At 60.9% G+C, this 56,437-nt stretch carries 50 protein-coding genes and 7 pseudogenes (2 of these 57 only partly in view); 37 read left to right on the forward strand and 20 right to left on the reverse strand.

The window, feature by feature from the left end; genetic code table 11:
• The 6 genes from nagA to HB675_RS14325 form a co-directional block, all read left to right on the forward strand.
• Window positions 1-328 carry the end of an N-acetylglucosamine-6-phosphate deacetylase gene (gene nagA, locus HB675_RS14300; protein WP_213878979.1) on the forward strand. Its footprint begins 779 nt before the window's first position, so 328 of the gene's 1,107 nt are visible here — the last part of the coding sequence; its start codon lies off the left edge, out of view; the stop codon is at window positions 326-328.
• Window positions 321-1,331: an SIS domain-containing protein gene (locus HB675_RS14305; RefSeq protein WP_213879042.1), complete on the forward strand. Its 1,011-nt coding sequence runs from the start codon at window positions 321-323 to the stop codon at window positions 1,329-1,331. The genes nagA and HB675_RS14305 overlap by 8 nt, the downstream gene beginning before the upstream one ends.
• Before the next feature lie 39 nt (window positions 1,332-1,370).
• Complete coding sequence (ptsP, locus tag HB675_RS14310) at window positions 1,371-3,887, forward strand: phosphoenolpyruvate--protein phosphotransferase (protein ID WP_213878980.1); 2,517 nt, start codon at window positions 1,371-1,373, stop codon at window positions 3,885-3,887.
• 49 nt (window positions 3,888-3,936) lie between these two features.
• Complete coding sequence (gene nagE / locus HB675_RS14315; protein WP_213878981.1) at window positions 3,937-5,640, forward strand: N-acetylglucosamine-specific PTS transporter subunit IIBC; 1,704 nt, start codon at window positions 3,937-3,939, stop codon at window positions 5,638-5,640.
• Between the two features lie 84 nt (window positions 5,641-5,724).
• On the forward strand, window positions 5,725-6,447 hold the full coding sequence (locus HB675_RS14320) for a GntR family transcriptional regulator (protein ID WP_213878982.1): 723 nt from the start codon (window positions 5,725-5,727) through the stop codon (window positions 6,445-6,447).
• Entirely contained in the window at window positions 6,444-7,310 is an 867-nt protein-coding gene (locus HB675_RS14325; protein ID WP_213878983.1) for a DUF1989 domain-containing protein, read from the forward strand. The genes HB675_RS14320 and HB675_RS14325 overlap by 4 nt, the downstream gene beginning before the upstream one ends.
• A 103-nt stretch (window positions 7,311-7,413) precedes the next feature.
• Here the strand turns inward: HB675_RS14325 and HB675_RS14330 are convergent, their stop codons facing one another.
• Window positions 7,414-8,022 (reverse strand): LysE family translocator, encoded by a 609-nt coding sequence (locus HB675_RS14330; protein WP_213878984.1) that lies wholly within the window; start codon window positions 8,020-8,022, stop codon window positions 7,414-7,416.
• Between the two features lie 301 nt (window positions 8,023-8,323).
• Here HB675_RS14330 and HB675_RS14335 point away from each other — a divergent pair, with 301 nt between their 5' ends.
• The 3 genes from HB675_RS14335 (at window position 8,324) to HB675_RS14345 (ending at window position 11,886) form a co-directional block, all read left to right on the forward strand.
• Window positions 8,324-9,850 carry a catalase gene (locus tag HB675_RS14335; protein WP_213878985.1) on the forward strand — a complete coding sequence of 509 codons (1,527 nt, stop codon included), beginning with the start codon at window positions 8,324-8,326 and terminating at the stop codon, window positions 9,848-9,850.
• Window positions 9,851-9,906: 56 nt separating this feature from the next.
• Window positions 9,907-10,548 carry an ankyrin repeat domain-containing protein gene (locus HB675_RS14340; protein WP_213878986.1) on the forward strand — a complete coding sequence of 214 codons (642 nt, stop codon included), beginning with the start codon at window positions 9,907-9,909 and terminating at the stop codon, window positions 10,546-10,548.
• A gap of 156 nt (window positions 10,549-10,704) precedes the next feature.
• Window positions 10,705-11,886, forward strand: coding sequence for an FAD-binding oxidoreductase (locus HB675_RS14345; protein ID WP_213878987.1), 1,182 nt, complete (start codon window positions 10,705-10,707; stop codon window positions 11,884-11,886).
• A 203-nt stretch (window positions 11,887-12,089) separates the two neighbouring features.
• On the opposite strand, the gene HB675_RS14350 is transcribed toward HB675_RS14345, so the two are convergent.
• Window positions 12,090-12,533 (reverse strand): carboxymuconolactone decarboxylase family protein, encoded by a 444-nt coding sequence (locus tag HB675_RS14350; protein ID WP_213878988.1) that lies wholly within the window; start codon window positions 12,531-12,533, stop codon window positions 12,090-12,092.
• 116 nt (window positions 12,534-12,649) lie between these two features.
• Between HB675_RS14350 and HB675_RS14355 the strand changes: the two genes are divergently transcribed.
• Both HB675_RS14355 and HB675_RS14360 read left to right on the forward strand, forming a co-directional pair.
• The gene (locus tag HB675_RS14355; RefSeq protein WP_213878989.1) at window positions 12,650-13,564 is read left to right on the forward strand and encodes a LysR family transcriptional regulator; all 915 of its coding nucleotides are present in this window, start codon (window positions 12,650-12,652) and stop codon (window positions 13,562-13,564) included.
• Between the two features lie 554 nt (window positions 13,565-14,118).
• Window positions 14,119-15,315, forward strand: coding sequence for an IS256 family transposase (locus HB675_RS14360; RefSeq protein ID WP_213878990.1), 1,197 nt, complete (start codon window positions 14,119-14,121; stop codon window positions 15,313-15,315).
• A gap of 57 nt (window positions 15,316-15,372) precedes the next feature.
• On the opposite strand, the pseudogene HB675_RS14365 reads toward HB675_RS14360, so the two are convergent.
• Window positions 15,373-15,902: pseudogene (locus HB675_RS14365) on the reverse strand (transposase); the annotation flags it as partial.
• A 661-nt stretch (window positions 15,903-16,563) separates the two neighbouring features.
• Between HB675_RS14365 and HB675_RS14370 the strand changes: the two are divergent.
• The 7 genes and pseudogenes from HB675_RS14370 to HB675_RS14405 all read left to right on the forward strand — a co-directional run.
• Window positions 16,564-17,991 (forward strand): annotated as a pseudogene (locus tag HB675_RS14370) (SDR family NAD(P)-dependent oxidoreductase); the annotation flags it as partial.
• Between the two features lie 62 nt (window positions 17,992-18,053).
• Complete coding sequence (locus HB675_RS25870) at window positions 18,054-18,362, forward strand: isochorismatase family protein (RefSeq protein WP_345945772.1); 309 nt, start codon at window positions 18,054-18,056, stop codon at window positions 18,360-18,362.
• Between the two features lie 58 nt (window positions 18,363-18,420).
• Window positions 18,421-19,650 (forward strand): MFS transporter, encoded by a 1,230-nt coding sequence (locus HB675_RS14380; RefSeq protein ID WP_213878993.1) that lies wholly within the window; start codon window positions 18,421-18,423, stop codon window positions 19,648-19,650.
• Entirely contained in the window at window positions 19,643-21,274 is a 1,632-nt protein-coding gene (locus tag HB675_RS14385) for an ATP-binding cassette domain-containing protein (RefSeq protein ID WP_213878994.1), read from the forward strand. The genes HB675_RS14380 and HB675_RS14385 overlap by 8 nt, the downstream gene beginning before the upstream one ends.
• 2,670 nt (window positions 21,275-23,944) lie before the next feature.
• Window positions 23,945-24,994 (forward strand): hypothetical protein, encoded by a 1,050-nt coding sequence (locus HB675_RS14395; RefSeq protein ID WP_213878996.1) that lies wholly within the window; start codon window positions 23,945-23,947, stop codon window positions 24,992-24,994.
• 833 nt (window positions 24,995-25,827) lie between these two features.
• A complete protein-coding gene (locus tag HB675_RS14400) occupies window positions 25,828-26,475 on the forward strand; it encodes a TetR/AcrR family transcriptional regulator (protein ID WP_213878997.1) in 648 nt (215 codons plus the stop codon).
• Window positions 26,476-26,714: 239 nt separating this feature from the next.
• The gene (locus tag HB675_RS14405; protein ID WP_213878998.1) at window positions 26,715-27,317 is read left to right on the forward strand and encodes an SRPBCC family protein; all 603 of its coding nucleotides are present in this window, start codon (window positions 26,715-26,717) and stop codon (window positions 27,315-27,317) included.
• A 180-nt stretch (window positions 27,318-27,497) separates the two neighbouring features.
• Here the strand turns inward: HB675_RS14405 and HB675_RS14410 are convergent, their stop codons facing one another.
• The gene (locus HB675_RS14410; protein WP_213878999.1) at window positions 27,498-27,869 is read right to left on the reverse strand and encodes an EthD domain-containing protein; all 372 of its coding nucleotides are present in this window, start codon (window positions 27,867-27,869) and stop codon (window positions 27,498-27,500) included.
• Window positions 27,870-27,940: 71 nt separating this feature from the next.
• On the opposite strand from HB675_RS14410, the gene HB675_RS14415 reads away from it, so the two are divergent.
• Together HB675_RS14415 and HB675_RS14420 are read left to right on the forward strand one after the other, a co-directional pair.
• Window positions 27,941-28,282, forward strand: coding sequence for a MerR family transcriptional regulator (locus HB675_RS14415; protein WP_213879000.1), 342 nt, complete (start codon window positions 27,941-27,943; stop codon window positions 28,280-28,282).
• A gap of 189 nt (window positions 28,283-28,471) precedes the next feature.
• Window positions 28,472-29,023, forward strand: coding sequence for a GNAT family N-acetyltransferase (locus HB675_RS14420; RefSeq protein WP_213879001.1), 552 nt, complete (start codon window positions 28,472-28,474; stop codon window positions 29,021-29,023).
• Between the two features lie 75 nt (window positions 29,024-29,098).
• Here the strand turns inward: HB675_RS14420 and HB675_RS14425 are convergent, their stop codons facing one another.
• Window positions 29,099-29,473: a MerR family transcriptional regulator gene (locus HB675_RS14425; protein WP_213879002.1), complete on the reverse strand. Its 375-nt coding sequence runs from the start codon at window positions 29,471-29,473 to the stop codon at window positions 29,099-29,101.
• Between the two features lie 74 nt (window positions 29,474-29,547).
• On the opposite strand from HB675_RS14425, the gene HB675_RS14430 reads away from it, so the two are divergent.
• Both HB675_RS14430 and HB675_RS25875 read left to right on the forward strand, forming a co-directional pair.
• A complete protein-coding gene (locus HB675_RS14430) occupies window positions 29,548-29,997 on the forward strand; it encodes a hypothetical protein (RefSeq protein WP_213879003.1) in 450 nt (149 codons plus the stop codon).
• Window positions 29,975-30,094, forward strand: a pseudogene (locus HB675_RS25875) (hypothetical protein); the annotation flags it as partial. The gene HB675_RS14430 and the pseudogene HB675_RS25875, both read left to right, overlap by 23 nt.
• Window positions 30,095-30,105: 11 nt before the next feature.
• On the opposite strand, the gene HB675_RS14435 reads toward HB675_RS25875, so the two are convergent.
• On the reverse strand, window positions 30,106-30,375 hold the full coding sequence (locus HB675_RS14435; protein ID WP_213879045.1) for a hypothetical protein: 270 nt from the start codon (window positions 30,373-30,375) through the stop codon (window positions 30,106-30,108).
• 362 nt (window positions 30,376-30,737) lie between these two features.
• Here HB675_RS14435 and HB675_RS14440 point away from each other — a divergent pair, with 362 nt between their 5' ends.
• Window positions 30,738-32,822, forward strand: a complete 2,085-nt coding sequence (locus tag HB675_RS14440) for an acyltransferase family protein (protein WP_213879004.1) — start codon at window positions 30,738-30,740, stop codon at window positions 32,820-32,822.
• A gap of 842 nt (window positions 32,823-33,664) precedes the next feature.
• Complete coding sequence (locus HB675_RS14445) at window positions 33,665-34,156, forward strand: hypothetical protein (RefSeq protein WP_213879046.1); 492 nt, start codon at window positions 33,665-33,667, stop codon at window positions 34,154-34,156.
• On the opposite strand, the pseudogene HB675_RS14450 reads toward HB675_RS14445, so the two are convergent.
• The 3 genes and pseudogenes from HB675_RS14450 to HB675_RS14460 all read right to left on the reverse strand — a co-directional run.
• Window positions 34,040-35,317 (reverse strand): annotated as a pseudogene (locus HB675_RS14450) (IS66 family transposase); the annotation flags it as partial. The gene HB675_RS14445 and the pseudogene HB675_RS14450 overlap by 117 nt on opposite strands.
• Before the next feature lie 61 nt (window positions 35,318-35,378).
• Window positions 35,379-35,714 carry an IS66 family insertion sequence element accessory protein TnpB gene (gene tnpB, locus HB675_RS25880; protein WP_256737544.1) on the reverse strand — a complete coding sequence of 112 codons (336 nt, stop codon included), beginning with the start codon at window positions 35,712-35,714 and terminating at the stop codon, window positions 35,379-35,381.
• Window positions 35,711-36,028, reverse strand: coding sequence for a transposase (locus HB675_RS14460; protein WP_213879005.1), 318 nt, complete (start codon window positions 36,026-36,028; stop codon window positions 35,711-35,713). Before HB675_RS14460 ends, tnpB begins: the two co-directional genes overlap by 4 nt.
• Before the next feature lie 365 nt (window positions 36,029-36,393).
• Between HB675_RS14460 and HB675_RS14465 the strand changes: the two genes are divergently transcribed.
• The 3 genes from HB675_RS14465 to HB675_RS14475 are packed head-to-tail and all read left to right on the forward strand — an operon-like array spanning window position 36,394 to window position 38,308.
• Window positions 36,394-37,098: a TetR/AcrR family transcriptional regulator gene (locus HB675_RS14465; protein WP_213879006.1), complete on the forward strand. Its 705-nt coding sequence runs from the start codon at window positions 36,394-36,396 to the stop codon at window positions 37,096-37,098.
• Between the two features lie 3 nt (window positions 37,099-37,101).
• Window positions 37,102-38,001 carry an NAD(P)H-binding protein gene (locus tag HB675_RS14470; protein WP_213879007.1) on the forward strand — a complete coding sequence of 300 codons (900 nt, stop codon included), beginning with the start codon at window positions 37,102-37,104 and terminating at the stop codon, window positions 37,999-38,001.
• A 1-nt stretch (window position 38,002) separates the two neighbouring features.
• Window positions 38,003-38,308 (forward strand): ferredoxin family protein, encoded by a 306-nt coding sequence (locus HB675_RS14475; RefSeq protein ID WP_213879008.1) that lies wholly within the window; start codon window positions 38,003-38,005, stop codon window positions 38,306-38,308.
• Window positions 38,309-38,450: 142 nt separating this feature from the next.
• Here the strand turns inward: HB675_RS14475 and HB675_RS14480 are convergent, their stop codons facing one another.
• Window positions 38,451-38,921: a GNAT family N-acetyltransferase gene (locus HB675_RS14480; protein WP_213879009.1), complete on the reverse strand. Its 471-nt coding sequence runs from the start codon at window positions 38,919-38,921 to the stop codon at window positions 38,451-38,453.
• 129 nt (window positions 38,922-39,050) lie between these two features.
• On the opposite strand from HB675_RS14480, the gene HB675_RS14485 reads away from it, so the two are divergent.
• Window positions 39,051-39,494, forward strand: coding sequence for a GNAT family acetyltransferase (locus HB675_RS14485; RefSeq protein ID WP_213879010.1), 444 nt, complete (start codon window positions 39,051-39,053; stop codon window positions 39,492-39,494).
• Between the two features lie 127 nt (window positions 39,495-39,621).
• Here the strand turns inward: HB675_RS14485 and HB675_RS26125 are convergent.
• Window positions 39,622-39,732, reverse strand: a pseudogene (locus HB675_RS26125) (GNAT family N-acetyltransferase); the annotation flags it as partial.
• 138 nt (window positions 39,733-39,870) lie between these two features.
• Between HB675_RS26125 and HB675_RS14490 the strand changes: the two are divergent.
• The gene (locus tag HB675_RS14490) at window positions 39,871-40,377 is read left to right on the forward strand and encodes a GNAT family N-acetyltransferase (RefSeq protein WP_213879011.1); all 507 of its coding nucleotides are present in this window, start codon (window positions 39,871-39,873) and stop codon (window positions 40,375-40,377) included.
• Window positions 40,378-40,382: 5 nt separating this feature from the next.
• On the opposite strand, the gene HB675_RS25885 is transcribed toward HB675_RS14490, so the two are convergent.
• Complete coding sequence (locus HB675_RS25885; RefSeq protein WP_256737559.1) at window positions 40,383-40,508, reverse strand: hypothetical protein; 126 nt, start codon at window positions 40,506-40,508, stop codon at window positions 40,383-40,385.
• 96 nt (window positions 40,509-40,604) lie between these two features.
• Between HB675_RS25885 and HB675_RS14495 the strand changes: the two genes are divergently transcribed.
• Both HB675_RS14495 and HB675_RS14500 read left to right on the forward strand, forming a co-directional pair.
• A complete protein-coding gene (locus tag HB675_RS14495; protein ID WP_213879012.1) occupies window positions 40,605-40,901 on the forward strand; it encodes a chorismate mutase in 297 nt (98 codons plus the stop codon).
• Window positions 40,902-40,965: 64 nt separating this feature from the next.
• Window positions 40,966-41,775, forward strand: coding sequence for a shikimate dehydrogenase (locus HB675_RS14500; protein WP_213879043.1), 810 nt, complete (start codon window positions 40,966-40,968; stop codon window positions 41,773-41,775).
• Window positions 41,776-41,797: 22 nt separating this feature from the next.
• Here HB675_RS14500 and HB675_RS14505 read toward each other — a convergent pair whose 3' ends face one another.
• Together HB675_RS14505 and HB675_RS14510 are read right to left on the reverse strand one after the other, a co-directional pair.
• Window positions 41,798-42,676: an SDR family oxidoreductase gene (locus HB675_RS14505; protein WP_213879013.1), complete on the reverse strand. Its 879-nt coding sequence runs from the start codon at window positions 42,674-42,676 to the stop codon at window positions 41,798-41,800.
• Window positions 42,677-42,783: 107 nt separating this feature from the next.
• Window positions 42,784-43,551, reverse strand: a complete 768-nt coding sequence (locus HB675_RS14510) for an SDR family oxidoreductase (protein ID WP_213879014.1) — start codon at window positions 43,549-43,551, stop codon at window positions 42,784-42,786.
• Between the two features lie 117 nt (window positions 43,552-43,668).
• Between HB675_RS14510 and HB675_RS14515 the strand changes: the two genes are divergently transcribed.
• Window positions 43,669-44,106, forward strand: coding sequence for a helix-turn-helix domain-containing protein (locus tag HB675_RS14515; RefSeq protein WP_213879015.1), 438 nt, complete (start codon window positions 43,669-43,671; stop codon window positions 44,104-44,106).
• A gap of 50 nt (window positions 44,107-44,156) precedes the next feature.
• On the opposite strand, the gene HB675_RS14520 is transcribed toward HB675_RS14515, so the two are convergent.
• The gene (locus HB675_RS14520; protein WP_213879016.1) at window positions 44,157-45,344 is read right to left on the reverse strand and encodes an MFS transporter; all 1,188 of its coding nucleotides are present in this window, start codon (window positions 45,342-45,344) and stop codon (window positions 44,157-44,159) included.
• A gap of 110 nt (window positions 45,345-45,454) precedes the next feature.
• Between HB675_RS14520 and HB675_RS14525 the strand changes: the two genes are divergently transcribed.
• Both HB675_RS14525 and HB675_RS14530 read left to right on the forward strand, forming a co-directional pair.
• Window positions 45,455-46,105, forward strand: coding sequence for an HAD-IA family hydrolase (locus HB675_RS14525; RefSeq protein ID WP_213879017.1), 651 nt, complete (start codon window positions 45,455-45,457; stop codon window positions 46,103-46,105).
• 132 nt (window positions 46,106-46,237) lie between these two features.
• Entirely contained in the window at window positions 46,238-48,643 is a 2,406-nt protein-coding gene (locus tag HB675_RS14530; protein WP_213879018.1) for a DUF3772 domain-containing protein, read from the forward strand.
• Between the two features lie 79 nt (window positions 48,644-48,722).
• On the opposite strand, the gene HB675_RS14535 is transcribed toward HB675_RS14530, so the two are convergent.
• A complete protein-coding gene (locus tag HB675_RS14535; RefSeq protein ID WP_213879019.1) occupies window positions 48,723-48,902 on the reverse strand; it encodes a CsbD family protein in 180 nt (59 codons plus the stop codon).
• Window positions 48,903-49,110: 208 nt separating this feature from the next.
• Window positions 49,111-51,111, reverse strand: a complete 2,001-nt coding sequence (locus HB675_RS14540; protein WP_213879020.1) for a N,N-dimethylformamidase beta subunit family domain-containing protein — start codon at window positions 51,109-51,111, stop codon at window positions 49,111-49,113.
• 16 nt (window positions 51,112-51,127) lie between these two features.
• Here HB675_RS14540 and HB675_RS25890 point away from each other — a divergent pair.
• Window positions 51,128-51,324, forward strand: a pseudogene (locus HB675_RS25890) (hypothetical protein); the annotation flags it as partial.
• Here HB675_RS25890 and HB675_RS25895 read toward each other — a convergent pair.
• Window positions 51,322-51,693, reverse strand: a pseudogene (locus HB675_RS25895) (ATP-binding protein); the annotation flags it as partial. The pseudogenes HB675_RS25890 and HB675_RS25895 sit on opposite strands and share 3 nt — an antisense overlap.
• Before the next feature lie 351 nt (window positions 51,694-52,044).
• Between HB675_RS25895 and HB675_RS14550 the strand changes: the two are divergent.
• Window positions 52,045-53,271, forward strand: a complete 1,227-nt coding sequence (locus HB675_RS14550; protein WP_213879022.1) for an MFS transporter — start codon at window positions 52,045-52,047, stop codon at window positions 53,269-53,271.
• A gap of 76 nt (window positions 53,272-53,347) precedes the next feature.
• Window positions 53,348-54,469 carry a metallophosphoesterase gene (locus HB675_RS14555; RefSeq protein ID WP_213879023.1) on the forward strand — a complete coding sequence of 374 codons (1,122 nt, stop codon included), beginning with the start codon at window positions 53,348-53,350 and terminating at the stop codon, window positions 54,467-54,469.
• A gap of 34 nt (window positions 54,470-54,503) precedes the next feature.
• On the opposite strand, the gene HB675_RS14560 is transcribed toward HB675_RS14555, so the two are convergent.
• Together HB675_RS14560 and HB675_RS14565 are read right to left on the reverse strand one after the other, a co-directional pair.
• Complete coding sequence (locus HB675_RS14560) at window positions 54,504-55,460, reverse strand: hydroxymethylglutaryl-CoA lyase (RefSeq protein WP_213879024.1); 957 nt, start codon at window positions 55,458-55,460, stop codon at window positions 54,504-54,506.
• A protein-coding gene (locus HB675_RS14565) for an acetyl/propionyl/methylcrotonyl-CoA carboxylase subunit alpha (protein ID WP_213879025.1) crosses the window boundary here: on the reverse strand, window positions 55,457-56,437 show its 3' portion. The gene runs 927 nt beyond the window's last position; only the last 981 of its 1,908 coding nucleotides appear in the window; its start codon lies off the right edge, out of view; the stop codon is at window positions 55,457-55,459. The genes HB675_RS14560 and HB675_RS14565 overlap by 4 nt, the downstream gene beginning before the upstream one ends.

Here is a 56,437-nt window from a genome sequence, read left to right on the forward strand (position 1 = left end):
GACCGCCGCCACCGGCATGCCCGACGGCCAATACAAACTGGGCAGCCACACCGTCACCAAATGCCTGGGCGGTGTGCGCCTGGCCGACGGCACCCTGGCGGGCAGCACGCTGACCATGGACCAGGCCTTGCGCAACCTGGTCAAACTCGGCGTGCCACTGGCCGAAGCGTCCCAGCGTCTGTCGCAGTTTCCCGCCGACTATCTGGGCATCGAAGAACGCGGCCGCCTGCAGCCTGGCAGTTGGGCAGACGCCGTATCCGTGAATCGCGACCTGACACTGGCCGCCGTGATGGTTGAAGGAGAAACCGTTGAACTCGAAAATGCTTGAAGAAGCGCTGACCTCCGGGGAGGGCGTGCGTCGCCAGCTGACGCAACTGGAGCCACTGCTGTCGGTGCTCGGCGAGCGCCTGCGCGAGCGGCCGCCCCAGGTGGTGCTGACGGTCGCCCGCGGCAGTTCCGATCATGCCGCCAGTTATTTTGCCTACCTCACCACGCAGCTGACCGGCGTGCCGGTGGCCTCGTTGCCGATGTCGGTGGCCACCCTGCATGACTCGCCCTTGAAGGTTGAAGGTCAGCCAGCGCTGGCGTTTTCCCAGTCGGGCCAGAGCCCTGATCTGGTCAGCACCATGACCCGGTTGCGCGAGCGCGGCGCCCTGAGCATCGCCCTGGTCAATGCCCAGGGCTCGCCCCTGGAACAGGCCTGCGAGTACCGCCTGCCCCTCGCCGCCGGTGCGGAGTCGAGCGTGGCGGCGACCAAGAGTTTTATCTGCACCCTCAGCGCCAGCGCGCGACTGGTGGCCCATTGGCAACGGAACGAAGCCCTGTTGCAGGCCGGGCAGACCTTGCCGGATGACCTGTTCGCCGCCGCGCGGCAAGACTGGTCCGAGGCCATCGAGGCGCTGCGCGATTGCCAGAGGCTGATGGTCATCGGCCGGGGCCTGGGGTTCGCGGTCGCTCAGGAAGCGGCGCTGAAATTCAAGGAAACCTCGGCGCTGCAGGCTGAGGCCTTCAGCAGCGCCGAGGTCCGCCACGGGCCCATGGCGTTGGTGGAGCAGGACTACCCGTTGCTGATTTTTGCCTTGCGCGGTGCCGAACAGGCCAGCCTCCTGGCCCTCGCGGCAGACATGCGCGAGCGGGGCGCCAAGGTGCTGCTGGCGGCGCCCGACGACATCGCCGAGCGTGACCTGACGCTGAGCTGCGCCGGGCACCCGGCCCTCGACCCGATCCTGGCCATCCAGTCGTTCTATGTCATGGCCGCCGGCCTGGCCCAGGCCAAAGGGCTCGACCCCGACCAGCCGCGACACCTCAGCAAGGTGACCCGAACCCTTTGACCCTCGCCCGCTGCGGCGGGCCTTTGCCAGGAAGATGTCATGCCCAAAAACAATTACATGACGCTGAATGCGCCGTTCAGCGGCCCGGTCATTACGTTGAACAACATCCCCGACCCGGTCTTCGCCAGCGGCGCGATGGGCGACGGCACCGCAATCGATCCGCTGGGGGACGTGCTGCATGCGCCCTTTGCCGGCGAGGTGGTCAACGTCGCCCGGACCCGCCACGCCATCAATCTGCGGGCCGACAACGGCAGCGAGTGGCTGCTGCATGTCGGCATCGACACGGTGGAGCTCAACGGCGAGGGTTTCGAAGCCCTGGTCAGCGCCGGGCAGCGGATCGTCCAGGGCCAGCCACTGTTGCGCCTGGACCTGGACAAGGTCGCCCGGCACAGCCGCAGCCTGGTCAGTGCCTTCATCCTGCTCAACGGTGACCAGTTCACCCTGAGCCCGGTCGCCGGCCTGCGTTGGGTAGAGGTGGGCGATACCCTGCTGCACGTCATCCCGCTGAATCCACCTGCCCAGGCAGCACCCGCCAATGACCCAGTGCCGATCACCGAGTCCTGCGGCCGGGTGTGCATCGCCCACGGCGGCGGGCTGCATGCACGGCCTGCGGCGCTAGTGCGCCAGACCGCTCGGCAATTCGACAGCCAGGTGCACCTGCATGTCGGCAACCGCCGTGCCTCGGCCGACAGCGTGATCGGGCTGATGGGCCTGGGCATCCGTGAGCGCGACGAGATCGAGGTGAGCTGTGTCGGCCATGACAGCGCCCGTGCCCTGCAGGCCATGCTCGAGGTGTTGTCGACACCCTCGGTGCAGGCGCCCTCGATGCCTCTGCCAACGCGGCAAAGCCCTTCGGCGCAGGACGCCAACGGTATTTTTACCGGCGTCACTGCGTCCCCCGGTCTCGCCTGCGGACCCTGGGTTCGCCTTGACGCCTTCGAACTGCCGCCAGATCCGCGCAACCATTGGCCAGCGGATCAGCAGCAGCGCCTGGACCAGGCCCTGGTCGAGGTTCGCGCCGATATCCACGCTGGCCTGGATTCGCGCCAGGCTGAACAAAGCGCGATCTTTGCCACTCACCTGGCCATGCTCGACGACCCGGCCCTGCTCGACGCCGCCGCCGCCGACATCGCCCAAGGGCACAGTGGCGCTCATGCCTGGAGCCGCGCGGTGCTGGCCCAGTGCAAGGTGCTCGAACACCTCGACAATGCCTTGCTGGGCGAGCGCGCCAGCGACCTGCTGGACCTGCGCCAACGTGTCCTGCGCCGGCTGCTGGGGCAGACGCAGACCCTGCAAATCGCACCCGGCTCGATCGTGCTGGCGCAAGACCTGACCCCATCCGACCTGCTGATGCTGGCCGAGCGCGGCGTCGGCGGCATCGGCATGGCACTGGGGGGCGCGACCTCCCACGTCGCGATACTGGCACGGGGCAAAGGCATCCCATGCGTCGTTGCGCTGGGTTCGGCACTGCTCGAAGCCCTCCACCGCACCGCCCACGGCGAGGCGGTCCTGAACGCCGATGCGGGGCACCTGGAACTCAAGCCTGGCCCGGAGCGACTGACCCACGTGAACGCCGCCATTCAACAGCGGGCACACCAGCGTCAACGCGATCAGCAGCACGCCCATGAACCGGCAGTGACGCTGGATGGCGTGCCCATCGAAGTCGCCGTCAACGTCGCCACGGCAACGGAAGCCGGGCAGGCCCATGCCGACGGCGCCGACGGTGTCGGCCTGTTGCGCACCGAATTTCTGTTTGTCGATCGCCGCCACGCCCCCACCGAGGCCGAGCAGACCGCCGCCTGCCAGGCCGTCATGGACGCCATGCCCGACCGGGCGGTGATCGTGCGCACCCTCGATATCGGCGGCGACAAGCAACTGGACTACCTGCCGCTGGCCGCCGAAGCCAACCCGGTCCTGGGCCTGCGCGGCATCCGCCAGGGCCAGGCGCGCCCGGAACTGCTCGACCAGCAACTGCGTGCGTTGCTCCAGCTCAAGCCCTTGGCGCGCTGCCGTATCTTGCTGCCGATGATCAGTGAAGTCGACGAGCTGCTCGCCGTACGAGGGCGCATCGACGTGCTGGCCGCCGAACTCGGCCTTGCCGAGCGCCCGCAGTTAGGGGTGATGATCGAAGTTCCCTCGGCTGCCTTGCTGGCGGAACAGCTGGCCGAGCACGCCGATTTTCTGTCCATCGGCACCAACGACCTGTCCCAGTACACCTTGGCAATGGACCGCGATCATGCCGGCCTGGCCGACCGGGTGGATGCCCTGCACCCGGCAGTGCTGCGGCTGATCGCGATGACCTGCGCGGGGGCTCATCGATACCGGCGCCGGGTCGGTGTGTGCGGCGCACTGGCGTCCGACCCGCTGGCCACCGCAGCACTGATCGGCCTGGGCGTGCGCGAGCTGTCGGTGAGCCCGGCGCAGATCGGCCGAGTCAAGGCGCGGGTGCGAGAACTGGACAGCGCCGCCTGCCAAGCCCTGGCGGTGCAGCTGCAAAAGCTGGGCAGCGCCCAGGCGGTGCGAGCGGCTTGCACCGCGTTCGACCGTCAGCCGTGATCGGCCCAACGCCCGACCCATAACAACAACGACAGTCAGGAGAATCGCCGTGTATCAACACTTCATTGAAGGCTTGCAACGGCTGGGACGTGCATTGATGTTGCCGGTGGCCATTTTACCCATCGCCGGCCTGTTGCTGCGGCTCGGCGACACCGACCTGCTGAACATCGCCATCATCCATTCGGCCGGCGATGCGATCTTCAGCAACCTGCCGTTGATTTTCGCCATCGGTATCGCCGTCGGCTTTGCCCGCGACAACAACGGCACGGCCGGGCTGGCCGGGGCCATCGGCTACCTGGTGCTGACCTCGACCCTCAAGGTCCAGGACGCGCACATCAACATGGGCATGCTCGCCGGGATCATCGCCGGGCTGGTGGGTGGCGCGCTGTACAACCGCTTCAAGGACATTGCCCTGCCGCCGTACCTGGCGTTCTTCGGCGGACGCCGCTTCGTGCCCATTGTCACCGGGCTGACTGCGGTGCTGCTGGGGTTGCTGTTCGGCCTGGTCTGGCCGTCGGTTCAACACGGCATCAACGGCCTTGGCGAACTGATGACACAGAGCGGCAGCATCGGCGCCTTCTGCTTCGGCGTGCTCAACCGCATCCTGATCGTCACCGGCCTTCACCACATCCTCAACAACCTGGTGTGGTTCGTCTTTGGCACCTTCACCAACCCGCAGACCGGGCAGGTGGTGACGGGGGACCTGGCCCGCTATTTCGCGGGAGACCCCCAGGGCGGCCAGTTCATGACCGGCATGTTCCCGGTGATGATCTTCGGCCTGCCGGCGGCCTGCCTGGCCATGTACCGCAATGCCTTGCCGGATCAGCGCAAACTGATCGGCGGCGCCCTCCTGTCCATGGCACTGACGTCAGCGCTGACCGGCGTCACCGAGCCCATCGAGTTCGCGTTCATGTTTCTCGCGCCGCTGCTGTACGTCGTGCATGCCCTGCTGACCGGCCTGTCCATGGCGCTGACCAACTTGCTGGACATCCACCTGGGCTTCACCTTCTCCGGCGGCGCCATCGACATGGCCCTGGGCTGGGGCAAGTCGACCCACGGCTGGCGGATCGTGCCATTGGGCCTGATCTACGCACTGGTCTACTACGTGGCCTTCGACCAGTGCATCAAGCGCTTCAACCTCAAGACGCCCGGGCGCGAACGAGTGGCCTCCAGCGCCGCGCCGGTTGCGCAAAGCGACCGCGCCACCGCCTACATTCACGCGCTCGGGGGTGCGCAGAATCTGCTGGGCATCGACGCCTGCACCACCCGCCTGCGCCTGCAACTGGTGAACCGCAGCCAGGTCCAGGACGCCGACTTGAAAGCGCTGGGCGCCATGGCCGTGGTCCGTCCGGGCAACGGCGGCAGCCTGCAGGTCGTGGTCGGTGCCATGGCCGACAGCCTCGCCGACGAACTGCGCAACGCCCTGCCCCATGCCGGCACACCGGCACAGACACAGCATCAGACACAGGAACAGACCTCGGCTGAACAGACCCGGGCCAACGAGGTGGACGCCGGTCATGCCGCGCAGTGGTTGCAGGCGCTGGGCGGCGCGCGGGTGGCGAAGGTCGAATGCGTGGCGCTGACGCGCCTGCGGGTCCGCCTGAAGGACGCCCTGCCGCTGGATGCCGATGACCTGCAACGGCTGGGCAGCCAGGGCGTGAGCGCTGTGGGCGATGGGGTATGGCATGTGCTGGTGGGCGACGGCGCGCAGGCGTTGAGCGATCGGTTGCGAAGGATGCTTCAGCCGACCTGAATCTTACCGGCGGATGATTGGCACAATAATTGATTACCTGATAGGTATCGATTGTTGAACAATCCATCCTCACGGAGTTTTTTGATGTTCCCAGGTGCAAGCCCTGCTCCTTCGCTGTGTGCCCTGTCCCTGGCCGACCAGGTCGCCTGCGAACTGCGCGACGACATCATCGGCGGCCGCCTGCAGTCCGGCATGGCGCTGGTCGAGGCCGACCTGGTGAAGCGCTACAACGCCTCGCGCAATACCGTGCGGGAGGCCCTGCACCAGCTGGGGCGCGAGGGCCTGGCCACCTACGTGCGCCACAAAGGGGTGATGGTGCGACGCCTGAGCGTGGCCGAGGTGCGCGACCTCTTCCTGGTCCGCCGCACGCTGGAGATTCAGGCCATCCTCGCCAGCCAGCCGCTGCGCGAATACCAGTCCGACCGCATGCTCGACGCCATCGAGGCGGCCGAACTGGCCCGCGACCGCGAGGACTGGCAGGCCTTCGGCACCCACAGCCTGCGTTTTCACCAGCATATCGTGGGCCTGCGGCGCAGCCCGCTGCTGGATGCCTTTTTCACCAACATTGCGGCGCAGATGCGCCTGGTGTTCGCCGTCGCACCCGACGAGGAAAACTTCCAGCGTCCGTGGCTGGAGCGTGACCGCGAGATCCATGACCTGCTGGCGGCGGGTCAGCGCCAGGCGGCCGCCGAAACCATGAACCATTACCTCGACGACTCGGAGCATGCCCTGCTCGACCTGTTGAACCACCCTGCCGTGCATAGCCCCACCGACATGACGCGTGCCACCCAACGGAGACCCACATGAAGCCCACCCCCCTTTCCAAGGCCCCCATCGACGCCGCACTGCGCAAGGCCATCAAGCCGGTCCTCTGCTACCCGATCGAGACCTTGCCGCGCCCGGACATTGGCGCCTACCGCGCCGTGCGCGACGGCCTGAAGCACGTCCGCACCGTCGTGGTGCCAGCTCGCGATGCGGCCACCTTCAGCGTGCCGGCCGGCAGCTTCTTTCGCATCCTTTCGACCGAGGGGCCCCAGGTCGGCGACCTGAACCTGTTCAACCAGCATGACCTGACGGAGCGCTTCTACACGGGCAAGACCCGCGCCCTGAACGGCACGCACCTGGGTGTCGGCGATCAGCTGTTCTCCAGCTTCCCGAGCCTGCGCCCGATGGCCACCATTACCCATGACACCCTCGACTGGTATGGCTTCGACGAGTTCGGCGGCTCGGTCCACGATGTCATCGGGACGCGCTGCGATCCCTATACCCACAACCTGCTCAGTGGCGGCGGCCAGTATCACCATTGCTGCCACTCGAACCTGACCCGCGCGCTGTCGGCGTCCACAGGGCTGGCGCTGCATGACGCCGAACCCCATGTGCACGACGTCCTCAACGTGTTCATGTGCACCGGTTTCACCCGCGACACCGGCCAATACTTCATGAAGGCCAGCCCGGTGCAGCCGGGCGACTATCTGGAGTTCTTTGCCGAGATTGACCTGCTGGGCTGCCTGTCCGCCTGCCCGGGAGGCGACTGCTCGGCCGAGCATTCATCCGACGCCGCCAAGTGCTATCCCCTGCTGGTGGAGATTTACGAAGCGGCGCAGCTGCCTGAAGGATGGGTGGCGCCGGCGGTCAATGGCTATGATCGCAGCCATGGGGTGGGTCAGTAGCACATCCGGCCGTATCGGGGCCCGACAGTGAGCCTGCGAACACCTGGACCGCAACAACCCGATGGGCGACCATCGGGCGCCGTCCGAGAAATCGGCATACCCCTCAGGCATGCCCCGGTATGGCCAAGCCGAACACGATGAAAAAACCACCGCAGACTTTATTGAATCGCCGCCCCGTCCGCGCCAGCCAGGGCCTGACCCGGTGCGCGGCGCTCGCCACACCGTATTCAACGACGAACTCCACCAGCGCATAAGTCAGGGCGATCACGGCCGTCTGCTCGATGATGTTCCTTTGCGCGTCGAGGAACGGTGGAATGAACGCGGTGAACAGCAGCAGTGCCTTGGGATTTGAAAGGGCCGACAACAGGCCCTGGCGGAACATGGACCAGTGGCGCAAGTCGGTGGTGCCGGTTTTCTCGAGACTCACGGGCGGTGATCGCCACAACCCGATGCCGAGCCAGATCAGGTAGAGGCCGCCGACCACCTTCAGTACCAGGAACCCGGTCGCCGAGGCCTGGATCAGTGCACCCAGCCCCAACGCACAAAACGCCAGAGCGACGGCAAAGCCGAGCACGCCACCGGCGATGGTGAACAGGGTTTTCCGGTTGCCGTGCAGGGCCCCATGGGTCAGCACCAATAGCGCATTCGGGCCTGGAACCACCGCGATGCCGCAGCAGGTCAGCACGTAGAGCAACCACGTCTCGAAGGGCATGAGCAGATCCAGTCAGGGCAAGTCAGACCGGCATCTTGCGGGGGAATCGATGCCATGAACAGTGCTTCCTTCAGTTTACCGCCGCTCGGTTGGGGCGCTTGGGGCGAGTGATCATTGCTGCGTCTGTATCAACCGGCAAGCGTTACGGGGCATCCCTGGGACCCGCCCCTTCGTGCGCGTGCCACAGCCCTCCCCGTTCGTCCTAATAACACTTCCCTATCAAGGGCATACAAGCATCTGACTCACGGCGGCGGCGGTCACGGGGCACTATTCCTGACTCTCCAAGAAAAGGAATCACCCCATGTCCCGCCCCTTTGCTGTTCTGCCGATCTGCGCGCTGGTTGCCAGCCTGAGTGCCAGCGCGTTTGCCGACGCCCCTTTGACCCGCGATTCCGGTGCCCCCGTGGGCGACAACCAGAACTCGCAAACCGCCGGCGCCGACGGCCCGGTGCTGCTTCAGGATGCGCACCTGATCGAAAAACTGCAGCGCTTTGACCGTGAGCGCATTCCCGAGCGCGTCGTGCATGCCCGCGGTACGGGGGCGTTCGGTCAGTTCCAGGCGAGCGCCGACATCAGCAACCTGACCCGCGCCCAGGTGTTCCAGCCCGGCACCCAGACCCCGGTATTCGTTCGCTTCAGCACCGTGATGGGCTATCGCGGTTCGCCAGAGCAAGCCCGTGACCCTCGTGGCTTCGCGGTCAAGTTCTACACCCAGCAGGGCAACTGGGACATGGTCGGCATCAACCTGCCCGTGTTCTTCATCCGTGACGCGATCAAATTCCCCGACTTCGTTCATGCCAACAAACCGAGCGCAGTCACCGGCGTTCAGGACCCCAACCTGGCCTTCGATTTCTTCGCCCACAGCCCTGAAGCCACCAACATGCTGACCCACCTCTACTCGGTCCAGGGGATGCCCGATTCCTATCGGCACATGGACGGATCGGCCGTGCACGCGTTCAAGTTCGTCAACGCCCAGGGCCAGGTGCACTACGTAAAATTTGCCTGGAAGAGCCAGCAAGGCGTCAAGGGTTTCGAGCCTGGACAGATTGCCGAGTCCATCGGCAAGGACTGGAACCTGATGAGCAACGACCTCTACGGCGCTATCAAACAAGGCGACTACCCCAAGTGGGACCTGTACATCCAGACGCTGACCCCGGGCGAACTGGGCCGGTTCGCTTTCAACGCACTGGATGACACCAAGGTCTGGACCGGCGTCCCAGAGCAGAAGGTCGGCACCCTGACGTTGAACAAGGTGCCGGACAACTACTTCGAGTCCACCGAGGAATCGGCTTTCGCGCCGTCGCGACTGGTGCCCGGCATTGAACCGTCCGAGGACCGCATGCTTCAGGGCCGACTGTTTGCCTACGCCGATACGCAAATGTACCGCCTGGGCGCCAATTACCAGCAAATCCCGGTCAACCGCCCGCGGGTCGCGGTGAGCAACAACTCGCAAGACGGCGCCATGAACGAAAGCGGCCGCAGCGGCGACGTCAACTACGAGCCGTCGGGCCATGCCGAGAAGGCCCAGGACCCGCAATACAAGTACGCCAACACGCCCATCAGTGGCGTCACCCAGCAAATGGCGATCAAGCGGCCCGCCAACTTCCTGCAGGCTGGCGAGTACTACCGCACGCTCTCGTCGAGCGGCAAGGCCTCGCTGATCGAAGCCTTGAGCGGCGACCTCGACCACGTCACCGACCGCGCCAACAAGTACGCCATGCTGTCGTACTTCTACAAGGCCGACGCCGACTACGGCACCCGTCTGACCAAGGCCACCCACAGCGACCTGGGCACCGTCCAAACCGCCGCCAAGGCGCTGCAAGACTGATAGCAGTCACCCGTCCCCCCCGTGCGTGGGGGGACGCTTATAGCGAGGAGGTTGACATGCTGATCCATCGCGATAAAAGGCTGTGGCTGGGCCTGTTTGTACTGTTGCTGCTGGGCATCGGGGTGCGAGCCAGCCACGTGTGGCTCCCCGGTCTCTGGCTGCCCGCCGATGCCAGCGCCTTGCAGCCGAGCGACCCGGTGCAGCGGGTCGACCCGCACCTTTACGACACGCAGTGGTTCGATGCCGCCCGCGCCGGCCGGGTCGACATCACCGATGCCCTGCTCAAGGCCGGGTACCCGATCGACAGCCGCACCGGATCGGGCTATACGGCGCTGGTGCTGGCGACGTACCACGGCTCTCTGGAGGAAGTCACCCGCTTGCTCGACGGCGGCGCCAACCCGTGCATCGCCGACCACAACGGCAACACCGCCTTGATGGGCGCGTTGTTCAAGGGGGAAAACCCCATGGCGCAGCGTCTGCTCGGCCTCTGCCCCATCGACCAGGCCAACAATGCCGGACAGACTGCCTTGTCCTTTGCTGCCCTGTTCGGGCGGCTGGACATGATCGAGGCGCTGGTTCGTCGGGGGGCTGACCTGGAGCATCTGGATGCCAGCGGCCACAGTGTGCGGATGGTTGTGCAGCAGCAGGGCAATCTGCAGGCGGTGGCGGCGCTGGATGCGGCGGGGGCGGGGCGTTGAGGGGGCTGACGCCACGTTTCTCATACTGGGCTTTGCCTGTGTCGAGGTGGCCTTTGCCATCGTGCAGATGTTGCCGATTGACCTGCGCTCATGGGTTAGACTCGTCCGCTGCCCCATGGACCCGCCCGGCCTCGGGCCACATCGAGGAAATCATTGATGCAACAGCGTATCGCCGTCATCGGCGCCGGTGTCATCGGCCTGTCCATCGCCCGCAGCCTGGCGCTGCAGGGCGCGACAGTCACCCTGCTGGAAGCCCGACGCGCAGGCTCGGGCACCAGCCAGATCAGCTTCGGCTGGGTCAACTCCAACGGTAAATCGCCGCTGGCCTATCACCAGCTGAACGTCGCCGGCATGCAGGCCCATCAGCAACTGCAAGCCGAGCACCCCCGCCAGATACGCTGGCTGGAAGAGACCGGCACCCTGGAGTGGGCGTCGGGCGCGGCCGGCACCGAGCAACTTGAACAACGGGTCGAGGCGCTCAAGGCCCTGGACTACCCGGTGCGGCCGGCGGACCGGGCCGCGTTGGCCCGGCTCGTCCCCGAACTGATCCTGCCCGAGACGAGCACCGCGCTGTGGTGGTTTCCCACCGAGTCACTGGTCCACCCGGCGTTGTTCGTGGCTTTTCTGCGCGCCGAAGCGCTCCGGCTCGGCGTGACCCTTGTCGAACATCAGGAGGTCGTCGCGATCGATGAATCGGCCAGCGGCGTGCGCCTGTCCTTGCAGGACGGTTCCGACTGGCGAGGCGATCATGCGGTCAGCGCCACTGGGCGCTGGAGCCGTCACCTGATGGGCCGGCTGGGGATCGAGCTGGCCATGGTCGACGCCGACCAGCCCGGGCACATCGGCTGCAGCTTTCTGGGCTACACCTCGCCTGCACAGGTGCAACTGGGCTGCAACCTGATCACACCGGACCTCAACCTGCGCCCGGACGGCGGCGGACGGCTGATGCTGCAAGCCCTGGACCTCGATCCCACGGCCGACCCGAGCCAGGTGCCCGACACCGACAGCGACGTGGGCCGGGAGATGCTCGCCAGGATGGCCAAAGTGCTGCGCAATGCCGAAGGCGTGCGTCTGGAGCGCATCGCGGTGGGTCAGCGCTCGCGGCCTGCCGACGGGCTTCCTGCTCTGGGCTACGTCACCGAGCACCGCCGCCTCTACCTGGCGGCGACCCACAGCGGCATGACCCTCGCCCCCGCACTCGGGCCGCTGATCGCCGACGAGATTCTGTCGGGCATCCGCTCGCCGCTGCTGGCCGAATTCCGTCCCCAGCGACTGCTGGGCAAGAGTGCCGAGGCGTTTGCGCAGATTGTTTCGCCGCACTTTCCTGCGGCTCAGTGAGCGAGGCTGCCGGCACGGCACAGGCTTTCTGCCCCTCCCCGCTCAGCGCAGCCTTGGCCTTGACCAGAAGGGTCGACGTCGCGCCGGGAGACAGTACCTTGCCTCGAGTGAAAGCCAACGCCTACAGGATGCACCGGCTTTGTAGGTGTGCACCGGACCATCGTCCAGCGACGATGAGGTGAATCGCACAAAGGCGGCCCCGTTCATTGCGCCGGCTGCATGGCGAAACCGACACCGAGGCGGTTCCAGGCGTTGATGGTGACGACGGCGAAGGTGAGGTCGGCCAATTCGCGTTCGTTGAACTGCTCGGCCACTTGGTTGTAAATCGCTTCGGGGGCGCCCTTTTCGGCCAGCAGGGTCAGGGTTTCGGTCCACCGCAAGGCAGCACGTTCACGGTCGGTAAAAAACGGGGTTTCGTGCCATGCCGTCAGGGCAAGAATGCGTCGCGGGGTTTCGCCAAGTTTGATGGCATCGCTGCTGTGCATATCGATGCAGTAGGCGCAGCCGTTGAGTTGCGAGGCGCGGATCTTGATCAGTTCGTGCAACGATTTTTCCAGGGACGATTCGCCCATCGATTTTTCCAGAGCCAGCAGGGCCTTGAAGGCATGTGGGGCGACTTGGGCATAATTGACGCGTGGGCGGTTCATGGCGACTTCCTCTAAAGTGACCCGGCTGATCACCGGGGATGGACTCACTTTATTGGTCTGGAAAACTTTGATAAATGAGCTAATATCGTAAGCATTAGACGACTTTCCGGACAATCATGGCCTTTGACCGACTCGATGCCATGCGCGCGTTCTGCCGCATTGTTGAATTGGGCAGCTTTACCCGTGCCGCCGAGGCGTTGGCGATAGCCAAAACCACGCTGTCCGGCCAGATCCAGGCCTTGGAAAACCAGCTGGGTGTGAAGCTGCTGCACCGCACCACACGCCGAGTGACCGCCACCACGGACGGCGCCGCCTATTACGAGCGCGCACGCACGGTGCTGGAAGATGTCGACGAGTTGGAAGCCAGCGTCTTGCAAACCCGCACCGCCGCGCGCGGCAAAGTGAAGGTGGACATGCCCTCGCCCGTCGGGCGCTTTCTACTGATCCCCGCACTGCCTGGCTTTGTGAGCGACTACCCCGATATTCAGCTGGACCTGGGCTGCAGCGAGCGAGTGGTGGACTTGGTCCAGGAAGGCATCGACTGCGCCATCCGCGGAGGCGTGGTCACCGATCCGGACCTGGTGTGCCGGCCCATCGGGCAGATGCGGTTTGTACTGTGCGCGTCGCCCCTCTACCTGAATGAAAATTTACCGGTCAACACCCCGCAAGACCTCGCGCCGCTGCGCTTTCTAGCCTTTGTGTTTCCCGCCAGCGGCCGGCAGAACCCGGTACGTTTGAATTGCGGTGATCAAAGCGTGCTGATTGAACAGACCCCCGCGATGCGATTCAACAGCGGTGGCGCTTACATGGCAGCGGCGCAAGCGGGATTGGGCTTTGTCGCCGTACCGCTGTGCGAAGCACAGGCGTTGCTGGCGGATGGCAGGTTGGTGCAGCTCTTGCCCGATTGGCAAGTGCCAAGCATGCCGATGAGTCTGGTGTATCCCTATTCACGGCGGCTGTCGGCGCGGGTGCGGGCGTTTACGCAATGGGCGACAGCGACGATGGGGCAGGATCCGCTGTGGTGCGTATAGGTTTGGAATCGGCCTGTTCAGTGATCGAGCCGATTTCTTCAAGGTCAGCGCTTTGTGTCATTCTTGTCGGGCGAGGGGAAAATCCTCGAACGTCATCCTGACGCTCAATGTTTCGTGAGCGTTGGCCACCGATGCAGCCCCCAGGATCACCATGGCTCGTATGGCGGCCCAACGAGTAACAGGGTTCTCGGGGTCTGAAACCAGTGAAAGTATCTTTTCAAAGTCCGCATCGTCGGAGGCGTGTTCTGCTCACAACCTGGCCATACCGAAGATATCAATTGGGTATGCCACTTGATGCACGCCCAGATACATCGCCCTGTCGATCAACTCATCAAAAAAAAAGTCCATGGTGCCTCGTCAGATAAACAAAAATCCCCACGCACCTGACTTTACTTACAACCTGTCAGATTCAAGAGCGGTGCGACGGGATCGTGTCCCTGGAAGTGGTGTAACTGAGCCAACCGAAAGCGCCCCGAGGGCGAAAGAGGATGGTCATCGTGGTTCTTGGCTACTGTTGAGTTTACGAAGACCAAACACTCACCAGAGAAACCACGATGACCAAGCCCACTATCGCATTGACCGAGTTGGTTGAGAAAGGGGAAGATGCTGATCTGCTTAAGCAAATGATCCAGTTCGTTGCCCAGCGCATGATGGATTTCGACGTTGAAAGCTTGTGCGGCGCCGGCTTCGACGTCAAAAGCCCTGACCGTACAAATAGCCGCAACGGATACCGCGACCCTCTCTGGCAAACCCGAGCCGGCGACGTTGACCTGAAGATCCCAAAGCTTCGTCAAGGCAGTTACTTTCCAGGCTTTCTGGAACCCCGCCGAACTGCTGAGAAGGCCATGGCAGCAGTGATTCAGGAGGCTTATATACAGGGCGTATCCACGCGCTCGGTCGACGAACGGGTCGAGGCCATGGGCATGACCGGCATCTCGAAAAGCCAGGTATCCAGGCTTGCAGGTGAGATCGATGAGCGCGTTAATGCGTTCCTGGATCGACCGATTGAGGGCGACTGGCCTTACCTTTGGATCGACGCCACGTACGTCAAAGTTAGGGAGGCCGGCCGTATCGTTTCGGTCGCTGTAATAATTGCTGTGGCCGTGAGCACCCACGGCGGACGGGAAATCCTGGGCATGCGGGTTGGTCCCTCCGAAGCCGAGCCGTTCTGGACAGACTTCTTGCGAAGCCTGATGCGCCGGGGCCTGCGCGGAGTAAAACTGGTGATTTCAGACGCTCACGAAGGTCTCAAAAAAGCCGTTTCAAAAGTCTTCCATGCAACTTGGCAGCGCTGCCGTGTGCACTTCATGCGTAACGCCATGGCCCACGTCGGCAAGGGTCAGCGCGGTATGGTCTCAGCCCTGTTGCGTACGGTCTTCGCTCAAGACAACCGCCAGGAATGCCACCAGCAGTGGCGTTTGGTCGCCGATCAACTGCGTGAGAAGTATCCAAAGATCGCAGCGCTGATGGACAGCAGCGAAGACGAAGTACTGGCACACATGGCCTTCCCTAAAGCCCACCGTCAGCAGTTACACAGCACCAACCCGCTGGAGAGACTCAATGCAGAAATCAAACGACGCACGGATGTCGTAGGCATCTTCCCTAACGACGCTGCGATCACCAGGCTGGTCGGGGCGATGTTGCTGGAGCAGAACGACGAGTGGTGCCTGCAACGGCGCTATATGCAGTTGGAGGCCTTCGAGGCGGTCAGCGATAATCCGCAGGCCAAGCTGTCGGCTGTGATCAACTAAACTGCAAACTCACTGGCCAGAGCCATGATGAGTTACACCACTTCTAGGGACACGATCCAACTCGCTGACTTGCTGCTTAATCTCAGCGACCAATTCCGTGTCGTTCACGTGCCGACGTCGCCGTACTTTGGACGATACCAATTGCTTGATTCGAACCGTTAATTGCGAGCGCGACACACCGAGACATTCGCTGACCAGTTTCACTGGTCGTCCCCCCGCAACAAGGGTGAGTGCGCAATCCATTTTCGCGACCGGGCGATCTCCACGGCCTCTTTCAGGACTTCGGCTACCATCGTCGTCTTGCCCAGCATCCGTTGTAATTCGCGGATCTGCTTGAGCGCATCGTTCAGTTCCGACGCCGGTACCACGGCCTCGCCGGCACTGACGGCCGAAAGGCTTCCGTCCTGGTACAGCTTGCACCACAGGAACAGCTGGCTGGCGTTGATGCCGTTGCGTCGGGCCGCCACGGAAACGCTTTGTCCCGGTTCAAGGCTCTCGCGAACCATGGCCAGCTTCTGGTCGGTGCTCCAGCGGCGTCGGCGTTCCTGGCCCAGCAGCTCGCCACCCTTATCGTTGCTGTTAGTCATAAACATACCCGTTTGCCTATCCCTTATCTTAGGGGGAACGGTGTTCTGTCTTTTATGAGGCTCGTTCACTGTCTAACAGCCCCAGTCTGGTCATAAGTCGTATATACGAAGAAACTCCGCGATGAATCACCTACTAACTCTTGTAGTTTCTTGCATCTAGCCACTGCCTTAGCATTCCTGCTCCCGCCCGTAGCCAGAAGGCAATACCATGCAATCCGCCGAGCGTTCGACTTGCCACACCGCGAAAATCGTATGGTCTGCCGAATCTTGCAGCCCTGCCTCGACCGGTAGAACGTGGCTTGCAATAGCAGATGGCCAACACTGCGATACCCCCGACGGCTGTATTCCGATCGATGCCGACCGGATCGCAGGCAGCGCCCTCGCGGCGGGCGACACTGTGCTGGTGCCTGTATCCGAAACCGAAACCTCTGGCCCATGGCAGCTGGCGCAAAGCCAGTTTGAGTCGATTCATCGCATCATCGCCGCGCTGCTGGCGACGGGCACGCCTCTGAAGCTTTTGCTTTTCAGCGGTATCGCCAACGCTGACGCAGCTGCTGCGCACGGCTTGTTGCAATCCCTGCGCTACGAAACCGAACAACTGGCTCACACCTGGCTGGAAAGCGATGCGAGCCTGGCACAGTCACTCACCATCTGCGGGCTAATGCAGCAGGAAGGGCTTCGGCGCCTGCGAGTCGAGGGTGGCAAGCGCCTAGTGGCTCATCTGCACCAACAAGTAACGCCGCTCGCGAACGAACCCACAAGCCAGGACGGGCCGGCGCTGATCATCGGCGGCTTGGGTGGCATCGGCCAGCACCTGCTGGAACATATCGTCGGCCAGCAACCGGTTTTCGTCATGGGCCGCTCGCCCTTGAGCGATGAACGACGCTCGCGCTTGAAAGCGCTGGGTTGCTCAGGCTACTTCCAAGGCGATGCGACGGACACCGAGAGCCTGCGACAGACGCTTTCGACGCTCCATGAACGCTACGGTCGGGTGGACACCGTCTTTCACCTCGCCGGTCATCTGGAAGATGGCCTTTTCCAATCGCAGACGACTTCCTCTTTGGAAAAGGTCATGAAGACCAAGATCGCGCCGGCCCTTGCCCTTGCGCATCTGCAGAACGAGATGGCAATACGCCGCGTGGTCCTGTTCGGCTCGCTATCAGCAACCGTCGGTCTGGCCGGACAGACGGCCTACGCATCAGCCAACGCCTACCTGCATGCTCTGGCTGAGCGGCAATGCCTGCAAGGCCATACGGGCTGGTCAACCATCGGCTGGGGTATCTGGGATGTGAGCGGTATGGCGATGGGCCAGGACCGCGGACTGCTGTTGCCTATGGCCCCTGACAAAGCCCTGGCGGCGCTGGATGAGCTGCTTGCCGCCCGCTGCGCCGACGCCTTGATTTACGCTGGCAGGCTGCTGACTGAGGCACCCTCCGGTCGACAAGCGGCGAAAGCCAGTCGCGCGCCAACGCTGGATACTAAGCTGCTGGTGCGCCAAGCCATTGCCAAGTTTACTGGCCTGGAAAATCTCGCAGAGGCTGAAAACGTGCTGGATCATGGCGCTGACTCAGTCGCGGCGATCAGCATTGCCGCAGAGATCGAACGCCGCCTGGCCGAGGCAGGCATGGTCACTAGAGTCCCCCGCTCCATCCTGTTCGAGCACCCGAGTGTCTCGAGCCTGTCGGCCTACATAGAGGCTCGCGCGGCAATCATTGGACTGCAGCCCGAGCCCGCGGTGGCCCCCCAGTCCCCTCCCGAGCTCACTTGGCGAGCCCCCTCCCCACATGTGCGCGCTCACACCCAGGACGAGCCGCACTGGCGGGCGCAGGATATTGCCATCGTCGGTATGGCGGGCTCTTTTCCAGGTGCTACCAGCATGGAAGAATTGTGGCCGCTGCTGGCAGAAGCGCGATTGGCAGTGCGCCCCGTCCCATCGCAACGCTGGGACTGGCGCGCGTTCTATGACAGCGATGCCAGCGCCGCGGGCCGTAGCGATGCCCGCCATGGCGGCTTCATCGACAATGTCGAGATGTTCGACCCGCTGTTCTTCCAAAGCTGGGCGCGCTGCCAGCACGACTACGCAAGGCAGCAGGTGTTTGCACAACATTCTCCAAATGCCACTTCAATGCGCTCGATGAACGGGGGATCGACATCTTCCGTACCGCTACGCCCGGCAATCACTGGATTTTCGCGGGTGTGGAAACCCACGTGTGTATCCTGCAATCGGCACTGGCGCTACGCGCACGCGGTGACCAGGTTTCGGTTGTGGTAGACGCAGTGGCGTCCCGCAGCGTCCTGGATCACGAGGTCGCGCTCTCGCGCATGTCACGCCACGGTGTGGAACTGATCACCCGCGAGATGTTGTTCTTCGAAACCATGGCGCAGTCGGAGCGGTGCGATTACCTGGCGCTGAGCCAACGCTTTCTCGATGGCCGCTACCTGAGGACCTACGGCGAATGACTCGGATTGCCGCACCTGACACCATGCCCACTCGCACCTTTTTCGCAAGGAGCCAGCCATGACCGCCGTTCTCTCGCAGACACCCGCCACTGCCAAGGCCGCGCCCTTGATCCTGCTGATGATCATTTTCATCGACGGCCTGGGCACGGCATTGCTGCTGCCGATGCTACCGATGCTGCTCGACCCGGGCGACCCTGCGGGGGTGGTTTTCGGCAGCGCACCTACTGCCGCTCGGACCGCCGGGCTCTACGGCGTGCTGTTGGCAGGCTACGCCTTTGCGATGATGGTGGGCGCGCCTCTGCTGGGTGCGCTTTCAGACCGCATCGGGCGGCGCCCAACGCTTCTGCTTGCGGTGACAGGGTCGGTCGCCGGGTATACCCTGAGCACTTGGGCCGTGAGCGTGGGCAGCGTGGGCTTGCTGATCGCCGGGCGCTTGCTGGGAGGCACCTTCGCTGGTAGCGTCCCGGTAGCACAGGCCATGCTGGTCCAGACCCCCGACAGCGCAATGAAACGCATTGGCTGGGTAATGTTTGCCATGACTGCGGGGTTTTTCACCGGTCCCGCGCTCACGGGCATCCTGCTAGCAGCTCATACACCGGGAGCAAGCCTGCTCCTGCCCTTGCAGGTCGCGCTGACCCTCAGCGTGCTGTGCCTGTTGATGGCCTTCTTGCTGCCCTCTACCCCAGCTCCGGCTGCAACAATGGGCCCATCGCTGATCAGACAGGTCTTGAACGGCTTCACCTCGCCAGCCACGCGCAGACCATTGTTTGCACTGCTCTGGCTGCAAATCGGCTGGAATCTCTTTTACCAGTACTTGCCCTGGATGCTCGCACGCCAGAGCCAGACCGTAGGCAGCATCAGCCTACTGCTAACAGTGGTCGGGATCGGCATGTGCATCGCCTTCATCTGGGTGGCCGGAGCCTTGCAAACCCGGTATCCAGCGCCACAGATCGCGCGCGCTGCCATCCTCGTGCTGGTGGTAAGCTGCGCATTGCTAGCGGCCACGCTCGGCAACTCGCTTGCCCTGGTTTTCGGTGCGCTTGCCGCGATCGCCTATGGGGTGGCCTACACTGCCTTAATCGGGCATGCCTTGGCATGCGAGCAGTCAAGCTTGCGTGGCACGGTGCTGGGCATCGCCGCTTCACTGGCTGCCGGCGCCGCAGCCGTCACGGCGTTGCTGGGCGGGATAATCGGCGCCTGGGGCAATCTGCTGCTGGCCTCGTTGAGCGTGGCTGCGCTGGCCCTGAGCTGGGTCATCCTGGTTTTGGGAAGAGATCGAGATGAGTAGCGACAACGCCACCTTGATCATCAAAGACCTGACCTTGCGCCTGCCAGACAGCAGGCCGCTGTTCTCGGGGCTCAACGCAACGTTCTCCAGGCAGTTCACCGGCATCGTCGGGCCCAACGGCAGCGGCAAATCGATGTTGGCGCAGATCATGGCGGGTCGCCTGACCGCGAGCGAAGGCAGAGTCCAGTGTGCTGGCAGTGTCGGTTATTTGCCGCAATGGCTCGGGCCTATCGACGGGACCGTTGCCGACCTGCTGGGGGTACATAACGCTTTGCAGGCCTTGGCAGAGGTCGAGGCGGGCGCCTGCGACCCAGCGCTGTTCGACCTGATCGACGACCGCTGGAACCTGCCGGGCGATATCCACGCCCGTCTGACGCGCTTGGGCCTAGCCCATCTGCCGCTTGATCGCGCAAGCGAGGCCTTGAGCGGAGGCGAGACTGTACGCCTGATGCTCGCCGGTCTGCGCCTCGGCGGCGCGCGGGTATTGATACTCGACGAGCCCACCAACCATCTGGATCGCCAGGCCCGCGAGCAGTTGAGCAAAGAGCTGCGCCAAGGCAAGGAAACCCGCATTGTCATCTCCCACGACCGGGCGCTGCTGGAACATGCTGATCGTATCCTCGAGCTTCGCAGCGACGCGCTGGTTCAATACAGCGGCGGCTACAACAACTATCGCGAGCAGCGCCAGGCGGAGCAGGACAACGCACAGGCTGCACTGGTCAGGGCACGCGCGGCACGCGACAGCGTCGAGCAGCAGATCACCATGGCCCGCCAGCGCGAAGTGCAAAGTGCCAGTCATGGTCGTAAGGTGGCGCGTGCCACAGGCACCCCGGCCATCGTCGCCAATGCGCAGGCAGAGCGCGCCGAGCAGCACAGCGGCCATCAGCGCATCCAGCAGGCGCGTTTGAGCCAAATGGCGCGAGAACGGGTCGACCAGGCCAATGCGAACGTCGAGCCGGTACGCCCAAGCCAACTGCTCGCCCCGACCGGCCTGGTCGCCAACGCGACCCAATTGGTCACGCTCGAACACTGCGAGCTCCCCTACGGCCCCCCCGACAGCCGCTTCATCGATCTCAACCTGCACGGCCCGATGCGAGTCGCGGTGATTGGGCCGAACGGCTGCGGAAAATCAACCCTGCTGAAGGTGATAGCCGGGCAACTGGCGCCCGCCAGCGGCATCGCCCGGCATATCTTACGCACTCACCTGATCGACCAGCACGCTCAAACCTTCGACCCCGAGCACAGTATCGAGCAGGTGCTACGCAATGAGCTGGGCACTGTCGGGGAGGGCCGCTTTCGCCAGGTCTTCGCCAACGCCGGGCTCGACGCTCGGCAGATGGCTACGCCATTCGGTCGGCTCAGTGGTGGCGAGCGCCTGCGCGCAACGCTCGCCTGGCTGGCAGGCGGCCCCGAACAGACGCAACTGTTGCTGCTCGACGAAGTGAACAACCATCTCGACATCGCGGCCTTGGAAGCAGTCGAGCAGTTGCTTGTACAATTCAAGGGCGCGCTCATCGTGAGTGCTCACGACTCACATTTTCTGGACGCCTTAGAACTGACACACCGGGTGATCTGGCAACCAACGGGGTGGCGGTACGAGCCGTGGGATTATGGCGGGCGGTGAGTAGCGCAGGCTTAATAACGATTCCGGGTATGAAAAGGTAACAAATTCCCGAATTTGCAACCCTACACTTCAAGGCATCGTGTGCAGGGAACTATCCCACGCCCGCCTCAGATAACTTCGCTGTTGCTAAGCTGGGCAATCAAGGCTAATTGCCCAGTTCTTCATTTGGCGTCCGGATGTGAGAGCCCGGCGATATATCGTGCCAGCGTTATGGCAGCCGCTCGTGGGCAGGCTTCGACCTGGCCGGAACTCCGATGTTCGTCGGTCTCATACCCGGCGCACCGCTGCCACCTGATTCAGGGAGAGGAAAATGCATGGCAATTTCCGAAATGAAATCGGGGGAAGCCCACGAAAATGGTCGTTCCAGATCCACCGCTCCAACTCCATCACCGGCGCTTTTTTATCGCTGGCGCAAAATTGATCCTGCCACCGAGGTGACGTTGCCTCGTAAACATTCAGTCCAAAGTCAGACTACGAACAGGGAAGGAGATATGCAAATGCAGCAACACCCCTATGAACAGCGTTCTATACGATCCCGCGAACCTCTAAAATACATAAGGACATGTAGCTCCAGAGAGACCACCAAGTTAGGGTGACATATACCAAACCGCATACACCGCCCTACGGGCTCAGATGGATGGTCAACAATGAACTGATTTACTAAAAACATCGATTCTTGGCTAGCACTTTAAATCTCAGTACGAACGACAGCTTAGCCTCTTGACTTCGACAGACTTCAGGCTAGGCCTGAACACGAGCTCCTGGAACTACCAAGATTAGTAGCATGATCACCGTCAGCACAAGCCTCCCAATAAAAGACCAAACTTGGAAGCGACATCCAACTCTAGATTATATTGATGGCTGCCGCATAAGTAGCCGCCTGTAGCTTCGTGTTACAATTCATTTTTTTAGATATCTGCTTCAAATGATAATTGACGGTATTGCCAGATATCCCCAAGATCGCAGCAACATCATATGTGCACTTCCCCTCCGCGGTCCACCGAAGTATTTCAATCTCTCGCTCCGTCAGCGCCGACGCACCACACTCAAAAAGCTTAAGAGCCACGCAATAACGCCGGACCAAGTCATTTAAATATCTGAGCTTCCAGGCGGCTGCTCCCTTCTCACCCTCCGTCACTGCCGGTCCATTCCGGGTGTAGGAGATGGAGTACAACGTACTATCAGCACCCATGGCCGCGTAAGTGATACCGTGCGCTCCTAACTCGCTTTCTGGCTCCTCCCAGAGCAAGCTATCGCCAGATAATGAGGCTTGGGACCATATCACTACATCTGCTGAAGCAACGCTTCTACTCGCTACTCGTTCAAGCCCAGAGAATTGTACGTTGCTACCTTGGTGGAACGCTGACTGACCTTCCCCTGTCATTAGGTAGAAGCTGGGGCGCGTGAACGGCACCGATGACTTCATGACTAGGGTTGCCTGCTGGAAGAGACTTCCAACAGCTTCCAGCCTAAGGATACGCCCAAGATCATTTAGTCCTCGGACTTCATCAAGCGCAGCATCGATTTGGGCATACCACTTCACGCACTCACAGGTCATACGCACCTCATAAATTCACGCAGCTGTCTTTGTTTTTATTGTAAAACTATATGTCTAATTCTTCAGAACCAGCGGACTCGTAGTATAGGAGTAAAAATTCGAAAATGCTTTTGATCTGATTGACGGGCTCGCGCCGCGAGACGGCTACCACCACTCCACACCTTTTACAACTATCAAAATTAGTAGCTAGACAGGTCGAGTTGTATTCATGGCCGCTCCCGTGACCTTTGAAACATTAGGTATCATCTAGCATTTTCGCTTCCAGCTACAAAAAATAATGCAACAAATCGAAACCCTATTTCTTGGACGCCGAGCACAATTTAGCTACAAGAGCGATAAGGTAGCGCCCAATTAATACAAAAAATCAAAAAACGGAAGATTAATAGTGTTTAGGATGTTTGAAAAAGCGAAATGCAAAAAATAAATCAATCAGACTTAAAAACTCACCAGCACATGTGCCGCTCTGCTAAATTTTGCTTAACAAATCCAGAACAAGATATTTTGGGAGTACTGATTCGCGGATGACGGCCCAATGACTTTTGAAGGTAGATCCGCAACACAGCCCGCTACATCCGCCATCCCTTATCAGGATTTTCTCGGCTTCACTCTAGCCGTCGCCTGCGCCACCAGCGGATCATCCGGCCAATAATGGTTGTTATCACATAGGCCCATTCCCCATTGACTCACCCAAGACCAATGAATACGGGACTGCCAAAAGTCGCGTTCGGAATCCGATTGACAGTCAATACTAAAGCTTTAGATTGACAGCCTCCGTGGGTTTTGCGGCATTGATTGACACCTACTCAAGTACGAGGTGTAACGATGCTCGCTGAGGCTTGACACTCTGAGCCGAGTCGAGCGATACCATCGCGTAGATAAATACAGTGGCTACTCAGTTAAAAAGCGCGCAAAAGGCGCTTACACAGAAATGCTTTGGGTTCAGTAACTGCTTGATCGACGGAGAGAGCAGGCAACGCGTTGCATCATCATGAATGGCGACTGACGGCAATACGTATCTCGTGCTCACCGTGAAATCTGTTGCTTGATGACGAGCTTGGCTTTCTCTACGTGCAGCCTCATGATGGCCATCTTTTTTGAGCCCGAGTGCCATCATGGACGATTTGACCGCTTTCTACCTGACACATGTTCGACCTTACTTTGGTCAATCGCCGAACGACGCGCTCCTCAATCAATACGAGCCAATTGCTGCTGGCGAGCTGCGCCAGAAAATGCTGGTAGGGGCTGAAGGGACTGGGGACAATCCTATTTGTCGATTTTGCGGGCTGGGACCAGATGCAACCACGTTTGAACTAGTACCCCATGCGGTGCCGGAATTCCTTGGCAATACCAAGCTCATAGCCACAGACGAGTGTGATATCTGCAATAATAAGTTTGGCGGAACTATAGAGAGCGACCTTGCTAACTATCTCGGAATAGAACGAATCCTTACCGACATGAAGGGGAAAAACGGCCTACCAAAAGAAAAATTCAAGGGAGGCTCAATCCAAAAAGGAAAACATACAAGACTTGTTGAAGTGTGTTCTGCCCCAGGAGGTAGATCTGTAACATACGACCGAGCTCAAAAAACTATAACTTTCAAAACTACTAGGGCGCCTTACGTCCCGGCTGGAATTTTCAAATATCTAACTAAAATTGCTATATCTATCATGCCAGATGAGCATTTAGAGCAGTTTTCAGAATCTAGAAAATGGGTCGAAAAAGCTCATGACGACTGGGAATTCTTGCCCGCCTCGGCGTTCCACGCCATCAAGAGCACTATATATCTTCCGAACCCATATCCATATGTGCACATCCTCCTAGCCAGACGCAAAGCTAACACTTTCAACTGCCCTTACATGCTATTCCAAATTAGTTTTAGCAATATAGTTTTGCAAATTCCGTTATTTCGAGGCGAAGCAGACATCCCCGTCTTCGGAGAGCGATCACTCAACCTATCTATACCAGTCATTCCGAATCGCTACGGCCTACATCCGGCCACTCGCCCTCTTGTAGAGGTGGAAGTTTTAGATCTGAGCAACACTGATAAATTAAGAAACGACGAGCAGATAGTAACGATGTCGTATGACTCCATGATCAATGTGGACGTCTCAAACCTTACCCTTGACAAAGGTCAAATTAAAGTAATTGCTAAAACAGACTAGCCAACAGAAACCCTCATGATTTTCGCTGATCTCGGCTCGCAAAGCCTGGGGCACTGGGTTCCCCTTTGGCACGAGGCTCGAACAGGTCCTCGACGATATAGGCAACCGCACCATCGCTGTAGACGCGTAAACGCGTCAGCCCATAAGTAAACCCGACTCTGGTATCAATTGAACCGCCCAAGGCACTGGCGGGGCACAGCGATAAGTTAATCCCTACAGCAAGGCCCTCAGGGCTAAATAACCAAAATCGGGATTAGCCACATGCTGCAACCACTCCTCGGCCAGCGCGCGCGTCCAAGCGATGGCAGACCATCGCCCCCATCAAGAATTGCTGGTATGTCGCTGGTCTCAGCCGCTAGGTTTCATTAGACCACTACACAGGAGCAGCTCAACGATGTAGCCCGAATGCTGAATCTACGTCCACGAAAACACTAAACTATGAGACGCCAGCTCAGAGATTTAGCCAATGTGTTGCGTCCACCGGTTGAATTCACAGTTGATAGCGGCCAGTCACCACAGGCTGCTACCGGCCAGAACCGGCCATTAAGCTGCAACACGGACCTGTAGGACCGACCTTGGTCGGGAAGCAAACGCCCAGCGACCGCAGGCACGACGCGGTGTCGCTTTCTCGAGCGAGCTCGGTCCTGCAGGGGTTCAGTGAGGCTCTAGACGTGGGCGGCTACCGGCCAGGCGCAGCCTGTCGTTTGACGCGGTCTCGAATCGCGCGAACATTCTTTCTGATGAACGTAAAAGCGCTTCAATCGACAGAGGCTAAATTTACTCTCCAAGGTTCGGTAGAATGAACGCCTTCAGTCATCATTGAGCCCGCGACCATGACCTCGGCCAACTTCCCTGACCGACCACGCAAACGTCCGGCTCAAGCCCGCTCTGTGGCGACCCTCGAAGCCATTTATGAGGCGACCCTGCAAGTGCTGATCACTGAAGGTCCCGAACGTTGCAACACCACGCGCATTGCAGAAAGAGCGGGCGTTTCGGTTGGCAGCCTCTACCAGTACTATCCAAATCGCCGCGCACTACTGGCTGGCGTCCTGGAGCGCCACCTTGAGCTCGTGGCCCGAGCAGTAGAGCAAGCCTGTGAACATAACCACGGAGCCTCTGCTGCGGTAATGGGTGCAGCAGTCGCCAACGCGTTTCTCGACGCCAAATTGATTCGCGCTGAAGCGTCCAGTGCGCTCTATGCCATCAGTGAAGCCCACGGCGGTCCAGAATTGGTTCTGGCCGCCCGCAATCGCATGCTGTGCGCTGTGGCCGAGCTACTGAGGAGCGCCAATGACGCACATTTTGAGCATGTTCCCACGGTTGCCCTTGTGTTGTTGAGCGCGATGGTGGGACCGGTCAAAGAATTGCTTGAACATGACTACAGCCTCCAAGCGGTGAATTTCATCCGACGGCAGCTGGTGAATATGGCGGTCGCTCATCTGCAATCCTGCGCAATACGAAACGCCAACGACACCGCCTAAAGCCGTTAAAGAGTTGTGGCCGTCATGCCTCGGCATGCCATATCAGGTACCCCGTCCATGGCGGGTGCCGTGCTGACAGACTTCAGAACATTCAGCAAAACCTGAGAAAACTTACGATTTGGCGCTTGCGAGCAGGCTGTACCGTCGATAACTCTAGCCTTGCAGCCAACGGCTGAACGCGAATGGTTGGGCACCCCAGACGGATAGATAATGTCAGTCCAATCTCACAGAGCCCTGACATGCGCCGTTTCACTTCTCATAAAGCGGCTCTACGTCTTTGCGTCGCAGGGACTCTGGCGATGTTGCTGAACGGCTGCTCCAATACCCCGGGCGGCCCACCTGTCACCACCTCGAAGAAGACAGAGATGCATCCAGTATCCATTACCCTTGAGGAAACGTTCAGCGTACCTCGGCGGACATTATTCGACTTCATTGTCGCGGAAGATGTGCTTCCAAAGGTTCTGACCGGCTATGGCCCTTTGCCAGGCGTGGTGTCAACGCGAGACGTGAGCGGGCCGTGGGATCGACCGGGATCCTGGCGGCATGTCGTGCTCACGGACGGCGGAACAGCGCGCGAGCAGGTGACTGCATTTGATCGAGAGACGTATTTCGCCTACCAAGTGAGCGAATTCACATTTGCTGTCAAATACCTTGCCACTCATGCTCAAGGCCAATGGTGGTTTACCGAGCCTCAGACGGGCGAAACTCAGGTTCGCTGGACCTATACCTTCTACGCCAAAAACTCGTTGGCGGTCGTCCCGTTAAAGATTTTCGCGACATTGTTCTGGCGAGGCTACATGAAAGTATGCATGGATCGCACGCGCGAACAGCTCGGCGATTGATACCACGGCAGACTAAAGTCGAGTTGAAAACGCCGTGATGACAGGGTTCGACAGGTGGCTGGCGCTGACCAGACAGCAGCAATCGGCCAGAAGCAATCGATTGCCAAAGGCAGCGCTTGCCCCCCCTGAAAATGCCTGCGCACAATCAAAGGATAGCGTCTGCCAGGCGTTCAAGACGACCTAAATGACCTCATGCTCCATGCCGTACCATAATTGCGACCTGGTCAAATCGACGAAGCGTTGCTCGTCTTCGATGAGATCCTTCAGGGCTTGGCGGCCTTCGGGTGATGCCCTCGCGGCCAGGTGCGAGTCCAGATCATCCCACCAAAGTTCAGCGCATCCATCAAAGTCTACACTCTCGGTACCCCGGGCTCGCTGCAATGCACTTTGGGCCGCCGGGTTAGCCAATGGGGTGGTCTGAACGTACTTTCGGATTCCCAACAACGCCGCATGCTCGCGCACCAGCGGCGCATGCCGATTTCGCCAGTGCTCATCGAACTCCCCTCGCGTCAGCCTCGGTTGACGTTTCACGCACATGATCAGCTTCAGCATCGATTTCCCCTCACTTGTTTCGAAGGCGCTGATTCTGTAGCGTGACAGTACTGTCAGAGTCAAGGACTGCCATGAAGATCGGAGCGCTCGCATCGCTCACCGGTGTCAGTATTCGAATGCTGCGCTACTACGAACAGGAAGGGTTACTCAAGCCGCAGCGGGCGGCGTCTGGATATCGTCTTTACGGGGCCGAAGAAGTAAAGCTGATTGACGCGATCATTTTGCTGAATGACGCGGGTCTCACTCTGACGACAATCAAAGACGTGCTCAAATGCGCGCCCGCCGTGACAGCCACCTCAGTTCCTCTGTGCGCCGTGTTGAGGGCAAGGATCTGGCAACAGGTTACGGTGCTTGATCAAAAAACCGAGGCTCTGGAGCGCAGCCGAGAAATGCTGATCAGCCTACTACGCTGAACGATCGGTCGTTCTGCTGATGCTTGGGCCAGGCCTGATGGCTAATGGTAAACACCGGCACTCCCGGAGAACGCTGTTTAGCGGATAGGCCGCTGCCAGCCGATACGGTTGAAAAACCCAGCATCCCCTCCGTGTCGCCGTGTGTCTAGAAAGCACATCATCAGCGCACGACCATGAAATGTGACTTCGATGACCACGATAATCAAACGACTGACGCCGGATCATGCCTCGGCGTATCGAGCGCTTATGCTTGAGGCTTATCGCCTACATCCCGATGCTTTCACTTCCGATGTCGGCGAGCGCGAAGCCTTACCCATCGACTGGTGGGAGAAAAGGCTCACGAGTGGATCTGATGCTGCCGATGCGGTGTTTGCTGCATTTGAGGGTGAGGATTTGCGGGGTGTCGCTGGACTTTCTGTTGAAAGAAGAAAGAAGGCTAGCCACAAATCCACGCTCTTCGGAATGTACGTTCCACTCACTCATCGAGGGAGAGGTATCGGACATGAACTGCTGCGCAGCGTTCTGGCCTATGCGAAATCCCAACCTCAGCTTTTACTCGTTCAGCTTACCGTCACCGAGGGCAATCGAGGTGCACGAGTGCTGTATGAGCGAATGGGGTTCAAGCCGTTTGGAATAGAACCACTGGCGGTAGCACTAGGCGAGCAATTCATTTCAAAAGTGCACATGTGGCATGATTTACGAAACGCTACCAGTCGGCAGCGCGGTGTACCGGGTGATTAACCGGTGGTGGTCGTGCCTGAGTTGAGGCCCTTTGAAAAACCGACTTTTTCAACAGAATCGGCCAGAAGCGATCATTCAGGGCGAGGTATTTTGACCGGTGCCCATCAACGGGCATACCTGCCCCGCACGCTCGGCCAAGAGATTGCGCAGCGTATGCATTTGTCGGATGCGCTCATCGAGCAAAGCGATTTTATCTTCAAATAACTGAGCCAGCCGCTCGCCGGAGGCGCTTTCGCTGTTCCACAGCAAAGGCAGATTTTCGCCGATCTCTCTTAGCGAAAATCCAAGCTGCTGCGCCAACTTGATATAACCGACCAGTTGCAGCGTCTGCTCGGGATAAAACCGATAGCCGTTGGCAGCACGAAGCGGCTTGATCAAGCCTTTCTCTTCATAAAACCTAAGGGCGTCGACTGATACCCCCGTGTGTGCCGCCACCTCTCCGATCTTCATGAATTTCAATCTCGCGTTGACTCTGGACCTAACACCAGGCTTTAGCCTGCGGGCTCGAACTGGGAGAGGCCATTATGATCAGCGTCAATAGAAACCTACAAATTGTCCGGGCCAGTGCTTTCTACGACCTGGTCGTTACCGCGGGCTTTATGACGCCCTGGACCGCCGGATGGGTGGTTAAAGGCTTCGCTGCGTTATCCCGCGTGCTTGCATTGGACCGACCAGCACCAACACTGGACATGACCGCCATGCTTTTCGCCAATCTGCTCGGCAGCGTGGTGGTGGTCTGGTCGCTCTGGCGGCTACGACAGCCGAGCCGCAGCGTTGGATTATATGACGCCTTGGCGCGGATACTGTTCGCAATCTGGCAACTCTTCGCGGTAGCTCACGGCGCCAGTTTTCTGATCCTCGGCTTCACCTGTTTCGAAGTGGGATTTGCCATGGCGCAAATCCTGCCGCTGAACCCACTACAAAAGGTTCGGACGAATCCAGGGATCGCCCGTGAAGCGGTTTATTCAAGGTGAACACCGAGGCCAACGCACCTTGCTTCCCGAAAGCCTCGACGATCACGTCACGGATACCAATCCGGTGCGCGTAGTGGACGTCTTTGTCGACGAACTCGGCCAGGTCCATCACCCCATGCTGGCACCCCCAGGCAATACAGGCGCCACGATCGCCTTCCTCAGCCGCTTGCCCAACGCAATCCCCGGCAGCTCAATAAACCGGTAGGTAAAGCTCGCGATAGCCAGCGTCAGAACCATCGGGATGATGACCAGCACTGTGTTCATCATGCCGTTACCCGTGTCGATATTGGCGCCTGTCGCGACTTCAATGGGGTCACTGGGCAGCACGGTGCCAATAGGGTTGCCGTAGATCCCCAACATCAGCGGCGTCTCGAACAAGACGGCAGCGTGCTCCTTGTCCGTTCGTACTGGGTTTAACGTTGAAGCAGTTCCTTATCAGCACCTGGGCCACTGCTTCGCCTCGACGGCATTATTGCCGTCACCTGTTTGCGCTTCAGGGCTCTTTCGAGTCGGTCAGGCAGTGGTGCTGCGCTGCCCTCTCCCACCTCATCTGGGTTTAGCTGAGCAATAGCAAACCGTCGCCAATGGAGCGCTGGAATAACGGTTTCTGACGTCATAAAAAAAAATTAATAAAAAACTGAACTTTTGCAAACTTTGTTTCTACACTGCATTCCATCACCAGGCGAGCCCGCTGTCCGGCGAAGTGATCAATCCCATTCCCCCGGACAGGAGCGCGTCTCATGGCGACACTCGCGGCATCGGCCACCCTCGAAAATGAGCAGAGCAAAGCCACCCTTTATTACCCGGGCTACCGTGCCGATATCGATGGACTCAGAGCCATTGCTGTTCTGGCTGTGGTGGGTTATCACGCCTTTCCTTCCACCATTCGTGGCGGCTTCGTCGGCGTAGATGTGTTCTTCGTCATCTCGGGCTTTTTGATCTCCAGCATCATTTTCAACAGCCTGCAAAAAGGCCAGTTCAGTTTCGCCGAGTTTTACACCAAACGCGCCTTGCGTATCTTCCCGGCCTTGTTGATTGTGCTGCTGGGTTGTTTTATCGCAGGCTGGTTTACGTTATTTGCCGATGAATTTCGGCAACTGGGCAAACATATACTGGGCGGCGCCCTCTTCTCCTCCAATCTGTTCCTGTGGAACGAGAGTGGATACTTCGACACAACCGGCGAAGTCAAACCGCTCTTGCATCTCTGGTCTCTGGGTATCGAAGAACAGTTCTACCTGGCCTGGCCGCTGGTGGTATGGGTGATCTGGAAACGCAAGTTCAGCGTCCTGGCGGCGGTCACCGCGCTATGGCTCATTTCGTTTTCACTGAATCTCTACCTCATCGGCACGGCCCCCTCCTTCACCTTCTATATGCCGCAGACACGCATGTGGGAGTTGCTAAGCGGGGCCATGGTCGCCTATTGGGCGCAGCCGGCGGTGGACAATGTGGCTTATCTGCCACGGCTCAAGGCACGCCTCAAGCGTTACTTTGAAGGGCATGCGCGTCTGGAAGCCGCCGTGCGCAACACGGCGGCGGTAGCGGGCGCTGCATTGCTGGCCACCGCGTTTGCGCTAGTCCGCGCCGAAGACGCTTTCCCAGGCTGGTGGGCCACATTGCCGGTCGCCGGCACGGCGTTGATCATCCTCGCCGGTGGTGGTGGCTGGATCAACCGGCATCTGCTGAGCCAAAAGGTTGTGATCTGGTTCGGTTTGATCAGCTTCCCGCTCTACCTCTGGCATTGGCCACTGCTGTCGTTTTCCCGGATCATCGAAGGCGAGTTTCCGTCCAGGGAAGTTCGCGTCACGATGATGCTGCTGGCCGTGGCGCTGGCGTGGCTGACTTACCGCTTTGTCGAAACGCCAATCCGGCACAAGCGGATCAAGGTTCCGGCGCGTGGGCTGTATCTCGTGCTGATCGTGATGGGGGGCCTGGGCGTCAGTGCGTTTGTTACCGACGGCTTCAAGCAGCGCAGCAACATGCAGGGCTCGGGCGCGGCCTTTGCCCAGTTCGTAGGGCCCGTGTGGCAGTTCACCAACAACCCCACCTGCATGACACGCTATCCTTACAACGGAGCGGGCAAAGGCAACCGCTGGTTCTGCATGACCAACCAGAACCTGCCGCCCACAGTGCTGCTCTACGGCAACAGCTACGCCAACCACCTGTACCCGGGGCTAACGCAGACCCCTGCCCTGGCGGGCAACACCTTCCTGTCCATTGGTAACTGTGCGGTGGGTGCGGCGGAGCAGGCGACCCCCTATGCCGATGAAGGCATGAGCCCCTGCCAGGCGAAGGAAGCGCACGAGCAGGAAGACTTCCTGTTCGACCTGGTGCGCCACAACCCCAGCCTCAAGTACGTAATCATCGACGGGCTGTCGGTCATGGGGGACGAGGCTTACTACGCGCGGATCGACAAGCGGATCGACACCCTGACGGCGCAGCATCTCAAGGTCATCGTGTTCGTGCCGCACCTGCGTTTCGACACCGACATCAAGGAATGCTTCTCGCGGTTCCCCGGGGTCAAGCCCAGCCCGGCCTGTATCGTGGCAGCATCGGCGCGAGCGGACTTCACCCGGAAATTCCAGCCCCTTGAGGACTACGTGCACGCCAGCCATCCCAACGTGCAGTTCTTCGACCAGAATGCCGCTGTGTGCGATGACGTCCACTGCTCCATGACAATGAATGGCATGCCCGTGTTTCGTGATCAATTCAAGCATTACTCGGAGTATGCCAGCGGCCGGGTGGCCAAGCTGTTCAGTACCTGGGCAATGCAAAACGCACCCGACTTGATTGCCCCCTTGCAGGCGAACGCCCAGCCCATCAACTGACCGCTGTCCAGTACGGTTCCAGGCCGAGTGTTATGGAACCGAAACACGGCCTATTCAGGGTTCCGCCATTGGGAAGCCTACTTCCCGGCCGATACTTCCAGGAACAATCAGGCAGCCCGTTCAAGGATGACCTTTGTCCATCCTTCTTAAAATCATCGGCACTAACGGTTTGATGAAGGCGCTGTCGGCGCGAGAAAGGCTGAATTCGCCCATCCGAGAGGCTGTATAACCGCGTTGACGTGTTCCAGGCCGCTACCGATGCGACCCGCGGCATTGGCTGTGCGCTCGCTCAGCCAACGAACGTCGATACGCCAAGACGATGAGGCCCATGAATGTTTGTAAGCGGCCAGCGAACACACGTTGCACAGATCAGGCAAGCATCCATTGATACGACAACAGCCCCCCTATCTCGTTGGTTCGCTGCGTCGGCACAACCATGTCAGGGATGCTGAAGCAAATACGCCGCTCAGAGGTGTCCAGTACCAGGGCAGCAGAGCGAGCGTTAAGATTGTCTGTGCCGGGTCGATGCAAGATGCACATTAGCACTGATGATTAGCCCAAGAGGCCGACCATGATATTTCTCGTTAGGAGTAAACCCACCGAAACGCGTGCTGTAGTGTTTTTCGTTCTAGTCGACGTAGCGATAGCTTTAGCCCATCAATTTTGATGCTAATAAATCCAGGACGAATCTTGTGGCGTTCGGGATTTTAAGCCTCCGGCCCGTCAGCTTTGCTAACCGCCATAGCTTATAAATTCTTTTCTCCTGATGTGCCGGGCAGGGCTAAAGTTTTGGCTGTCTAAGCCGAAATACTCGAAAGACAATAAATATTTTGAGAAAGGCCATGAGGCGAAACGATTATGATTTCAAGATCGTTGCTTTGAAGAGAAAAAGGAAAAACCTTCGGCTGTGGCTGCTTTTTTTAGTTTTTGTTATCACTTTGTTAGCTCGATGTGAGAATGGCAGCCCTGTCCGAATAAATTATGCCGATGAGTATAACTCGCTTCATTTAAAGCAGCTTTCTGCTTGTGAAAGTGCTCATATGCGGATGCCGAACACGGCGGGTTCACAGCGAGCTATTTATTCTCTCAGAAAAGGTGGTAGTGTCGATATAAGTTTGCTCAAGGGATTATGGATTAGCTTTGATGCCGATGAAACCAAGTGTTATGCAACCCTTGCGGAGGGGTTAATATTTTGGGATAACGGGAGGTTGGCGCCCCCCATCTTCCAGATAGCGCGTCAGCGCTACCCAGCGTTTCAAACTGTAATCCAGGGCTTTGGCAGTCGCCGATCCGTTGGGTACGAGTTCGCGATGGGTCAGCATCCAATCGTGTAAAGCATTCGCCAGCGGCACCGCTTTTTCTTACCGTACGCGGCAGCGATCTTTGTTGTTCATCTCTCGCGTCAAGCGTTCAACTTCGTACAAGCCACCTATCGAGTGCAGTGCCTGTTCGGCCAGCTGACTTTTATTCGCCACGTGCAGATCGAAAAACTTACGCCGGGCATGGGCCATGCAGCCGATTTCGGTAATACCCTTCTCGAAGCCTGCTTTGTAGCCAGCAAAGTCATCGCACACCAGCTTGCCGTTCCAAGAGCCGAGGAAGTTACGCGCATGTTCACCCGCCCGGCTCGGGCTGAAGTCATAAACCACAGCTTTGAGCACCGAAAATGGCGTGGTGCAGTAAGCCCAGACATAGGCGCGATGGGTCTTCTTTTTACCGGGTGCGAGCATTTGCACCGGCGTTTCGTCGGCATGAACAACGCGCTGAGCCAGCACAGCTTCTCGCAGGGCATCCACCAGCGCCTGAAGCTGTACCCCCGTCTGTCCGACCCATTGGGCTAGTGTCGAACGGGGAATCGCTAAACCGGCTCGCTCGAATATTTTTTCCTGTCGGTACAGCGGCAAGTGGTCAGCGAACTTCGCCACCATCACATGCGCCAGCAGGCCGGCAGTTGGGATTCCCTTGTCGATGATATGGGCCGGCACCGGTGCCTGAATCAGCGTCTCGCAGTGACGACAGGCCCACTTTCCACGCACATGTTGTTCGACGGTAAATACGCCCGGCGTGTAATCCAGCTTCTCACTGACGTCCTCGCCAATGCGCTGGAGTTGGCAGCCGCAAGTGCACTCTGTGTTTTCTGGTTCGTGATGAATCACGGTACGTGGAAACTGCGGCGGCAGCGGTGCACGCTTGGGACGTTGCTTCAGTTTTTCTGGAGCAGCAGGTGGCTGCAATGCCTTCAACTCGGTATCGATTGCTTCAAGATCAGTGCAGAGCAAGTCGTCGAGCAAGTGGCCTTGATCTGGGCTGATCTGCTCGCTGCGTTTGGCAAACCGGTGGCGCTTGAGAATGGCGATCTCGTGCGTCAGCTGTTCGATGATGGTTTGGTCGCGATGGATCTTTCTGTCCATGGTATCGACCTTCGACAGCAACTGCGCTGCGAATGTACGCAGTTGGTCAGGTGTCATTTGGTCGAGATCGGACAGAGAAGTCATAGGCTGGATTTTACCAAAGCCGGCCGCTTGCAGCAGTAGCTCTAGGAGCTAACAACTTTATTTAAAGCAGAGTAATTGCACCTCCCGCGCCGACACGTTGCCAAGGCAACCCGAGTACCAAGGCCTGAAGTTGTTCGGCATCCAGTTCCAGCTCGCCGCCTTGCCGGATACCTAGCCAGTGAAACTTGCCTTGATTCAAACGGCGAGCGGCGAGCCAGACACCAATCCCGTCGTGAACCAACACCTTCATGCGATTGGCGCGGCGATTGGCAAAGAGATAAGCGCAGTGCGGCTTCGCCGCACCGAACACAGCGACCACTCTGGCCAATGCAGTCTCAGTACCGGCGCGCATGTCCATGGGTTCGGTGGCGAGCCAGACGGCATCGATGCGAATCATTGGGCGAGGCCACGAATGAAACTCGCGCAGCCGTCCGGATCTGAGGCTGGCCATTTAACGGTGATGGATTTGTCGCCCAGAGGCAGGGAGATGATCACCATTTCTTCTGATAAGCGTCTCGGAACTGCTTTTACGGGAACGAACGCTGGCAGGGTGGTAGGTGATTGATCTTGGTAAATCGGCAGCCACTTGCGGATCACGTTGGCGTTGATGCCGTGATGGATGGCTACGCTGGAAATCGTCGCCCCCGGTTGCAGGCATTGCTGGACGACCTGGGCTTTGAACGGTTTGGGATAAGAGCTTCGTTGGCGCATGGAAATCCTGGCGATAAGGGAGATCGCGTCCGCTTAAAATACGCGGACACCATCGCCCTTAATGCTGGAGTTCGGTAGGTGACTTGGCCGGACACTTACCTTTCTTCTGCCACATCGTGATTTGATTCTCGTCGCTCCATCACTTCTGGAGGAGGTTGCCTGCGTGATATCGAACCCGAATCCGTCACCAAAATGCTCGCCTGCAGCACCTCGATTCTGGGTGTAAAGCAGTACACGGGCTCGTCTCAGAAATCGGAAAATAAAGCACGCCAAGCCGATTGCAGCGATTTTCCAGCGCAGTCACAGCATTTTCTCTTTTCCGTAAGTGAGTTTTCACTTACTCTGTATGCAAAGGAGAAATCGCTATGCCTAAGCAATCCAGAAAACTTGACGCAGCAGATCGGAAAGAAGCCATCTTGGTAGCAGCAGCCTCTGTGTTCGCAAGGCTTGGTCGAGACGGCGCCACAACCAAAGACATCGCAAAAGCGGCAGGTGTTTCCGAAGCCCTTCTGTACAAACACTTTTCAGGGAAGGACGCGCTATACGAAGCACTTGAAAGCCATTGCGTTGAAGCGCACGCGGTTGGCACTTATCTTTTCGATGACGCAACGCCCTCGACCGAGAGTCTGGTGAAGGGGGTCGCTGTGCTGGTGCAGGCTGTGTTTGCGGGGATAGGAGAACAGCAGTCCCACGAGGACACTAAGCGTCTCGTCACAGCCAGCCTGCTCGGCGATGGCCGGTTGGCGAAGGCGTTCCTAGCTCGACACGTGAATCCGTGGATCTGTGTTTTTGAGAAATCCCTTGAATCCGCCCAGTCGGCTGGCGACGTTGAAGAGGGTATTCACGTAGGCAAGGCGGAAATCTGGTTTGTCCATCATCTCGCCCACACGCTGCATCTGATCAGTCTCGCTAAAGACGAGCTTGTGGACTACGGCATGCCTCGGCAAACGTTGATCGAAAGCACCGTCCGCTTTCTATTGCGCGGCCTTGGATTAAAGAACGCTGCCATAGACCGGGATTACAACCCGAAAGAGCTGACCACCCTTTTTGAACGAATCAACCGAGCGTAAATCATGACACCCATCAAAAAGATTGCAGTCATCGGCGCGACAGGCCGTCTTGGCGCGCCGGTGACGGCAGAATTAGCAAAGCGTTTTCAAGTTCGGGCGATCGTCCGTTCTCCAGATAAGGCCAAAGCGATGCTTCCGCCTCAGATCGAGATTGCGCAAGGCAATCTCCGGGACGTAGATAGCCTACGCGCGGCACTGGAGGGCATGGACGCTATTTACCTCAATCTCGCTACCGAAACGGCGAATTTAGACCTTCCATTTTATGAAGAGCGAGAGGGCGTGGAGAATGTGATGACCGCTATTCAAGGACTGAACATTCAATACATCGCAAAGATTGGCGCACTCGGCGCCTACCCTCCAGCTCTTAAAAGCCTGAAAGACAACATGGTTCCGAACATCATCAGGATGGAGGGGCACAAGATCATCGCGGACTCCGGTATCCCCCATACGTTCTTTGCCCCTACGCATTTCATGGAATTGCTGCCGAACATGATCAATAAAAACGCCTTGCAATGGATCGGAAATACAAAGATAAAGATTTATTGGATCAGCGTTGTCGATTATGCGCAGCAGGTGGTTAAGGCCTTTGAAAATCATGCATCCATACCGGAGCATTGTGCGGTTCAGGGCCCCGAAGCCATCTCTGTCAGGCAGGCGATGAAACGCTTTGTTGAGCACTACGATCCCACTTTAAAAATTCGCATTGCTCCCTTATGGGTGATGAAGATCATCGGTTTCTTCAACCCCCATATGAAGTTTGTCGCTCATCTTTTTGAATATTTCGGGAATCATGAGGACCCCTTCTACGCCGAGCAAACCTGGCAAAAACTGGGTAAGCCGAAAACAACCCTTGAACTGTTCGCAAAAAAAATACGCCAGAAAAATCAAACGGTAAAGGGCTGACATGAATACACATAAATGTCTCGACACGAATCGTCCCTCCGGCCGAGTTATCCCAGTTGTGGATTTCAGTCGATGCGAGGGGAAAGACGCTTGCGTAATCGTTTGTCCCTACGACGTTTTCAAAGTTCAACCGATTGAACCGTCTGACTACAAACAACTTTCGTTCCTCGCAAAAATAAAGAACCGTGTTCATCGAGGCCTGGTCGCCTACACACCCAATGCGGATCAATGCCATGCCTGTGGCTTGTGCGTGACAGCGTGCCCAGAGCAGGCTATCAAACTGGTAAACGTAGGCAGGGCAGAATAATTTTCGCGATATAAGACATTGTAAATGCATCAGCCGTTATCGTTCCAAAATGCGATGAGGGCGATGGGACGGTCTCCCTGTGCGCCTATGCGCTCTACCCCCCGTCAGAACGAAACCCTGTTTCGCCCCCGCCAGAGCCCCCTCAGCCGACCAATCGCTTGTGCATAGGCGTGCATGCCAGCTCAAGCCCCGAAGGCGAGGTATAGATGCCGCCTACCTCCCCGTGGTAACCACACCGATGGTAGAACGCAGTGGCATTCGGGGTCGCGTCCAGATGAATTTCAGCAAGCCCAACCTCAAGCGCCAGCCGCTCCAGGTACTGGATCATGGCTTTACCAATGCCCTGCCCCATGAACGCGGGTAGCACAAACAGAGCGCCCAACTCTCCGGTCTGGAAATCGATCAGACCCGTGGCAACCGCCACTTCCCCCCACCATGCAATAGAGTACTGGCGTTCTACTCTGGCCCGGTAGCGCTCGGTCAACGGCACCTGTGTCCAGGCTTGAACCTGTTCTGGCGTGTAAACGGCAATACACTGGTGTCGTATGGCCTGAAGCCGGATATCGAAAGCGACCTCGGCGTCGCTGTACCTGGCCGGACGGATCTGCAACATGCTCATTCTCCTGTGGGTTGCGCCTGCAACGCCGGGATGTTCGGCTCGGAGCGCTACCGGGCTAAAAGCAGCCGATAGACAACCCTTACCTACACAGCTAGCGTGCCCCCTTAACTCAGAGGCCGGACCATGGACGTGATTACGCACTACTCAGACGAACACCACCGAACGGCCGTCATGACCCTCTGGAAAATTGTGTTCGGCTACGAAACCGCGCATCACACGCCCAGTCTTGCTATCGACAAGAAACTTGCCGTCGACGACGGCCTCTTCTTTGTCGCGCTGGCAGACGATGAAGTCACCGGCACCGTTCTCGCAGGTTACGACGGCCACCGTGGTTGGTTGTACTCGGTTGCGGTGCATCCTGCACATCGAGGGAAGGGCTTGGGGGCCAGGCTGGTTCATCATGCCGAGCGTGCCTTGACCCAGTTGGGCTGCATGAAAATCAATTTGCAGATCCTCAGGGCGAATGAGGGCGTCACCGCCTTCTATGAAGCGTTGGGCTATTCGACCGAGCCCCATATCAGTATGGGAAAAAAAATCGAGTCGAATATCGTGCCCCCCGACGTGTAGGCTGGGAATACGCGTTTGCGCCCGCGCTTCAGTATGGGTTGCTGACGCCCCGTTGCTCGACACCCCGGGTGTTCGATTCACTCGCCAGGAACGGGCTCTGATGACGCCTAGAGTTGGGCAGTCTCAGTCAAACATTCAGTGGCTTGGTCATGATGAGGGTGCGCTCGGCGCCATGGAACTCGTCGCGGACTTGCTGATACCCCAACGCGGTATACTGCGTGCTGATCGAGACGCTTGATGACGACGTTGCTCGCGGGTATGAACGATGCGTCTACCGATTGATCGGTCGCTCACTGCCCTCAATACTGTGGACCCCGGAGCCGCCCTACGCTTCAAAGGCATTGAACCCGGCAGAGCGTTTATCAGGAAGCATGGCTTGAACAACCTGACCCTTAGAAACGCCTTGGTCACTGACGCCGCCGTGCTGTGCGAAGCAGAGCGTGAAACCGCTCGAACACCTGGGCTGCTGATCTCGCGCGCGAGTGAACTCAGTCGTGAATCCTTTGCGGATAAAATCGATGCGTTGTCCCGTACAGGTTTATACATGGTGGCCGAGCGAAACGGCCTGGTGGTCGGTCATGCGCTATTGGAACCGTTCGGGCTTGAGGCCCTCGCTCACGTATCCAGTCTGACGGTCGTTGTTCATCCGGGCAACCTTGGGCAAGGTGTGGGTCACGCACTGATGACTGCATTGCTGGAATGGGCCCGAGCGCAGCCGGCCCTGCTCAAGATCGAGCTGCGGGTGCGTGAAACCAATTCCCGCGCTCGGCGCCTTTACGCGACGTTCGGATTTGTCGAGGAAGGACGCTTGCAAAAGCGAATTTTGCTGCCGGACGGGACCTTTGTTGCCGATGTGCACATGGCATGGTTTGCCTCTGATTGATACGTTCAGGAAATGTCGACTTTGCGGTCTACCGCCTGTGCGACGGCGACGCCTGCGCCTGTAGCGCGGCTTTTGTGGCGGGCGGCAGTGAGGGCGCCGTCGAGGCCGTCGTTATTGAACAGCTGACGCACGCTCGGCGTCTTGCGTGACTGACACGATATTGCCCGCGGGTGCCCACCCCGGTTAAGGTACCAATCCCCACCCTGGCCGTTAGAGAAAATTCACACATGGATGTCACCTGCACCACCCTTGAAGAAGTCCGCCAGCACATCGATCACATCGACCGCGAAGTGGTCGCCCTGTTGGCCAGCCGAGGCAAACTGGTGACCCAGGCCGCCGCGTTCAAGAAGACCCGCCAGGATGTCCGCGCGCCCAGTCGGGTGGAGCAAGTCATCGACAAGGTCCGGGCCCTCGCACACGAGACCGGTGCTTCGCCCGACGTGGTGGAGCAGGTCTACCGGGCCATGATCAGCGCGTTCATCGATGACGAACTGAAGACCCACGCAGCGCTGGCGCACGCCTGATCTTCCAGGTCCCCCGGCGCTGCCCTATAGCCTGCGAACAGCAGCACACATGTCGGAGCTTCTCATGATGGGTGGCGCAACACAGCTGGTGGCGATCGTGGGTTCGCCGATCGCGCAGGTCAAATCACCCGCCAACTTCAACCGCTGGTTCCAGGAAAACCACCTTGATCTGGCGATGATCCCGGTTGACCTGCATGCGGACGCCGTACCGGCGTTCATCGACACGCTGCGCGGTTGGCACAACCTGAAGGGCTGCGTGATCACCGTGCCGTACAAGCAAGTCATCGCCCCGTACCTGGATCACCTCAGCCAGCGGGCATCGCTGCTGGGCTCGGTGAATGTCGTGCGGCGCGAGGCCGATGGCACCTTGTGCGGTGACAACGTCGATGGCGAGGGCTTCGTGGCTGCCGCGCGCCAGCAGGGTTTCGCGCCCGAGGGCAAGAAAGCCCTGATCCTGGGGGCCGGCGGTGTCGGCAGCGCGATCGCCTGTGCGCTGTGTGAAGCGGGCATCGCCGAGTTGGTGATCACCGACCTCGATAGCCACCGGGTACAGGCCTTGGCCGCCACGCTGCATGACGCCTTCCCGAACACCTGCATCGGCCATGAATACCAGAGCCTGGCCGACTTCGACCTGGTGGCCAATGCCTCCCCCGTCGGCATGGGCGATAGCGGCGAACTGCCGTTGCCGGCGGCCATGCTTGAAACGTTGGCGGCGGGGTGCCTGGCGGCCGATGTGGTGACATCCCCCGTGACCACCGCATTTCTGGCGCGGGCCCAGGCACTGGGCGCCACGATACAGACCGGCCCGCAGATGGCCCGCGCACAGATGGGCAACCTCGGCCATTTCATGGGCGTAATGCCTTTAGGCATCTGAGCGGACGCCTGCCGCTGTGGAATCAAACGCCCTGCAGATCTTCAAGCAACCCAGGCCCGTTTGGCGTCCATCCCAGCTCGGCGCGGGTTTTGGTGCTCGTGGCGACCAGATCCATCGCGACAAACCCGCTCAACCAACCAAAATGTACCGCTGCCTCCTTCTCGGGCAAGGACACCAGCGGCAGGCCCAGACGCAGGGCCACGGCCTCGGCGATGCGCTTGAAACTCACACCCTCCTCTGCCACCGCGTGATAGCGCGCCCCCGGCCGGCCTTTCTCCAGCGCGAGGCGATAGAGCAACGCTGTGTCCGTGACATGGGCCGCCGACCATCGGTTCAGGCCCTCGCCGACGTAAGCCGAACGTCCCGTGCGCTGGGCATGGGCAACGGCGTAGCTCACCAGCCCCTGCTTGACGGTGTCGTGGATCTGCGACAAGCGCATCACCACCACATTGACCCCGCGCCGGGACAGCGCCTCGCCCGCCAGCTCGGATGCAACGCGCGGGTTGGCGTGGTGGGGGTCGAAATGATCCTCGATCGACGGCTGGCCCGGAGCGACCACCCCCGCAGCCGCGCCCGAGGTGATCAATAGTGGCCGCTCGCTGCCCTCCAGCACCGAGCCCATGGCGAGAATCGCTCGGGCGTCCTTCTGACAATTCTCGGCAAAATGGCTGAAGTCGTGATCGAAAGCGGTATGAATCACCGCATCACAGGCTTCGGCCCCCTGTTGCAGGCTGGGCAGATCCTCAAGATTGCCGTACAGCACCTCGGCACCGGCAGCCTCAAGTGCCTGGGCGCCGGCCTGGGAACGGGTCAAGCCCAGCACCTGATGGCCGGCGCCGAGCAACTGCGCGACGACCCGCGACCCGACAAACCCTGTAGCCCCAGTGACAAATACCCGCATGATCGTGTTCTCCCCTGTTGCTTTGCGATGGATGCAAAGCAGCCTGCGCTCGATCTTTATCCTGTAATAGCCGTGACGTTATCAGGGTATAGGGACTAACGGGATAGTCACTCCCCCGCCCGTGCCGCCGCCATCTGGTCGTTGAAGCTCTGGAAGAACGCCTCATACCCGCCATTGGCCTCGGCAAAGCGCAGCGGCTTGACCCGTTCCACCAGGATTTCATCGGCATCGGGCGAGTGCTGCAAGATGCCCATCACTTCGTCGATGAAATCCTTGAGCGGCATCGCATGGGGATCATGGGCCTGACGCTCGCCCATCAGTTCGGTCTGCACATAGGGTGGCGCCAGCTCGTGGACTTTGACCCCCGTGCCCTTGAGCTGGTAGCGCAGGGACTGGCTGTAGGAATGCACCGCCGCCTTGGTGGCGCAGTAACTGGGGGTCAGGGCCAGGGGCAGGAAGGCCAACCCCGAAGACACCGTGATGATCGCTGCATGGGGCTGCTCGAGAAAGTGCGGCAACAACCAGCCGTCCAGACGCATCGGCCCCAGCAGGTTGGTGTTGACCGTGGCTTCCAGCTCCGTAGGCCCGGCGCGCAGGGATTCGCCCCGCATGATGCCGGCACAGTGAATCACGGCGTTGAGCTTGGGATAGGTGGCGATCAGTTGCTCGGCCACGCGCCGGGTGTCGGCCGGGTCGCTGATGTCGAGTACGACATGGCGCAGTCCGGGGGTCGCCTCGGTGACTTGTTTGAGGAGCGACTCGCGGCGGCCGGCGATGATCACTTCATTGCCCAGCGCAAGGAAAGCCTTGGCCAGTTCGCGGCCGATGCCGCTGCCGCCGCCGGTAATCAAGAGCGTATTGCCTGTGGTTTGCATGGTTGTTTCCTGTAGGGTCGGATAAAGGTTGCGACTTGATCTACCATAGGCATCACACGCGCAAACGGGAAGTAGGCGCCCGAAAGTGCCGTACTTACCCAAAGGAAACCATGGCTGATGAACGACTCGATGCACGCTGTCACCCGTCCCCCGCAATGGCCCCATGGCAGTGGCCAGACCGATCCCGAACTGGACCGACTGGTACGGGAAATCATCAGCCGCATTGCCGACAAATGGACCATGCTGGTCATCGAGACCCTGGCTGAACACGGCTGCCTGCGCTTCACCCAGCTGGCCGCGCAGGTGGGCGGTGTCAGTCAGAAGATGCTGACCAAGACCGTGCGCCAGATGGAGGCCGACGGCCTGCTCCTGCGCACGGTCTACCCGCAGGTGCCACCGAAAGTGGAATACCGCCTGACCGAGATCGGCATGAGCCTGGGCGAGGCCTTCTGCGGCGTGTGGCTCTGGGCCGAGCGCCATCGCCACAGCATAGAAGCGTCACGCCAGGCCTACCTGACTCAGCCCGAGGCGGACGCCATGCCCGGCAGTCGCTGACACAGGCATCCAGCACGCCACACCTGGCGCAGCGCGGCCAAGGCCGGGCGTCAGTCGACCGGCTGCGCCACAAGCCGGGTCCGCGAGATGCCCCGCAGCAGCCATGCCGAGGCGACAAACGCCAACGCGGCGCTCAGCACATTGGCGAAATAGCCGGCGTTCAGGCCGTAGAGCCAGGCACTCGACAGACCGCCCAGCGTGCCGCCAGTCTGGTACACCGCGTTGAGTGACGAATTCAAGCTCCCTCGGCGGGAGGCTTCCACCAGGCGCATCGCGTCACCCAGGATCAACGCCAGCATCAGGTCGCGCCCGAAGGCAAAAGCCATGTAGGCAGCGCCTTGGGCAATCGGGTAGCCCGCCGTCCATGGCACTGCCTGGATCACCACGGCAATCGCCAGTGAGGCGCAGGCGCACACGCGCAGCGGGTTGTTGAACCGACGGGCCAGCCTGGCGGAAAACATCGCGCCGAAGAGCCCGCCGACCTCGCCGACGAAGATCACCGAGCCGATAGTGTCCACACCGAACGATGCCAGCCCGTGCTGCACCAGCCAGCTCGGATAGAGCCCCAGGAACAGGTACACACCGATCGCCCAGCAAAAGTAGGCGGCCATCAGCGGACGGGTGCCAGGGCTGGCCGCCAGCGACGTCAGCCGCTCCCGGTACAACGCCAGGCTGAGGGGCGAACGGGACAACGAGCCCGGCGGCGCTGCCGGCAAGGTCAGGGTCAGACCGGCCAACGCGGCGCAGACCGCCGCCAGGCCAATGATCGTGACCTGCCAGGACACAAGCCCGCCGAGGACGACGCCCATCGACAACGAACACAGGAAGGCTATGGGTGCGGCGGTGGTGACACGCCCGGCGGCCCTCGGGCGTTCGAGCTCCGGCACATAGTCCGCCACGGCGGCAAAGATCGAGGCGCCGATCATCGGCATGAACAGCCCAGTCGCCGCCCGGCACAGCACGATCAACACTGCGCTATGGGACGCTGCGGTGGCCAGCAGCGTGACACAGCAAGCGGATGCGCCGATGACGATGAAGCGCTTGCGGCCATAGCGATCGATCAGCGGGCCGAGGGCGAGGTTGCTGAGCAAGGCCACCACTGGAAAGGCGGCCAATATCCAGCCGGACGCCTCGGCAGACAGGGCCAGCTCATGCTGAATGAACGGCAGCAGCGGAATCATCATCGCCACGTTGAAATTGATGATGAAAAAAGCGGTCCAGAGGATTCCAGTGACCAAAATGGGTGTCCCTTATCGGCAGCAGCGGCAAGAATGCGTGAATCTTCAGCATCCGTGACGCACTCTTTGCCCGTCAAGGCCTCTAACTTCCACACTTCAAAGGAGCCAGCATGTACTCACAACAGCGATTTGCCGCGTTTCTCTTCGACATGGACGGCACCCTGCTGACCTCCATCGCCTCGGCCGAGCGGGTCTGGACGCGCTGGGCGCAGCAGCATGGGCTGGACGTCGCCCGCTTTCTGCCGACCATCCATGGGGTCCAGGGGGTGGAGACGATTCGCCGGCAGAACCTGCCCGGTATCGACCTCCAAGCTGAAGCGGCGTGGGTGCTCGAAGAGGAAATGCGCGACACCGAAGGCACGGCGGCCATCGACGGTGTGCTGCGCTTTCTGCACAGCCTGCCCCCCGAGCGCTGGGCCATCGTCACCTCTGCCCCGCGGCCGCTGGCCCTGATCAGGCTGAAGGCCGCGGGGATCGAGCCGCCCGCGTTGCTGATCACCGCTGAAGATGCGCCGCGCGGCAAGCCGGCGCCGGATTGCTTCCTGCTGGCCGCCGAGCGCCTGGGGGTGGATATCCGCCAGTGCCTGGTGTTCGAGGACGCACCGGCCGGCATCACCGCCGCCCAGGCGGCCGGGGCCAAGGTGGCGGTGATCACAGCCACCCATAGCCATCCGCTGGACACCGAGCACCCGACCCTGAATGACTACAGCGGTTATCGTGTCAGCGTGGATGACCAGGGGCTGCAACTGCACCCCGTGTGATCGTGCCATACCCCAGAGACACAGCCCGCTATCGCGGGCGCCTGCGCCATTTGCTGTCTGGCGTCGAAGGCGGCACACTCTGCGCCGGCAGATCCTTGGCCATCGCAGTACTGTCAACCAGAGAGAATTCCTATGCAGCATGATTTGCGCAGCCCGATCGTCATCGGGCTGCTCGCATTGCTGGCCCTGTGCTTCACAGTGCCCGCCTGGGCTCAAGCAGCCCCCGCGACCCCGACACCCGCCACCACCGAGCAAGCGGCAGAGCCGCAAGGCCCGACCCTGGACGAGCTGAGCGATCAGTTGGACCTGGTCCGCCAGAAGGTCTCGGTCAACGCCAACGACGACCTGCTCTCGAACCTGCGCCAGAGCGCCCTCCAAGTGCAGAACCAGGCCGACACGCTGTCGGCCGCGCAAGCCGTGGAGCTTCAGCACCTGGGCGACCAGCTCAATATTCTCGGGCCGGTGCTGCCCGACGAACCGCCCAATTTCGCCAGTCAGCGCAAGACCCTGACCGCGCGCAAGACCGCACTGATCAAGGACCAAAGCGACACCAACCTGCTGAGTCAGTCGGCACGCAACCTGGCGACGCAGATCTTCAGCCTGCGCCGCAGCCTGTTCGACTCGCAGATCAGCGCGCGCTCGGCGAGCCCGCTGAGCCCAGTGTTCTGGTCCAACCTGATCCGCCCGACCGACGATGACGTGGGGCATATTCGCGGTCTGATCGACGACGTGCACGCTGTCGTGTCCGCCGCGCTGGCACCGGGCAAGCGCGTGGTCTTCGGCGCCATTGTGGTGGGCGCCGTGCTGCTGTGGGCGGTGGGCCGACGCCTGCTGGAACGGCTGCTGATCAAGATCATGATCCGCTGGCTGCCGGAAGGACGCCTGCGACGCAGCGCGCTGGCGCTGGCCATCGGCCTGTTGACCATCGCCATCATCTGCGTGTCCGCCTCTTTGTTGCGCGGGGCGGTGGTAGGCGACGCGCAATTAAGCGACAACACGGCCAATCTGTTCGACCAATTGCAAACCCTGGTGGTGTTCTGCGCCTTCGTGGTCGGCCTGGGCCGGGCCTTGTGCATGGTCGCCTACCCGTCCTGGCGCCTGACGCCGCTGCCCGACGAGATCGCCGCAGCGGTGGGCCGCTTCCCGGCGGTGCTGGCCCTGGCGCTGCTGGTCATCGGCACGCAGGAACGCATCAACAGCGTGATCGCCAGCAGCCTGGCGCTCACCGTCGCGGTCAACGGCCTGACCGCGCTGGCCATCGCCCTGACTTACCTGTTCGCGTTGTGGCGCTACCGACGCACTCGCCGCCGCCTCGGCCTGGAGCGACCCGCCGGGATCGCCCGACTGCTGCCCTTCGTGGTGGGAGCCTGGGTCGGCCTCAGCCTGCTGGCGCTGCTGTGCGGCTACCTGACCCTGGCCTACTTCCTGGCGGTGAAACTGCTGTGGATGAGCGTGGTGGCCGCCACGGCGTATCTGCTGATCGCCTGCCTGGGCGATGTCTGTGAAACCCTGCTCTCGCCCAAACAACCGGGCGGCGCCGCCCTGGGCGCGGCCTTGGGCCTGTCCGAGCGTCATCAGGCCCAGGCCAGCACCCTGCTGGCCGGCGTCGGCCGCACGCTGTTGCTGCTCGGCGCGATTCTGCTGGCGTTCCTGCCCTCCGGCTCCAGCCCCGGGGAGTTGCTCGCACGCCTGACCCAGATGGGCCTGACGGACCAGCCGCTGGGCAAGCTCAACATCCTTCCAGGGGACATCCTGCTCGCCCTTGCACTGCTGGCGGGCGGCCTGTACAGCCTGCGGGTGCTCAAGGAATGGCTGGGCGAACGGCTGCTGCCGGAAACCAACATGGACGCCGGCATGCGCGCCTCCCTGGTGACCCTGGTGGGCTACGTCGGCTTCGTTGTCCTCGCCGCCATCGTCATGTCCACCCTGAACATCAGCCTGACCAACCTGACGTGGGTGGTGAGTGCGCTGTCGGTAGGCATCGGCTTCGGTCTGCAAGCCATCGTGCAGAACTTCATCTCCGGCTTGATCCTGCTCACCGAGCGCCCGGTCAAGGTCGGCGACTGGGTCAGCCTGGCCGGCGTCGAAGGCGACATTCGCCGGATCAACGTGCGCGCCACCGAGATTCAGATGGGCGACCGCTCGACGGTGATCGTGCCCAACTCGCAGTTCATCACCCAGAACGTGCGCAACGTGACCATGGGTAACGCCCTGGGCGTGGTGGGCATTTCCCTGACCCTGCCGCTGGACACCGACGTCACCTTGATCCGCGAGCTGCTGCTCAAGGCGTTCACCGAGCATGAAGCGATACTCGACACCCCTGCCCCCTCGGTGACCTTCAAGGACCTGACCACCACCGGCCTGATCATCAGCGTCAGTGGCTACGTCAACAGCCCGCGCTCGGTGGGCGGCGCACGCAGCGACCTGTTGTTCACCGTGCTGGGGCGCCTGCGCGAAATGGGCGTGGTGCTGTCGGCACCGCAGAGCATGGTGTTGATCAGCGAAGGGCAGAACAAGGCGCCGGAGGGCGGTGCTTGACGCGCTTGTCATTCCCAGGCAGCAGGCGCTGAAAAAAAAAACGGCTATCCGAAGATAGCCGTTCTGTAAAACTCGCCGATCAAGGCTTGGTGAAGGCGTCCTTCACCTTGCCGACTACCTGCTGGGCTTCACCCTTTTTCTCCTGGATGGCGCCTTTGACTTGCAGTTCTTCATTGCCGGTCGCCTTGCCCACACCTTGCTTGACATTGCCGATCGCTTCGTTGGCCAGGCCTTTGATCTTGTCCGATGTACTGCTCATGGTGTTTCTCCAAACGAGTAAGGGGTTCAATCAGTGACCCATTGATGGAGTGCACGCAGGCGACCGAAGTTGCATTTTTCTTTGTAAAACAAAATCCATGCCCCCTGTGCGAACGAGCGGCTGATCGAGCGGCTGATGGCGATCATTGACAGCCCTGCCATCGTCCCACCTATTCATGACTTTCGGGGTTGAGCATGCGCAGACATCATCAGTGCAATGACTGAACAGCCAGGATGAAATCGATCAGATTACCCATGATCCGCCCTACATCATTCTCCTCCCCCGCCACAGGCAACGCTCCCAGCCATGCCACCGAGCCGACGGCGAAGACGATGCCGCCTGCCGGTGTAAAGCGCAGGGTCATGTGAGCGACGATCCGGTGGTCTTCAGCGGCGTCGTACAGCTCGCCGTCTGGCCAGGCATAGTCGCCTTCGAACGGGCCGGCCTCAGCCAGCAGGCGGGTGCCGTCGGGGATGCCCCACTTGCGGCTGAGCCGGTCGACTTCATAACCGGCCGGGCCACCCAGCAGCAGGCCGGGAGCGTCGAAGGTGTCGGGGCCCACGCCGGCAAATAGCCAGGCGACGTCGGCAGCATGGCTGTCGACCAGGCGTCGGTAAGGCAGCGCGTGACTGAAGCCCATGCCGGTGGAGCCGATACCGGTGATCCGATGCTCCGGCTTGCCGCGCCAGCGCCACAGGCCGCCGGGTTCGCCGTTCAAGGCCAGGTGGCTTTCACCTGGCGCATCCTCCCACGTCCGCGTGCCGCTGACCCCGCGCCGCACTTCCAGGCCCTGCTCGCCCAGCGCACCGGCCCAATAAAAACCGTTGCCGCCCAGGTAGGCCAGCGACCCCCCGCGCGCGAGAAAGCCTGGCAACGCTGCGTGCATCGCGCGCGTCCAGTACTCGGGGTGGGAGCCGGTGAACAATGCCTGGCCGCTGGCCAGCGCGGCGCCGCCCTCCTTGTCCAGGTCATGGTCGGTGATGACGTCCACCTCGACGCCCTGACGGGCCAGGAATTGCAACGCGTGAAGGTCCAACGGAAAGCCATGGGGGCCACCGCACAAGGGGTAGATGTAATCCGGCCGCAGGGTCGTCCAGGGCTTGGGCCAACTGGTCCAGCTGACGCCCGACCCGTCGCGATGGCGATCGTACAGGCTGGACCAGCCGTTGGCCTGGGCGAACCGATGGCCGCGATCATCCGCCAGCCACGGGTACAAGGCTTCGGGCAGCGCTTCGTTGGCGTAGGCCTGATAGGTCAGGGTCGGCAACAGGAAGACGATCCTCGCGGTCGGCCTGCGAGCCCGGACCACAAAGGGAAAGGTTTCGACCTCGGCGCCGTGGCGCAAGGTCAACCCATAGACCCCCGGAACGACGTGCTCGGCGACCTCGATGCGCAGGCTGGCCGGCCAGTCGAAGGGCGGCTGATCATCATCGTGCAACTGCACGCAGGCATAGTGGCCAGGCGCAAGACGGGGGTCGAGCAGCGTGCCGTCCCACTCCGGGCCCGTCACCGAAAAAGTCGGTGCGCCGTGTACCCGCAATTGACCGCGAAGCCCGGCCTGATCGGCGACGCCGAGGCTGGGCTTGAGCCCGAAGGGCCAGGCCGAGCGACCGGCGGGATTGCAGTAGACGACCTCGGCGATCTTGGCATTGAGGCTGGGGATCGAGGCGTCGAGGTTGGTGCCGATCACCACGCGGTCTCCCTCGATGGCTGCCCCGATAACCGGGAAAGAAAAGCGTTCGCCATCGGCGACTGCCAGCGAGACAAGCAGGCCGGCGCCATCGCAGGTAAGGCTCGCGGCGATCCAGCGCCGCAACGGCAGCGGCGGGCCGAGGCTTTCGACACCCGCCCAGACACTGCGCACTTGGCCATCCACCCCGAGCACCAGCTGCCAAGGGCCGACCGCCACCAGGCAACGCTCGTCCCAGGTGCGCAGCTCAAAGGCAAAGTGCAGCGACCAGGGCCCGGATGCCTGCTCGACATCGACGTCCAGCCAGGAGCCCCTGCCAAATTCACCGACACTCAGGTCGCCCAGTCGGGTGACCGTGCACCCTGCCGCCGGGGCCTGGCGATCAAGCGCCACGACGCTGATCTCGGGCCTTGGGCAGATCGAGGAGGCATGGAAGTCCAGCACCGAGCCCGCGTGCACCGACAGCGAGGTGAAGTAGCCCACCGCAAACATCGAATCGTGGTTGACCTTGCAGCGCACGCTGGCTTTCCTCGCTATGGATGCTGTTTTCAGGATGGCACAAGCCTAACCGATCTCGTGCACCGAGCGATTCATTCGCTGGAAAACGCCCTGCGATGCCCGCTGTTCAAGCACGAAGGCCGCCAACTGACGCCACTGGAGAGCGCCTATGTGCTGGAAGAGCGCGCCCAGAAGCTCATTCAGGACGCGGTCGCCAGCGTCGAGCTGACCCAGGTAGATCAGTACCTGGGTGCCTTCGTTGACCTTGGAGTGAATAGGGACCTGTCCGCCTGATTGTTTGGCAAAACCATAAATCATCGACAACCCCAGACCGGTGCCTTGGCCGACGGGTTTGGTGGTAAAGAACGGTTCGAAGGCGCGGGCCATGACGTCGGGTGGCATCCCGCTGCCCGAATCGCCGACGCACAGGCAAAGGTATTGGCCCTCAGGCAAACCGTGGGCGCGAGCGGCTTTGGCATCCAGCCATTGGTTGACGGTCTCGAGGGTCATGCGCCCGCCTTCCGGCATGGCGTCGCGCGCATTCAGGCACAGGTTCAGCAGCGCGTTCTCCAGCTGGCTGGGGTCGACAAACACGGGCCACAGCTCTCGCTCGAGGGCCAGGGTGCAGTTGCTCAGCGCCGCCGGGCTCACCCACTGCCAGAACCCTACCGCTTCCGGCGCAAGGCCCCGCGAGCACAGCAGTTGGAGCTTTCCGCCGTGCCCGGAAGAGGGCTCCCGGGGAGCGTGCAAAGACGGGTTGAAGCCTAGCAACAAATGCTCACCCCTGCGCTATCTTCGAGTTCTGCAAGGGGTCCGTATCGATGGCACTGATGATAACTATCAAAGTGGCCGCCTGTCGGGCAGCCAGTACCGACGCCTATAATCACCCTCACTCTATCCCCGCTCCCCGTCGCCTGCCTCCAGGCGACACTCTGCTTCTGGAAACCGATACCCATGCCAAACCCAAGCCAGGTCTCTCCAGGCCTACCTGAGCACAGTCAACAGAGCGTCACTCAGCAATGGCTGGCCATTCTCTCGGTGGCCGTGGGCGCCTTCGCCCTGGTCACCAGCGAGTTTCTGCCGGTGGGCGTGCTCAACGATGTGGCCAGCGACCTGGGCATCAGTGCCGGTCACGCCGGGCTGATGGTGACCCTGCCGGGCATCACGGGCGCCCTCGCGGCGCCCTTGCTGTCGGTGGGCATCGGCGCACTGGACCGACGTTTTCTGCTGATCGGCCTGACGCTGATCATGATCATTGCCAACTCGGTGGTGGCGTTCGCCAGCGACTTCAACCTGCTACTGCTCGGGCGCGTGCTGCTGGGCGTCAGCATCGGCGGCTTCTGGGCCACAGCCATTGCCCTGAGCGGGCGCCTGGCGCCCAAGGGGGTGGGTGTAGCCCAGGCCACTTCGATCATCATGGTCGGGGTGACCCTGGCCACGGTGCTGGGCGTGCCCGTCGGCACCTGGCTCAGTGGCCTGATGGGCTGGCGCATGACCTTCCTGGCCACCGCGCTGATGGGCGTGCCGGTGTTACTGGCGCAGGTCTTCCTGTTGCCTCGGCTCAACCCGGACAAGGCCATTCGCATCAGCGACCTGCCGGCCTTGTTCATCAACCCGCAAGCACGCGTGGGTTTGATCGCCGTGCTGTTGATCGGTCTGGCGCACTTTGCCGCCTACACTTATGTAGCGCCCTTCTTCAAACACAGCGCCGACTTCGACGGGCCGACCATTGGCTCATTGCTGTTGCTCTATGGTGCGGCCGGCGTCGCCGGCAACATTTTCGCCGGCTTTGCTGCCAACCGCAGCGTACGCCACACCCTGTTGCTGGTGGCGGTGCTGATCGGCATCAGCACCGCCCTGTTCCCCCACTTCGCCACCGGCCTGACCGGCGCCGCCGTGCTGATCGCCCTCTGGGGCTTTGCCTTCGGCGCCTTCCCGGCCTGCGCCAGCATCTGGATGTTTATCGTGGCGCCCAAGGATGTCGAACGCGGCATGCCCCTGTTCGTGGCCTTGTTTCAGGTGATCATTGCTCTGGGCTCGTTCTTCGGTGGGGAGATCGTCGACCAGATGGGGACGTCGGTACTGATGAACCTGGCCACCGCGTTGGTGGGTTGCGGGTTTGTCACGGTGTTGGTGCTGGGGCGCAGTGTCAGCAACTGTCTGGCGGCACAACCCTGCTGATCAGCGCTGAACATATCGTCGTTTCAAGGCTCTCAACCTCTCTGGCACCGCGCGTTCAGAGCCACAGGAGCGACCGATGTTTCACCTGATGTTCAGCACCCCCTGCCTGTATGTGATCGTCCGGTTCATCCTGCCCATGCCCTGGCCCCTGCCCGTCCGGCTGGCCAGCGCGCTGGTGCTGCTGCTGGCTTCGCAATACCACCTGTATGCCAGATTCTCGTCCGGCAGCGTGTTTTCTCCGGAATTCCCCCGCGCGCTGCTGATTTTCTTCAACTGGGCGTTCGGTGCGATCCTGCTGCTGGCGGTGCTGCAGGTGGTGATGGATCTGGGCGCTTTGTTGACCATGCTGGTGCGCCAGCAATGGCTGACCATCCCGGCCACACTGCGCTATGGCGCCGGGACGGCAGCGCTGCTGCTGGCGGCCATTGGCGTGCACCAGGCGGTGCGAGTGCCGCCGGTCAAGGACGTCGAAGTGGCAATCAAGAACCTGCCGCCTCAGTTCGACGGTTACCGACTCTTGCAACTGACCGACATGCACATCACCCGGCTGTTCGACGCAGCCTGGGCGCGCGCTGTGGTGGACCGCTCGAACGCACTGGGAGTGGACTTGATCGTGGTCACCGGCGACCTGATCGACGGCTCGCTCAGTGCCCGCACCCGGGACGTGGAACCGCTGCGCGACCTGCATGCGCCGGATGGGGTCTACGTGATTCCAGGCAATCACGAGTATTTCTTCGACAACGAGCTGTGGATGCAGCATTTCGTTTCCATGGGCATGCAGCGCCTGAACAACAGCCACGCCACGATTGCCCGTGACGGCGCCCAATTGACCCTTGCCGGGGTCACCGACCTGAGCGCGCCCCGTGCCGGCTTGCCCGGGCCGGACCTGAAGCAGGCACTGTCCGGCGCACCGGAGCAGGCACCGGTCATCCTCCTCGATCACCAACCCCGCAATGCCCGGCTCGCGGCCCGCCAAGGCGTGGCGTTGCAGTTGTCGGGGCACACCCACGGCGGCATGATTCTGCCACTGGCACCGATCATCGCCAAGGCCAATGAAGGCTTCGTCTCGGGGCTGTATGACGTCGAGGGCATGCAGCTCTACGTCAATAACGGCACCGCGCTGTGGCCCGGTTTCGCCGTGCGCCTGGGGGTGCCTTCGGAACTGACACGGATCACCTTGCGGCGGGCGCCAGGCTGAGGCTCCAGGTTGGCCGGTTTCTCCATCTGCCCACCTAGGTGGGGCGCCAACCCCGACTGGCGCGACGTGCAGAAGCGCCGCCTGGCCCACGAAGGCCGGCCGCCAGGGCCGCTGCGACCTTCGAACCGTTGCGCCGCTCCAGCTGCTGACAGATCAGATCCCCGACCATGGCGATCTTGCCCAGATCGACGCCGGTGTCGATGCCCAGCCCCTGCATGAGATACAACACGTCCTCGGTCGCCACGTTGCCACTGGCGCCCGGGGCATAGGGGCATCCGCCCAGCCCGGCGACCGAGCTGTCGAACACACGGATGCCCTCCTGCAAGCTGGCGTAGATGTTTGCCAGCGCCTGCCCGTAAGTATCGTGGAAATGCCCCGCCAGGTGATCACGGGGCACGTCCTGCGCCACGCTTTCAAACAGCCGGCGGGTAGCACCCGCAGTGCCGACGCCGATCGTGTCCCCCAGGGAAATCTCGTAGCAGCCCATGGCGTACAGTTCACGGACCACCGCCCTGACCTGCTCGGGTTCGACACGGCCCTCATAGGGACAACCCAGCACGCAGGAGACATAACCGCGAACCCGGATACCGGCCTCTCGGGCGGCCTCCATGAGCGGCACAAAGCGGCGCAGGCTTTCCTCGATCGAGCAGTTGAGGTTACGCCGGGAAAACGCCTGCGTGGCCGCCGCGAACACGGCCACCTCCTTCACCCCGGCGTTCAGGGCAGCGTCCAGGCCCTGCAGGTTGGGGGTCAGCGCGGCATAGGTCACCCCTGGCTGGCGGTGGATAGCGGCAAACACCTGGGCGCTGGCGGCCATTTGCGGCACCCATTTGGGCGAGACGAAACTGCCGGCCTCGATATGGCTCAGCCCGGTGGCAGACAAGGCGTCAATGAAACGGACTTTCTGCGCCACCTCCAATGGACGACTTTCATTCTGCAGACCGTCCCGAGGACCGACCTCGACAATGCGCACGTGTGCAGGGAGCGTCATGGCCGCACCTCCATGGCCAGCAGCACGCTGCCCTCGTCGACCCGATCACCTTCGGCGCAATGGATCGCCGACACGGTGCCTGCCTCGGACGCACGCACGCTGTGCTCCATTTTCATCGCTTCCAGTACCACCAGCGCGGCGCCCGCTTCGACCGCCTGACCGACTTCGATCAGTACCCGGACGATGCAGCCGTTCATGGGCGCCGAGAGCCCGCCTGCGGCCAACGGTAATGCGTCGGCATTGGCCATCGGATCGAAGCGGCAGACCGCATGCCAGTCAACCCCCCAGCGTACGTACAACGTGTCGGCCGCCCTGAATACAGAGGTCTCGGCAACGACGGTCGTCGCGTCGAACCGGACCACCTGCCGCTGGCCTGCACTGACCAAGGTCATCCTGGCAACGCCGGGCAGGCCGCAGCGCCAGCTATCGCGCCGGGTCCAGGGTGAACGGGGGTCGTCGACCCGCTGGCGATCGGCATCCGTGGCCAGCAATCCCGCTGCGGCGCGCTGCCAGAATGCCTCGGGCAGCACTTCGGCAGGCGGCAGCAACTGCGCCTTGTGGCGTTCGATGAAGCCAGTGTCCAGCTCGGCCTGGGCAAAGGCCGGGTGCGCGAGGACCCGCTGAAGAAACGCCAGATTGGTCTTGCAGCCGCCGACGATGGTTTCACCGAGCATGGCCAACAGGCGCTGGCGAGCCTCTTCGCGGCTCTCGCCCCAGGCGATCAGCTTGGCCAGCATGGGGTCGTAGAATGGCGACACCTCGTCGCCCTGCGCCACCCCGCTGTCGACCCGACGCCCCGGCCCGGCACACGGCTCGCGGTACACCAGCAGCCGGCCACTGGCCGGAAGAAAACCACCCTCGGGATCTTCGGCGTAAAGCCGCACCTCGATGGCATGGCCGTTGAGCGGCACGTGTTGCTGAGTGATCGGCAGCGGGTCGCCACGGGCGATGCGAATCTGCCAGGCAACCAGGTCCAG

It is taken from the genome of Pseudomonas sp. dw_358, assembly GCF_018449655.1.
Taxonomy (GTDB): domain Bacteria; phylum Pseudomonadota; class Gammaproteobacteria; order Pseudomonadales; family Pseudomonadaceae; genus Aquipseudomonas.

What these genes read in the sequence shown, in the direction of transcription:
- HB675_RS14525 (WP_213879017.1), top strand. Translation starts at nt 45,455, where the DNA reads ATGTACTCACAACAGCGATTTGCCGCGTTTCTCTTCGACATGGACGGC.
- HB675_RS14470 (WP_213879007.1), top strand. Translation starts at nt 37,102, where the DNA reads ATGACACCCATCAAAAAGATTGCAGTCATCGGCGCGACAGGCCGTCTT.
- HB675_RS14360 (WP_213878990.1), top strand. Translation starts at nt 14,119, where the DNA reads ATGACCAAGCCCACTATCGCATTGACCGAGTTGGTTGAGAAAGGGGAA.
- HB675_RS14505 (WP_213879013.1), bottom strand. Translation starts at nt 42,676, where the DNA reads ATGCGGGTATTTGTCACTGGGGCTACAGGGTTTGTCGGGTCGCGGGTC.
- HB675_RS14410 (WP_213878999.1), bottom strand. Translation starts at nt 27,869, where the DNA reads ATGCTGAAGCTGATCATGTGCGTGAAACGTCAACCGAGGCTGACGCGA.
- HB675_RS14305 (WP_213879042.1), top strand. Translation starts at nt 321, where the DNA reads ATGCTTGAAGAAGCGCTGACCTCCGGGGAGGGCGTGCGTCGCCAGCTG.
- HB675_RS14510 (WP_213879014.1), bottom strand. Translation starts at nt 43,551, where the DNA reads ATGCAAACCACAGGCAATACGCTCTTGATTACCGGCGGCGGCAGCGGC.
- HB675_RS14550 (WP_213879022.1), top strand. Translation starts at nt 52,045, where the DNA reads ATGCCAAACCCAAGCCAGGTCTCTCCAGGCCTACCTGAGCACAGTCAA.
- HB675_RS14430 (WP_213879003.1), top strand. Translation starts at nt 29,548, where the DNA reads ATGATCAGCGTCAATAGAAACCTACAAATTGTCCGGGCCAGTGCTTTC.
- HB675_RS14485 (WP_213879010.1), top strand. Translation starts at nt 39,051, where the DNA reads ATGGACGTGATTACGCACTACTCAGACGAACACCACCGAACGGCCGTC.
- HB675_RS14445 (WP_213879046.1), top strand. Translation starts at nt 33,665, where the DNA reads ATGAGGCGAAACGATTATGATTTCAAGATCGTTGCTTTGAAGAGAAAA.
- HB675_RS14515 (WP_213879015.1), top strand. Translation starts at nt 43,669, where the DNA reads ATGAACGACTCGATGCACGCTGTCACCCGTCCCCCGCAATGGCCCCAT.
- HB675_RS14465 (WP_213879006.1), top strand. Translation starts at nt 36,394, where the DNA reads ATGCCTAAGCAATCCAGAAAACTTGACGCAGCAGATCGGAAAGAAGCC.
- HB675_RS14350 (WP_213878988.1), bottom strand. Translation starts at nt 12,533, where the DNA reads ATGAACCGCCCACGCGTCAATTATGCCCAAGTCGCCCCACATGCCTTC.
- HB675_RS14340 (WP_213878986.1), top strand. Translation starts at nt 9,907, where the DNA reads ATGCTGATCCATCGCGATAAAAGGCTGTGGCTGGGCCTGTTTGTACTG.
- HB675_RS14480 (WP_213879009.1), bottom strand. Translation starts at nt 38,921, where the DNA reads ATGTTGCAGATCCGTCCGGCCAGGTACAGCGACGCCGAGGTCGCTTTC.
- HB675_RS14380 (WP_213878993.1), top strand. Translation starts at nt 18,421, where the DNA reads ATGACCGCCGTTCTCTCGCAGACACCCGCCACTGCCAAGGCCGCGCCC.
- HB675_RS14530 (WP_213879018.1), top strand. Translation starts at nt 46,238, where the DNA reads ATGCAGCATGATTTGCGCAGCCCGATCGTCATCGGGCTGCTCGCATTG.
- HB675_RS14415 (WP_213879000.1), top strand. Translation starts at nt 27,941, where the DNA reads ATGAAGATCGGAGCGCTCGCATCGCTCACCGGTGTCAGTATTCGAATG.
- HB675_RS14460 (WP_213879005.1), bottom strand. Translation starts at nt 36,028, where the DNA reads ATGCGCCAACGAAGCTCTTATCCCAAACCGTTCAAAGCCCAGGTCGTC.
- HB675_RS14400 (WP_213878997.1), top strand. Translation starts at nt 25,828, where the DNA reads ATGACCTCGGCCAACTTCCCTGACCGACCACGCAAACGTCCGGCTCAA.
- HB675_RS14500 (WP_213879043.1), top strand. Translation starts at nt 40,966, where the DNA reads ATGATGGGTGGCGCAACACAGCTGGTGGCGATCGTGGGTTCGCCGATC.
- HB675_RS14345 (WP_213878987.1), top strand. Translation starts at nt 10,705, where the DNA reads ATGCAACAGCGTATCGCCGTCATCGGCGCCGGTGTCATCGGCCTGTCC.
- HB675_RS14330 (WP_213878984.1), bottom strand. Translation starts at nt 8,022, where the DNA reads ATGCCCTTCGAGACGTGGTTGCTCTACGTGCTGACCTGCTGCGGCATC.
- HB675_RS14440 (WP_213879004.1), top strand. Translation starts at nt 30,738, where the DNA reads ATGGCGACACTCGCGGCATCGGCCACCCTCGAAAATGAGCAGAGCAAA.
- HB675_RS14385 (WP_213878994.1), top strand. Translation starts at nt 19,643, where the DNA reads ATGAGTAGCGACAACGCCACCTTGATCATCAAAGACCTGACCTTGCGC.
- HB675_RS14475 (WP_213879008.1), top strand. Translation starts at nt 38,003, where the DNA reads ATGAATACACATAAATGTCTCGACACGAATCGTCCCTCCGGCCGAGTT.
- HB675_RS14420 (WP_213879001.1), top strand. Translation starts at nt 28,472, where the DNA reads ATGACCACGATAATCAAACGACTGACGCCGGATCATGCCTCGGCGTAT.
- HB675_RS14395 (WP_213878996.1), top strand. Translation starts at nt 23,945, where the DNA reads ATGGACGATTTGACCGCTTTCTACCTGACACATGTTCGACCTTACTTT.
- HB675_RS14325 (WP_213878983.1), top strand. Translation starts at nt 6,444, where the DNA reads ATGAAGCCCACCCCCCTTTCCAAGGCCCCCATCGACGCCGCACTGCGC.
- HB675_RS14335 (WP_213878985.1), top strand. Translation starts at nt 8,324, where the DNA reads ATGTCCCGCCCCTTTGCTGTTCTGCCGATCTGCGCGCTGGTTGCCAGC.
- HB675_RS14425 (WP_213879002.1), bottom strand. Translation starts at nt 29,473, where the DNA reads ATGAAGATCGGAGAGGTGGCGGCACACACGGGGGTATCAGTCGACGCC.
- tnpB (WP_256737544.1), bottom strand. Translation starts at nt 35,714, where the DNA reads ATGATTCGCATCGATGCCGTCTGGCTCGCCACCGAACCCATGGACATG.
- HB675_RS14495 (WP_213879012.1), top strand. Translation starts at nt 40,605, where the DNA reads ATGGATGTCACCTGCACCACCCTTGAAGAAGTCCGCCAGCACATCGAT.
- HB675_RS14320 (WP_213878982.1), top strand. Translation starts at nt 5,725, where the DNA reads ATGTTCCCAGGTGCAAGCCCTGCTCCTTCGCTGTGTGCCCTGTCCCTG.
- HB675_RS14555 (WP_213879023.1), top strand. Translation starts at nt 53,348, where the DNA reads ATGTTTCACCTGATGTTCAGCACCCCCTGCCTGTATGTGATCGTCCGG.
- HB675_RS14535 (WP_213879019.1), bottom strand. Translation starts at nt 48,902, where the DNA reads ATGAGCAGTACATCGGACAAGATCAAAGGCCTGGCCAACGAAGCGATC.
- HB675_RS14355 (WP_213878989.1), top strand. Translation starts at nt 12,650, where the DNA reads ATGGCCTTTGACCGACTCGATGCCATGCGCGCGTTCTGCCGCATTGTT.
- HB675_RS14405 (WP_213878998.1), top strand. Translation starts at nt 26,715, where the DNA reads ATGCGCCGTTTCACTTCTCATAAAGCGGCTCTACGTCTTTGCGTCGCA.
- ptsP (WP_213878980.1), top strand. Translation starts at nt 1,371, where the DNA reads ATGCCCAAAAACAATTACATGACGCTGAATGCGCCGTTCAGCGGCCCG.
- HB675_RS14560 (WP_213879024.1), bottom strand. Translation starts at nt 55,460, where the DNA reads ATGACGCTCCCTGCACACGTGCGCATTGTCGAGGTCGGTCCTCGGGAC.